This window comes from Paenibacillus tyrphae (assembly GCF_027925525.1).
Classification (GTDB): domain Bacteria; phylum Bacillota; class Bacilli; order Paenibacillales; family NBRC-103111; genus Paenibacillus_G; species Paenibacillus_G tyrfis_B.
Genome location: NZ_BSDJ01000002.1, coordinates 57,672 through 115,342, shown reverse-complemented (window position 1 = coordinate 115,342; position 57,671 = coordinate 57,672). Strand labels below are relative to the sequence as shown.

The following is a 57,671-nucleotide window of genomic DNA, read 5'->3' as shown; positions in this document are numbered from 1 at the left end:
GCAAACCCATCTGCATGAGCGTGCTCAAGCGTGGCTGGAGGAAGGCCCGGCGCTGCTTAGCGTGCTTTATCTGGATGATGAGCAGTCGTACGGCGGAGCTGCGGAGAACGGGCTTCATTATGGGAATGATGGGCCCGACGTTTGCGAGCCGCATAATCTGGCGTATGTGATTTACACGTCGGGAACGACGGGACGGCCAAAAGGCGTCATGATCGAGCACCGCAGTCTGGTCAATACGGCGGCGGCTTACCGCCGGGAGTATCGGTTGGATCAGTTCCCGGTGCGGCTGCTGCAATTGGCGAGCTTCTCCTTCGACGTATTCGTCGGGGATATCGCGCGGACGTTGTACAACGGAGGCACGATGGTCATCTGTCCGAAGGACGACCGGATCGATCCGGCCCGTTTGTACGGCTGGATTCGCGACTGCGAGATTACAATCTTCGAATCGACGCCTGCGCTGATCGTGCCATTTATGGACTATGTGGCGGAGCAAGGCCTCGACATGAGCTCGATGGAGCTGCTTATCACAAGCTCGGACAGCTGCAGCGCAACGGATTACCGGCTGCTGCAGGAGCGCTACGGCTCGCAGTTTAGAATCATCAACGCGTACGGCGTAACGGAGGCGGCAATCGATTCGAGCTTCTACGATGAGCCGCTTGCCAAGCTGCCGGAGGCGGGAAATGTACCGATCGGCAAGGCGTGGCTGAACGCCCGGTTCTACATCGTGGATGCTCACCTGAATCCGGTACCGGTGGGGGTATTGGGCGAGCTGTGCATCGGCGGCGTTGGCGTGGCCCGTGGGTATTTAAATCGCCCGGAGCTGACGGAAGAAAAGTTCGTGGACAGCCCGTTCGTCCCCGGGGAACGGCTGTACCGCACAGGCGATCTGGCGCGCTGGATGGCGGACGGCAACGTGGACTTTATCGGGCGGATCGACCATCAGGCGAAAATCCGGGGCTACCGGATCGAGATTGGCGAAGTGGAGTCGCAACTGCTGAAGGTTGAAGCTGTGCGGGAAGCGGCGGTCGTCGTCCGGGAGGACGGCAACGGACAGAAGGCGCTGTGCGCGTACTTTGCGGCCAAGGCTAGGCTGCAAGCAGGCGACCTGCGAAGTGCGCTGTCTCAAGAGCTGCCGGACTATATGATTCCGTCGTACTTTGTACAAATGGAACGGCTGCCGCTAACTCCAAACGGAAAGATTGACCGCAAGGCGCTGCCCGCTCCGGAAGGAAATGCAGACATCGGCTCGGAATACACCGCGCCACGCACGCCGCTGGAAGCGAAGCTGGTCGGCATCTGGCAAAAAGTGCTTGGGCTGGAGAAGGTCGGAGTTAAGGACGATTTCTTTGACATTGGCGGACATTCCTTGCGTGCTACGATGCTGGTCAACAAGGTGCGTATGGAGGTGAATGTTGATTTTCCGCTGCGGGACGTTTTCCGTTATTCTACGGTCGAAGGAATGGCTCGGGTGATTGCCCGGATGGAGGAACAGGAGCACGCTTCCATTCCCCGGATCGAAGAACGCGACTATTACCTATTGTCTTCCGTTCAAAAGCGTCTGTACATCCAGCAGCAGATGGAAGGAGCGGAGCTCAGCTACAACATGTCGGGAATGATGGTGTTGTCGGGAGCGTTGGACCGGGACCGGTTCGAAACGGCGCTGCGCGGATTGATTGCGCGCCACGAAACTTTGCGTACCGGCTTCGAAATCGTGAACGGCGAGCCGATGCAGCGGGTCCATCCGCAGGTGGAGTTTGCGGTAGAGTACATGCGGGCGAGCGAAGAGGAAGCCGAGGAGATCGCCGGGCGGTTCGTCCGCGTCTTCGATCTGGAGTGTCCTCCGCTGCTGCGTGTCGGCCTGATCGAGCTGACGCCGGAACGTCATATCCTGATGTTCGACATTCATCATATCATCTCTGACGGCGTGTCCACGGGCATTTTGCTCGAAGAGCTGCTCCGCTTGTACAGCGGGGAGGAGCTGGCGCCTCTGCGCATCCAGTATAAGGACTACGTCGCATGGCAGCAGTCTGATGCGCAGCGCGAACGAATCCGGCAGCAGGAAGCTTATTGGACGAACCTGCTGGGCGGCGAGCTGCCGCAGCTGGAATTGCCGTTCGAATTTGCCAGACCGGCTGTTCGCAGCTATGAGGGCGACGCGGTTGATTTTAGCATTGACGAGCTGAAAAGCGAGGGACTGCAGCGAATTGCTGAAGTCACCGGAGCGACGCTCTTTATGGTGTTGCTGGCAGTATACAAAATTCTGCTGCATAAATATTCAAGGCAGCAAGACATCATCGTAGGCACGCCGGTTTCGGGCAGAACCCATGCGGATACGGAACCGCTGATCGGGATGTTCGTCAATTCGCTGGCTATCCGCAGCTATCCTGCCGGAGAAAAGACGTTCCTGTCTTATCTGGAGGAACTTAAGGAAACGATGCTGGGGGCCTATGAAAATCAGGACTACCCGTTCGAAGAATTGGTAGATCAAGTAAGGGTGTCCAGGGACTTAAGCCGCCATCCGGTATTCGACACGATGTTTGTCATGGAAACCAAGGAAGAGCAGATTAACCGGTTTGGAGAGCTAACCATGGAACCCTTTATCCAGACGAAGGCGGTCGCCAAATTCGATTTGACCTTAGAAATTATGATCGAAAACGAGGGGATGAGAGGTCATTTTGAATATGGCACGAAGCTGTTTACCCGAAACCTGATCGACAATTTTGCCGAAGACTTCTTGACCGTTATCTCCCGGATTTGTGAACAGCCTGAGATTCAATTAAAGGACATTTCATCGAACGGTCTGACGGCGCGGCTGGAAAATCCGGAAGTAACCATCGATATCGTTTTCTGAGATGGATTTTACCGAATACAGAGGAGAGATCGAGAATGGATTTTGAAAAAGAGTCCCTTTTTTGGAACGCAAAGCTTAGCGGAGAAGAGGATACGTTTGCCAAGCTGCCGTATACCAAGACCCCAACCCTAAGCGCTTCTAAAGCTTGTTCGGCTGGCGGCATGTTGTCCGCCCATGTGGCGCGGCGGGTCATTCAGATGAGCAAAGGATCTCCCTTGGCTGCATTTACAATCTTATTGGCAGGCGTGCAATGCTTGCTTTATAAATATACGAACGAACCGAATCTATTGCTGGGTATGCCGATCGTTAAGAGCACGAACGAGTCGCGGCGGCCTGTCAACCACGTGGTTCTTCTCCGGAATACGCTTGGGGCGGAGTCTACCTTCAGATCGTTGATAACCGAATTAACATCATCCCTTTCGGAAGTCATCCGGCATCAGAATATTCCGTTTCGCCTGATGACAGAAAGGCTGCAGCTGCAGTATGCGGATGGCGTTCCTGTTATTAACACGCTTGTGACCTTGAACGGGTTGCATATGGAAGATATCAGTCAAAGCGTCGTAGCGGATTGCGTCTTTCAATTCGGGTTGGACAACGATTCGGTTCGCTGTGAGCTGAACTATAACGAAAACTTATATCACGAAGAATTTATGGCTCGTGCCATTACCCATCTGGATCAGCTGCTTTCCGTCGTGCTGTTCCAGCCGGAGCTCGCCATTCGTCATGCGGACATGCTGACCGAGCCGGAGAAAAGGCAACTGCTTCAGACGTTCAACGATACGGAGACGGATTATGAGCGGGGGAAGACGATTCATCGGCTGATCGAGGAGCAGGCGGAACGCACCCCGGATCATGTCGCCGTAGTATTCGAGAACGAACGGTTGACATACCGGGAGCTGAACGAGCGAGCGAACCGGTTGGCTCGGACGCTGAGAGCCGGGGGCGTGGGCCGGGACAAGCTGGTCGGGCTTATGGTCGGCCGTTCGCTCGAGATGATCGTCGGGATTCTGGGGATCTTGAAAGCCGGAGGCGCGTACGTGCCGATTGATCCGGAGTATCCGGAAGAACGCATCCGTTATATGCTGGAGGATTCGGAGGCGCAGCTGCTGCTGACGCGGCGTCGTCTGCTGGAGCGCGTACCGTTCGCCGGAAATGTGATCGCGCTGGACGACGAAGAGGCCTACAGCGAAGACGGCTCGAATCCGGAGCACGCCGTTGGGCCGAACGATCTGGCCTATGTGATCTACACGTCGGGAACGACGGGCAAGCCCAAAGGGGTCTTGGTGGAGCATCACGGGCTATGCAGCCTGAAAACGGTGTTCGCGGAAACGCTGAGAATGAACGATCAAGACCGGGTGATCCAATTCGCCAGCTTGTCGTTCGACGCGTCGTGCTGGGAAATGGTTAAAGCGTTGTTTTTCGGAGCAGCGTTATATATCCCGACGGCAGAGACGATTTTGGATCATCGATTATTTGAAAGCTTTATTAACGATCATGGGATTACAACGGCTATTTTACCGCCGACGTATGCGACATACCTGAATCCGAACCGTATACCGAGCCTGAAGAAATTGATCACGGGGGGCTCTGCCGCCTCGCTGGAGCTTGTTCAGCAGTGGAAAGACAAAGTGAATTATTTCAATGCGTACGGTCCAACCGAGGATTCGATTTGTACGACCATTTGGACGCCTGCAAACAACGATATCAACCAATTGGTTCCGATCGGCCGTCCGATCCGGAATCACCGGATTTATATTATAGATTCGCATCGTGCGCTGCTGCCGGTTGGCGTAGCCGGGGAACTGTGCATCGCGGGAGTGGGCCTGACGAGAGGCTACTTGAACCGACCGGAGCTGACCGCCGAGAAATTCGTGGACAATCCGTTTTCGCCGGGCGAGCGGATGTACCGGACGGGCGATTTGGCCCGCTGGCTGCCTGACGGCAACATCGAATACATGGGCCGGATCGACCACCAGGTCAAAATCCGTGGCTACCGTATTGAGACTGGCGAGATCGAGGAGCAGTTCCTGAAGATCGCGTCCGTTCAAGAAGCGATCGTCATCGCGCGCGAAGACGCAAGCGGACAAAATCAGCTGTGCGCTTACTTTGTGGCGGATCAATCGCTAACGGCGGGCGAGTTGAGGGAAGCACTGTCCAAGGAACTGCCGGGGTATATGCTCCCGTCACATTTTGTGCAGCTCTCGCAGATGCCGCTGACGCCAAACGGGAAAATCGACCGTAAAGCGCTACCTGCTCCGGAAGGCCATGGGCTTGCCGGCAGAGAATATGTAGCGCCCCGGAACGAGGCGGAGAAAGCTCTTGCCGACGTGTGGCAGGCAGTGCTAGGCGTCGAGCGTGTCGGGGTGACGGACCCGTTCTTCGAGCTAGGCGGCGATTCCATTAAGTCGATTCAGGTTTCCGCTCGGCTGCATCAGGCCGGCTACAAGCTGGAAATCCGGGACTTGTTCAAATATCCGACCATTGCGCAGCTTAGCCCGCATATCCGGCCGATTACGCGCACGGTTAACCAAGGCGAGGTAACCGGAGAGGTTGAGCTGACTCCGATCCAGCGCTGGTTTTTCGAGCAGCAGTGGGCGGACCCGCATCACTTCAATCAAGCCGTCATGCTGTACCGGAAGGAAGGATTCGACGAAGCGGCGGTTCACACGGTGCTGCGGAAAATCACGGAGCATCACGATGCGCTGCGGATGGTATTCCGCAAGACGGAGAACGGCTATGCGGCATGGAACCGGGGAATCGCAGAAGGGGAGCCGTACGGCCTGGAAGTGATCGATTTCAAGAATTTAGCGGCATGCGCCCAAGCGGTCGAGGCCAAAGCGAGCGAGATTCAAAGCAGTATAAATCTGGAGACGGGTCCGCTTGTGAGAGCGGGGTTATTCCAATGCCCGGATGGGGATCACTTGCTGATCGCGATCCATCACGGCGTCGTGGACGGCGTGTCCTGGCGGATCTTGATGGAAGATATCGCGCTCGGCTTCGAGCAGATTGCGAAGGGGGAAGAGCTTCGTTTTCCGGCGAAAACGGACGCTTACCGTACCTGGTCGGAGCAACTCATTGCGTATGCGCAAAGTCCGGCTATGGAGAAGGAGCGGGCCTACTGGCAACAGGTTGCGCAAACGCCGCTGCCGCTGCTGCCGAAAGACAGGCGGGCACTGGACGAATCGCTTCAGCGGGACAGCGAATCGATGGTCATCCAGATCAGTCAGGCGGAAACGGAGCAATTGTTGAAACGGGTTCACCGGGCGTATAACACCGAAATGAACGACATCCTGTTAACCGCGCTGGGGCTGGCCGTGCAAAAGTGGAGCGGCCACGACCGCGTGCCAGTGAGTCTGGAAGGCCATGGACGGGAGTCCATTTTGCCCGATATCGACATCACGCGCACGGTGGGCTGGTTTACGAGCAAGTTTCCGGTTGTGCTTGAACTGGAGCGGGGAAAAGCGTTATCGCATCAGATCAAAACGGTCAAAGAGCACCTTCGTCAAGTTCCGAATAAAGGGATCGGCTACGGCGTATGCCGGTACTTGTCCGGCCATGCGGACGATTCCGGTTGGGGAGCCGAACCGGAAATCGTATTTAACTATTTGGGACAGTTTGACCAGAACCTGGAACATCATGAAATGGGACTCTCCCCGTATTCGAGCGGCATGGCGGCAAGCGAGCGGCAGGCAAGAAGCTTCTCGCTGGAAATCAACGGGATGATCTTGAACGGCTCGTTATCGTTTGACTTGAGCTACAGCCGGAAGGAATACAACAAAGAGACAATGGAGCAATTGGCCATGGGACTGCAGGAGAGCCTGCAGAAGATCATCGCTCATTGTACGGGGAAAGAGCGGACGGAATTGACCCCGAGCGATGTTCGGTACAAGGGATTAAGCGTATCCGAGCTGGAGCAGCTTGCAGAGCATACGCGGCACATCGGGGAGATGGAGAACATCTACGCTCTAACGCCGATGCAGAAGGGGATGTGGTTCCACAGCGCGATGGACCGGAAGACGGGGGCGTATTTCGAACAAGCCCGGTTTAACTTGTCCGGCAAACTGGATGTGGAACTGTTTGCCCAAAGCTGGGCGGAGCTGGCTGCGCGTCATGTCGTGCTGCGGACGAACTTCCACAGCTGGAAGGGGGAGCTTCTGCAGATTGTGTACCACGACAAGCCGATCGAATTTGCTTATGAAGATCTGCGCCATCTGCCGGAAGCCGAGCGTACCGCATATATGGAGAAGATGGCCAAAGAGGATAAGCTCCGAGGATTCGACTTGGAGCGGGATGCGCTGGTACGGGTAATCGTGATGCGCACGGAAAAAGAGAAGTACCACGTGCTTTGGAGCTTCCAGCATATTCTGATGGACGGCTGGTGCCTGCCGCAGCTGACCCAGGAATTGTTCGATACCTACGCTGTTTATGTTCGGAACGAGCAGCCCGAGCAGACCGCGGTACCGGCGTACGGGCAGTATATCGAGTGGCTGGAAAACCAGGACGAGAAGGCGGCAGCCGCTTACTGGTCCCGGTATTTGGCCGGATATGAAGGGCAGATCGTGCTGCCGCAACGGAAAACGGATGCTCCGAGCGGGGAGTATGTCCCTGAGGAAATCGTGTGCGAGCTGGGCCGGGCCTTGAGCGAACGGATGGACCAGGTGGCGAAGCAGCATCAGGTTACGATGAATACGCTGCTGCAGGCAGCTTGGGGCATTATGCTGCAGAAGTATAACGGAACCGGCGATGCGGTGTTCGGCAGCGTCGTATCAGGAAGACCAGCGGAAATCCCAGGAATCGAACGGATGATCGGGCTGTTTATTAACACGATCCCGATCCGCGTCGCCTGCGAGGCGGACGCGAGCTTTGCCGACGTGATGGGAAGGCTGCAGGAACAAGCACTGGAATCCGGCCGCTACGACTACTATCCGCTGTATGAGATTCAAGCCCGGAGCGAGCAGAAGCAGAATCTGATCAACCACATTATCGTCTTTGAGAATTACCCGATGGACGAGCAGATCGAGCAAGCGGGGGGCGGCAGCAGCGACGGTCTGGCGATCACGGATGTGGACATGGCGGAACAAACGAACTATGACTTTAACGTGACGGTTATTCCCGGAGAAACGATGAAGATTCACTTAGGCTACAATGCCCATGTGTTTGATCGGGAGAGTATTGAGCGGTTGAGAGGGCATCTGGTTCATGTGCTTGAACAGATCGTGGCCAATCCCCGAATCGCCGTGAAAGATCTGGAGCTGACCACAGCCGACGAAAAAGCCGAGATTCTGAAGCGGTTCAACGATACCACAACCGAATTTCCGCGGGAGAAGACGCTTCATCAATTGGTCGAGGAACAGGCGGAGCGTATTCCGGAAGCGGTGGCGGTGGTCTTTGAGAACGAGCAGTGGACCTACCGCGAGCTGAACGAACGGGCAAACCGGCTGGCAAGAACGCTGCAGGCTCACGGAGCGGACAAGGACCGCGTGGTCGGGATGATGACGGAACGCTCCCTGGATATGATTGTAGGCATTCTGGCGATTCTGAAGTCGGGGGCGGCTTATGCGCCGATCGATCCGGAATATCCGGAAGAGCGCATCCGGTATATGCTCGAGGATTCGGGAGCGTGCGCACTGCTAACGCAGCGGCATCTGCATGAGCGGGTCCCGGTTCGGGAAGGCTTGGCCGTCTTGGATTTGGATGACGAGCAGGTTTACCATACAGACGGGTCGAATTTGGAGCGAAGTAGCGGAGCAGCCGACTTGGCGTGTGTGATTTACACGTCGGGAACGACCGGCAAACCGAAAGGAAATTTGGCGGCACACCGGAACATCGTCCGGATCGTCCGCAATACGAATTATATCGACATTACCGAGCAGGACCGGGTGCTGCAGCTGTCGAGTTACTCGTTCGACGGCTCGATCTTCGATATATTCGGCGCGTTAACCAACGGAGCGAGGCTCGTCCTGATCCCGCGGGAAACGATGCTGGAGATCGCGAAATTGGCCGAATTGATCGAAGGGCAGCAAATTTCGGTCATGCTCATTACCACGGCTTTCTTTAACGTTCTCGTGGATGTCAACGTGAACTGCATGCGCTATATGCGGGCCATTTTGTTCGGAGGAGAACGTGTTTCGGTCAGTCATGTTCGCAGAGCCCTGCAGCACATCGGACCGGGAAAGCTTATCCATGCCTACGGCCCGTCGGAGAGCACGGTTTATGCCACTTATTATGTGATAGACGAACTGAAGCCGGATGCCGTCAACGTTCCGATCGGACGCCCGATCAGCAACACCGCGATCTATATCGTGGATGGAAACGATAAGCTGCAGCCGGTCGGAGTCGCCGGGGAGCTGTGCATTGGCGGCGAGGGCCTGGTTCGCGGGTATTTAAACCGTTCGGAGCTGACGGCGGAGAAGTTCGTAGATAATCCGTTTGCAGCCGGAGAGCGGATGTACCGGACAGGAGATCTGGCAAGATGGCTGCCGGACGGCACGATCGAATACGTGGGGCGGATCGACGATCAGGTGAAAATCCGTGGCTTCCGGATCGAGCTCGGCGAGATCGAGTCGCATCTGTCGAAAATCGAGTCCATCCAAACGGCGACGGTCGTGGTACGGGAAACCGCCTACGGCGAAAAGCAGCTGTGCGCGTACTATGTGGCCGACAGCGAGCTTCAGCCGGGCGACCTGAAAAGCGTGCTGGCCCGGGAGCTGCCGGCCTACATGATTCCGTCATACTTTATGCAAATGGAACGGCTGCCGTTGACGCCCAACGGGAAGGTTGACCGCAGGGCACTGCCCGCACCTGAAGAAAGCTTGCACACGGAAATGGAGTATACGGCGCCGCGTACGCCGCTGGAAGCGAAATTGGCCGCCATCTGGCAGGAAGTGCTCGGATTGGAGAAAGTCGGTGTCAAAGATAACTTTTTCGAGCTCGGAGGACATTCGCTTCGGGCGACGACGCTGGTGAGCAAGCTGCACAAGGAGCTGAATGTCCAATTCCCGCTGCGGGACGTATTCCGCTACACGACGATTGAAGAAATGGCCCAAGCCGTGGCTATGATGGAAGAGCGGTCGTTTACCGCGATCCCGGCGGCGGAGGAAAGAGCGTACTACCCTCTGTCTTCGGCGCAGAAGCGGCTGTATATCCTGCATCAGCTGGAAGGGGCGGAGCAAAGCTATAACATGCCGGGAGCGGTGCTGCTCGAAGGAGCGCTGGACCGGAAGCGGCTTGAAGAGGCGTTTCGCGGGCTGATCGCGCGCCACGAAACGCTGCGCACCGCCTTTGAGATGGTAAGCGGCGAAGCGGTCCAGCGGATTTATCCGGAAGTAGACTTTGCTGTGGAATATGTTCGGGCGAGCGAGGAAGAAGCGGCGGAAATCGTGCGGCATTTCGCGCGCACGTTTGATCTGGCGAAGCCGCCGCTGCTGCGGGTGGGCATGGTCGAGCTGGCGGAAGAACGCCATATTCTGATGTTCGACATGCATCATATTATTTCCGACGGAGTCTCGATGGACGTTCTCGTGGAAGAGTTTGTCCGCTTGTACGACGGAGAAGAGTTGAAGCCGCTGCGCATTCAGTACAAGGACTATGCGGTATGGCAGCAGTCCGAAACGCAGAAGGAGCGGATGAAACGGCAGGAAGCCTACTGGCTGGATGTGTACCAAGGGGAGCAGCCGGTGCTGGAAATGCCGACGGACTATGCGCGTCCGGCCATGCAGCGCTACGAAGGGCATACGCTTCAATTTTTTATGAACGCGCAGAAGAGCGAAGGCTTAAAGCGGCTCGCGGCCGAAAGCGGCTCGACGCTGTACATGGTGCTGCTGGCGGCGTATACGGTGCTCCTGCATAAATATACGGGACAACAAGATGTGATTGTAGGTACGCCGATTGCAGGAAGAACTCACGGTGATCTGCAGCCGATCATCGGGATGTTCGTCAACACGCTGGCGATCCGCAATTCCCCAACCGGCGAGAAGACGTTCCTGACGTATCTGGAAGAAGTCAAGGAAGCGACCTTGAACGCTTATGAACATCAGGACTATCCGTTTGAAGAATTGGTCGAGAAAGTACAGGTTGTGCGGGATTTAAGCCGCAATCCGCTCTTTGACACGATGTTTACGCTGCAAAACACGGAAGGCAAGGAATTCCAGCTGGAAGGACTTCAGCTGACATCTTATCCAAGCGACTACGGGATGTCGAAATTCGACCTGAGCTTGGATGTGACCGAAAACAATGGCAGTCTGGAATACACTTTAGAATATGCGACGGCCTTGTATAAGCAAGAGACGATAGAACGTCTGGCGAAGCACTTCGAGCAATTGGTCGAGGCGATTGTCAGCCATCCGGAAGCGAAAATTGCGGAGCTGGACATGCTGACGGCGGAAGAGAAAGAACAGCTTCAGCGCGTGTTCAACCCGGCGATCCCGGAGCAGCCGCCGGAGAAGACGTTCCACCGGCTGTTCGAGGAACAGGCGTTGCGGACCCCGGAAGCGGCGGCGGTAAGGTACGAGGACAAGCAGTTGACGTACCGGGAGCTGAACGATCGCGCGAATCGGCTGGCGAGCACGCTGCGTTCGGCCGGTATCGGAAGGGAATCGATCGTCGGCATCCTTGCCGACCGTTCGGTGGACCTGTTGGTTGGAGTGATAGGGGTCTGGAAGGCGGGAGGCGCATATGTGCCGCTTGATCCGGATTATCCGTCCGACCGGATCGGTTTTATGCTGGAGGACAGCGGGGCGTCGGTGCTGCTGACGCAAACCCATCTGAGAGCGCGCGTGCAAGCGTGGCTGGAGGAGGGCCAGGCGCTGCATACCGTGTTGTGCTTGGACGATGAGCGGTCGTATGTCGAAAATGCGGCGAACGTGCATGATACGAGCGAGCCGCACGATCTGGCGTACGTGATCTACACATCGGGTACGACGGGTCGGCCGAAGGGTGTCATGATCGAGCACCGCAGTTTAGTCAATACGGCGGCGGCTTACCGCCGGGAATACCGGTTGGACCAGTCCCCGGTGCGGCTGCTGCAATTGGCGAGCTTCTCCTTCGACGTGTTCGTCGGGGATATTGCCCGGACGCTGTATAACGGTGGCACGATGGTCATCTGTCCGAAGGACGATCGGATCGATCCGGCTCGTTTGTACAGCTGGATTCGCGACGGACAGATCACGATTTTCGAATCGACGCCGGCCCTGATCGTTCCGTTCATGGACTATGTCGCGGAGCAGGGGCTGGACATGAGCTCGATGCGGCTGCTGATCACAAGCTCGGACAGCTGCAGCGTGGCCGACTACCGGCTGTTGCAAGAGCGGTACGGCTCACAGTTTAGAATCATCAACGCGTACGGCGTAACGGAGGCGGCAATCGATTCGAGCTTCTACGACGAGCCGCTGGAGAAGCTGCCGATGACAGGGAATGTGCCGATCGGCAAAGCGTGGCTGAACGCTCGGTTCTACATCGTGGACGCGCAGTTGAAGCCGGTGCCCATCGGCATCTTGGGCGAGCTGTGCATCGGCGGCGTTGGCGTGGCCCGTGGGTATTTAAATCGCACGGAGCTGACGGAAGAAAAGTTCGTGGACAGCCCGTTCGTCCCCGGGGAGCGGCTGTACCGTACAGGCGACCTTGCGCGCTGGATGGCGGACGGCAACGTGGACTTTATCGGGCGGATCGACCATCAGGCGAAAATCCGCGGGTACCGGATCGAGATCGGCGAAGTGGAGTCGCAGCTGCTGAAAGTCAAAGGCGTGCGGGAAGCGGTGGTCGTCGTCCGGGAGGACGGAAACGGCCAGAAGGCGCTGTGCGCGTACTTCACGGCGGACGGCGAGCATCAGGCCAACGGGCTGCGCAGCGCGCTGTCGCAAGAGCTTCCGGGCTACATGATTCCGTCGTACTTCGTACAAATGGAACGGCTCCCGTTGACGCCGAACGGGAAGATCGATCGCAAGGCGCTGCCCGCACCGGAAGGAAACGGAAACGGCGGCTCGGAATTCACGGCGCCGCGGACCCCGCTGGAAGCAAAGCTGGTTCGCATCTGGCAGGAAGTACTCGGATTGGAGAAGGTTGGGGTGAAGGATAACTTCTTCGATCTCGGCGGACATTCGTTGCGGGCGACGACGCTGGCCGGCAAGGTGCATAAGGAGATGAATGTCGAGCTCCCGCTGCGGGACGTGTTCCGTTACACGACGGTTGAAGAGATGGCCCAAGCGATTTCCCGGATGGGGGAACATCGATTCGTCTCCATCCCGAAAATCGAGGAAAAAGAGTATTACCCGCTATCTTCCGCGCAGAAGCGTCTGTACATCCTGCACCAGCTCGAAGGGGCGGAGCAAAGCTACAACATGCCGGGAGCCATGCTGCTGGAAGGAGCGCTGGACCGGGAGCGGATCGAAGAAGCATTCCGCAGGCTGGTCGAGCGCCACGAAACGCTGCGCACCGGCTTCGAGATGGTAAACGGCGAGCCTATGCAGCGGGTCTCCCGGGAAGCGGACTTTACCGTGGAATATGTGCAAGCAAGCGATCGGGAAGCGGCAGAAGTCGTCCGTGAATTCGTGCATGCGTTTGATCTGGCGAAGCCTCCGCTGCTGCGCGTAGGTTTGGCTGAGCTGGCGGAACAGCGCCATATTCTGATGTTCGACATGCATCATATTATTTCGGACGGCATCTCGATGGACATCTTGGTCGAAGAATTCGTTCGTTTGTACGGCGGGGAGGAGCTGGAGCCGCTGCGCATTCAATACAAGGACTACGCCGCATGGCAGCAGTCGGAAGCGCAGCAGGAACTGATCAAGCGCCAAGAAGCGTACTGGCTTGACAGGTTCCGCGGCGAACTGCCGGTGCTGGAAATGCCGACGGATTTTCCTCGACCAGCCGTGCGGAAGTTCGACGGAAACCTGCTCCAGCACCAGCTGGATCCGAAGCTCGGCGAAGGATTGCAGCGGATTGCAGCTGAAAGCGGGGCGACGCTGTTCATGGTGCTGCTGGCAGCGTATACGGTGCTGCTGCAAAAATATACGGGTCAGCAGGACATTGTTGTCGGTACGCCGATTGCCGGAAGAACCCACGGCGATCTGCAGCCGCTAATCGGGATGTTTGTCAATACGCTGGCGATCCGCAGCTGCCCGGACGGGAAGAAGACGTTCCGCTCCTTCCTGGCCGAAGTGAAGGAAACGATGCTCGAAGCCTACGAACATCAGAATTATCCGTTTGAAGAGCTGGTGGAGAAGTCGCAGGCTGCCCGCGACTTAAGCCGCAACCCGCTGTTTGATACGCTGTTTGCATTGCCGGATCAAGAGATGGAGGAGCTTCAGTTCGAAGGGCTCCGGATGTCCCCGTATCCGGACGAGCATACCATCGCAAAATTCGATCTGAGCATGAACGTCACCGAAGGCAGCGGGGGGTTGGAAGTAAGCCTGGAGTATGCGACCTCCTTGTACAAGCTAGAAACGGTCGAACGCATGGCGAAACATTTCGGGCAATTGCTTGCGGCGATTGTGCAGGCTCCGGAAGCGCCGCTAGCTTCGCTTGACATCATGACGGCGGAGGAGAAGGAGCGGATACAGCATGTATTCAACGCTACGGCAGCCGCGTATCCTTCGGAGAAAACGATTCATCGGCTGTTCGAGGAGCAGGCGGAGCGCACCCCCGACCATCCGGCTGTCGTATTCGAAGGCAGGCAGCTGACGTATCGCGAGTTGAACGAACGGGCGAACCGTTTGGCTCGCACCTTGAGAGAAGCGGAAGTGAAGCCGGACCAAACGATCGGACTGATGGCCGAACGTTCGCTCGACATGATCGTTGGAATGATAGCGGTCTTGAAAGCCGGAGGCGCCTATGTCCCGATCGATCCGGATTATCCGGAGGAACGCATTCGCTTTATGCTGGAGGATTCGGGCGCAGAGCTGCTGCTCGTCCAAACACATTTGCGAGACCGGGCTCCGTTCGCCGGCAAACTTGTCGAGTTGGACGACGAACGTTCCTACAGCGAAGACGGGTCGGCCTTGGAGGAGGTCGCCGGGCCGAATGATCTGGCGTATGTCATTTACACGTCGGGAACGACGGGCAAGCCCAAGGGGGTTATGGTCGAACACCGCAATGTCGTACGGCTGGTCAAAAATACGAATTATGTGGAGCTGAACGAACAAACCCGTATTTTGCAAACGGGAGCGGTCGTGTTCGACGCATCGACCTTCGAGATCTGGGGCGTCCTGCTGAACGGCGGAAGATTGTGCGTCGTGCCGAGCGAAACGATTCTGGACGCCTCTAGCTTGAAGCATGCGATTGAGCGGTATGACATTAACACGATGTGGCTGACGTCGCCTTTGTTCAACCAGCTTTCCCAGCAAGACAGCGGAATGTTCGCCGGATTGAAAACCTTAATCGTCGGAGGCGACGTGCTGTCGGTCCCCCACATTAACCGGGTTCAGCGCGAGCATCCGGAACTGCGCATCATCAACGGGTACGGACCGACGGAAAATACGACGTTTTCCACTACGTATGCTATTGTCGGCGAGCAGCAGGAGGCGGTGCCGATCGGCAAGCCGATCAGCAACTCTACGGCGCACATCGTCGACAGCGCACTGAACCTGCTGCCTGTCGGAGTATGGGGCGAACTGCTCGTAGGCGGAGACGGCATCGCGCGGGGCTATTTGAACCAGCCGGAACTGACGGCGGAGAAATTTGTGGAACGCCCCTTCTGCCCAGGCCGGCGCTGTTACCGGACGGGAGATCTGGCCAGGTGGCTGCCAGACGGAACGCTGGAATATAAAGGCCGGATGGACGAGCAGGTGAAAATCCGCGGCTACCGGATCGAGCTGGGCGAGATCGAAGAGCAGCTTTTAAAACTCTCGTCCGTTCAAGAAGCCACAGTCATCGCGCGTGAAGACGAAAGCGGACATAAACAGCTGTGTGCCTACTTCGTGCCGAACCTGGAGCTGTCGGCGAGCGAATTGAGAGCCGCGTTATCGCAAAAGCTGCCGAACTATATGATCCCGTCGCATTTCGTGCCCTTGCAGCGAATGCCGCTGACACCGAACGGGAAGATCGACCGCAAGGCGCTGCCCGCTCCGGAAGGCGGTATGCTTACGAAGGCGGAGTATATCGCTCCGCGGACCGAACAAGAGCAGGCGTTGGCCGCCGTATGGCAAGCGGTGCTGGGGGTAGAGCGCGTGGGAGCGTCGGACCACTTCTTCGAGCTGGGCGGAGACTCCATCAAGTCGATTCAGGTTTCGTCCCGTTTGCATCAAGCCGGCTACAAGCTGGAGATTCGGGATTTGTTTAAATATCCGACCATTGCCCAGTTAAGTCCGCATATCCGGGAGGCCGGCCGAAGAGCCGATCAGGGCGAGGTCACCGGGGAAGCGGGGCTGACTCCGATCCAACGCTGGTTTTTCGGGCAGCAGTGGGACGATCTGCATCACTTTAACCAATCCGTCATGCTGTACCGGAAGGAAGGGTTCGACGAGGCAGCCATTCGCCAAGTGCTGCAGAAGATCACGGAGCATCACGATGCGCTGCGTATCGTATTCCGCAGGTCCGATAACGGATATACGGCATGGAACCGGGCTATCGGGGAAGGTGAGACGTACAGTCTGGAGGTAGCCGATTTCAGAGGAATCCAGGCGCCCGATCAAGCAGTTGAAGCAAAATCCAACGAAATTCAGAGCGGCATTGATCTTGAAGCCGGACCTTTGGTAAAAGCGGGGTTGTTCCATTGCTCGGACGGCGATCATCTGCTGATCGTCATACATCATGCCGTTGTGGACGGCGTATCGTGGCGGATCATCCTTGAAGATATCGCGCTCGGCTACGAGCAAGCCGCGAAGGGAGAAGCGATTCGCCTTCCGGCGAAGACCGATGCTTTCCGGTCTTGGTCCGAGCGGCTTGCCGCCTACGCGCAAAGCCCGGCTATCGAGAACGAGCGGGCGTATTGGCAGCGCATAGCGCAAACGGCGGTATCGCGGCTGCCCAAGGACAAGCAGGCGGCAAGCTCCTTGGAGCGGGATAGCGAAACGATAGTGGTCCAGTGGAACCGTGGGGAAACGGAGCTGCTGCTGAAGGGAGCCCATCGGGCATATAACACCGAGATCAACGACATTTTGCTAACGGCATTGGGCATGGCTTTGCAGAAATGGTGCGGCCACGACCGCCTTCTGGTGAATATGGAAGGGCATGGACGAGAGCCCATTATGGAGGATATCGATATCACGCGCACCGTAGGCTGGTTTACAAGCAAATATCCGGTCGTGCTTGAGCTGGAGCCTGGCAAAAACTTGTCGTATCACATCAAGAAAGTGAAAGAAAGCTTGCGTCAAATTCCCAAAAAGGGAATCGGATACGGTATATGCCGGTATATGTGCGAAAATCCGGACGATACCTTATGGAGCCCGGAACCGGAAATCAGCTTCAACTATTTGGGGCAATTCGATCAGGATTTGCAAAATAGCGATGTAGGGATATCGGCGTATTCGGGCGGAAAGTCATCAAGCGATAAGCAAACGCGCAGTTTCGCTCTGGACATCAATGGTATGATATCGGACGGCGTATTGTCGCTTGAACTGAGTTACAGCCGGAAGGAATACCGCAGGGAGACGATCGGGAAGTTGGCTGCATGGCTGCAGGACAGTCTGCGGGAAATCGTTGCCCATTGCACGTCGAAGGTACGGACGGAGTTGACGCCGAGCGATGTTCAATTCAAGGGATTAAGCATAGCCGAACTGGAGCAGATTGAGGAACGCACCCGCCACATCGGGGAGATCGAGAACATTTACACGCTTACGCCGATGCAGAAAGGGATGTGGTTCCACAACACCCTGAACCGACATGGCGGCGCGTATGTTGAGCAAGCGATGTTGGCCTTGCAAGGGGATCTGAATATGGAGTTGTTCGCCCGAAGCTGGAACGACTTGACCTCGCGTCATGTTGTACTGCGCACCAACTTTTATAACGGTTGGAAAGGGGATCTGCTGCAAATCGTATATCGTGACAAGCCGATTGAGTTTACTTACGAGGATCTGAGCCGGTTAGAGGACCAGGAGCGGAAGGCGTGCATCGACAAGCTGAAGAACGATGACAAAGTACGGGGCTTTGATCTGGAGCAGGACGCCCTGATGCGAGTCAAAGTGATTCGGACGCAGGAACAGAGCCACCTCGTCCTCTGGACCTTTCACCATATTCTGCTTGACGGCTGGTGCTTGGCTTTAATCGCCAATGAGATTTTTGATACGCATGCAGCTTATGTGCGGAATGAGCGGCCTGCATGGCCGGATGCCCCGGCGTACGGCCAATTTATCGAGTGGCTGGAGAGGCAGGATAAAGAAGCGGCATCCCGCTATTGGTCCGGCTATTTGGCAGAGTACGAAGGTCAAACCATGCTGCCTCAAGGAAAGCAGCACCAGCGCAGTGAGGTGTACGAAGGGGATCACATTGTTCGCCATTTGGGCAATAGCTTGAGCGGACGGATGAGTCAGGTTGCCAACCAGCTCCAGGTCACCGTCAACACGTTGATCCAAGCGGCTTGGGGCGTTATTTTGCAAAAATATAACGGAACCGGCGACGTGGTGTTCGGCAGCGTCGTCTCGGGAAGGCCCGCTGAAATTCCGGGAATCGAAGACATGATCGGCCTCTTCATTAACACGATACCTGTTCGCGTTACTTGCGAGGTGGACACGAGCTTTGCCGACGTCATGAAACGGCTGCAGGAATCGGCTTTGGAATCTGGACGCTATGATTACTACCCGTTGTACGATATTCAGGCACAAACCGCCCAAAAGCAAGATTTGATCAACCATATTATGGCCTTCGAGAACTACCCTTTAGGCGAACAAATCGAACAAGCGGGCGAAGGCGACGACGGAAAGCTTAAGGTTACGGATGTGGATATCGAGGAGCAGACAAGCTACGATTTTACTTTGACCGTTATGCCGGTAGACGAACTTGTGATTCGTTTCGATTTCAATACGCTTGTGTATGAAAGGTCCGTGATGGAGCGATTGATGGGACATTTCATCCATGTGCTTGAGCAGGTTAGTGCCGACCCGCAGGCTCCCGTAGGCGCTCTGGAACTCATCACCGCGGCGGAAAAAACGGAAATTTTGGACACCTTCAACAATACGGCGACGGAGTATCCGCGGGATCAGACGATTCACGGAATGTTCGAAGAGCAGGCATGGCGGAATCCTGACGCGGTAGCGGTCGTATTTGAAACAGCACGGCTTACGTACGGGGAACTGAACGAAAATGCGAACCGGCTGGCGCGTACCTTGCGAGATGCGGGAGTTCAGACGGACCAGTTGGTAGGTCTGATGGCCGAGCGTTCGCTAGAGATGATCGTCGGTGTGCTTGCCATTATGAAGGCGGGCGGGGCCTACATCCCGATCGATCCGCAATATCCGGAAGAGCGAATCCGGTATATGCTGGAGGATTCGGGAGCACAAGTGCTGGTAGGTCAGCGTCATTTGCGTCAGCGCGTATCGTTTGAAGGGAAATTTTTGGCGGTGGATGAAGAGCAGTCGTACAGCAAGGACGGCTCGAATCTGGAGCCGGTCTCCGGACCGAACGACCTAGCCTACGTGATCTATACGTCAGGGACAACGGGCAAACCCAAAGGGGTCATGGTCGAGCATCGCGGGCTGTGCAGCTTGAAGCTCATGTTTGCGGATACCCTGCACATGACGAAAGAGGACCGAATCGTACAATTTGCCAGCCTATCGTTCGACGCATCCTGCTGGGAAATTCTTAAGGCTTTATGTTTTGGGAGCGCCTTGTATATCCCGACCAAAGAGACAATTCAGGATTATCGCGTATTTGAGAAATTCATGAACGACAATGAAATTACGGCAGCCATCTTACCGCCGACGTATGCGGCATCCTTGAATCTTGATCGCATGACGAGCCTCAAAAAGCTGATTACCGGCGGCTCCGCCGTAACTGTTGAATCCGTTAAACAATGGAAAGGCAAAGTGTCGTATTTCAACGCTTACGGGCCAACGGAAGCTTCGATTGTTACCTCGATTTGGGCGGCGTCAACGAACGATCTTGACCGAAAATTGGTTCCGATCGGCAAGCCTATTCAGAACCATCGGATCTATATTGTAGATTCGTACCATCGATTACAGCCGATAGGAGTGGCCGGGGAATTGTGCATTGCAGGCGTAGGATTAGCCAGAGGCTATTTGAACCGTCCCGAGCTGACCGCAGAGAAGTTCGTGAACTATCCCTTCACGCCTGGGGAGAGGCTGTACCGGACAGGCGATTTGGCCAGATGGCTGCCGGACGGTAACATCGAATATGTGGGCCGCATCGATCATCAAGTGAAAATTCGCGGTTACCGGATCGAGCTTGGTGAAGTGGAAGCTCAGCTTGCAAAAGTCGCTTCCGTACAAGAAGCCATTGTCATCGCGTTCGCGGATGCAAGCGGCCTGGAGCAGCTTTGCGCCTATTATGTAGCGCAAACCGATATTTCCGCGGCCGAACTGAAGAAGACGCTGTCGCTCGAGCTGCCGGACTATATGATACCGGCGTATTTCGTACAGCTCCCGCAGATGCCGCTGACGCCGAATGGTAAAATCAACCGTAAAGCGCTGCCCGCCCCGGAAGCAGGCGTCCATAGCGAAGCGGAATATGTCGCGCCGCGTACACTGCTGGAAACGAAGCTGGTCCAAATTTGGCAGGATGTGCTTGGACTTAAGAGGATCGGCGTGAAGGACAATTTCTTCGAACTCGGCGGAAACTCCATCAGCTTAATTCGTTTAATTCAACGAATCCATGATGAAACGGGAGTAGAAATCCCTCTTCATAAAGGGTACGAATATACCTCTGTCGAAGCGATGGCGAATGCCAATTGGGAATCCGGGTTTGAGAATAACTCCAATCATTTCGTTAAGCTGAATCAGCAGGGAGAGTTGAACGTATTTTGCTTCCCTCCGGGACCCGGCTTCGGAATAGTCTACCAGGGATTAGCGGAAAGGCTGGACAACCGATTCGTGGTATATAGTATCGATTTCATCGACGATAGCCCAAGCTACGAGGACATGATCGATTGTTATGTGGACGAGGTCCTTCGCGTACAAAAACAGGAGCCTTATGTATTTATGGGGTATTGCATCGGCGGAAATATGATGTTTGAAGTAGCCAAAGCGATGGAAAAGCGAGGGTACCCGGTATCGGATTTAATCATGGTGGATTCTTTGAAGAAGCATGCCCCGAAACCTGCGGATACCGCAGAAAGCAATATTGAAGAGACGATAAAATATTTGATGGCTACGGAAAAAGAACTGATGGACAACCCCGCGATTCGAGAACGGATCGCACTCAAAGTGCGGTCGACCTTGACGTATGAAGCTCAATTGGTCAATACGGGCACTGTTCTTGCCACCGTTCACGATTTGGTAGCGGAGGACACCGAAGCTATCCGCTTAGAGCAAGGGGTGTCATGGAACAGCGCAGCCCGGCAAGACTACGCGCAGTATAAGCTCGCTGGCGATCATGATCAGCTGCTTGAGCCCGAATATATTGACTCTACGACAAAACTCATTTTGCGTATCCTTGATCAAATTGCGGAACGGATCAAGCAATCTCAAGAGGTACTGCATGGAAACTGATCTGCATCAAACTTGGGCTTCAACCGAAGCCATCCCGGACTGTCGAGATTTTCTCGGCAGTCTTCTTTATTTTCGAAAAAGGAACGCAGGTAGAGGGAAATTTGGATTCTAATAATTTTATACCAAAATACCGATACAGTTAATAGAAGTGCAATTATTTTACAAAAAAAGGAGGGGGATCTTTATGAAGATTTCAAAACATGTTAAAGCAACAAAAGTGCTCGTAAGTTTGTTCATTAGTTTAAATATGTTTACTTATTCAAGTATTTCCTTCGCTGCAACAAACGAACTGAATGATACTGATACCGGGATCGCAAGCCTAAATTATGATCGTAATGAAGTGTTAGCTGTAAAAGGCGATCAAATCAGTAGTTTTGTGCCCAAAGAAGGTCTCCTATCCAATGGTAAATTTATCGTGGTCGAACGTGAGAAAAAATCGCTCGCAACCTCGCCGGTAGATATATCCATTATTGATTCGATGACGAGTCGCACTTATCCGGGCGCAATACAGCTTGCCAATCGGGCTTTTTCGGATAATCAGCCTGACCTGATTATGAGCCCAAGAAAACCTTTGAATATCAGCATTGATTTGCCTGGGTTAAAGAGTGAAAATACAATTACGGTTTCAAATCCAACGTACAGCAGTGTTTCCGGTGCCGTTGATCAGTTAGTGTCGACTTGGGTTGAGAAGTATTCGGGCACTCATACATTGCCTGCAAGGTTACAGTATGCAGAATCTATGGTATACAGCAAAAATCAAATTTCCAGCGCGCTTAATGTGAATGCTCAAGTGCTGAACAATACGCTCGGAATCGACTTTAATGCGGTCGCAAGCGGCGAGAAAAAAGTGATGGTAGCTGCTTATAAGCAAATCTTTTATACCGTGAGTGCAGCTCTTCCTAACAATCCATCGAGACCTTTTTGATAATAGTGTGACGTTTGCCGAATTGCTCCGTAAAGGGGTAAGCAAAGAGGCTCCGCCGCTTATGGTATCCAACGTAGCTTATGGCAGAACGATTTACGTGAAATTGGAGACAACCTCGAAGAGCAGTGACGTGCAAGCTGCATTTAAAGCATTGCTCCAGAATGCCGGTATCCAAGCTAGCGGACAGTACAAAGATATTTATGAAAACAGTTCGTTTACTGCTGTGGTATTAGGCGGCGATGCACAGACGCATAATCAGATCGTCACGAAAGACTTCAATGTCATCCAAAATATAATTAAAGACAATGCGCAATTTAGCACCAAGAATCCGGCTTACCCCATTTCGTATACAAGCGTCTTTTTGAAAGATAATTCAGTTGCCGCTGTTCGCAACAACACGGAATATATCGAGACGAAAACGACAGAATTCACTAAAGGTAAAATAACGCTTGATCATCGAGGCGCCTATGTAGCTCAGTTTGAAGTGTCTTGGGACGAATTTACATTTGATGCCAATGGCGAAGAGCTCGTTACACATAAAACTTGGGAAGGAAGCGGTCGAGATAAGACAGCGCATTTCTCGACAGAGATTCCGCTTCCGCCTAACTCCAAGAACATCAAAATCTTCGCAAAAGAATGTACAGGTCTTGCCTGGGACTGGTGGAGAACCATTATAGATGAAACGAACGTTCCGTTATCCAGCAATATAAAAGCTTCGATCGGAGGAACAACCTTATATCCGACAGCGTCCATTAGTCACTAGTCATTTCTGAAAATCTTCCCATTCCTTATGGGGAGATTTTTTTTGTATAACAATGCTTCGTGTTGATGATAAAATTCAAAAATCATTTCCGCTTTTTGTTGGATACGATAATCGTTCCACCACTGCTTAAAGTGTGTGCTTTTGGCATGCAAATCAAGGAGGTCAATTTCATGAAATCTATCATTCTTCAACAAGCTGGAGGTTTAGAAGCTTTACACGTACAGGAGTACCCGGATTTAATTATTTTGGTTTTTTACTCCCCACTCACATAACTGTTCCAAAACGGGTAATAGAGTTTCCGCTTTATGTGTGAGACTGTACTCGACTTTAGGGGGGACTTGCGGATACTCTTTCCGTCTCACCAGACCATCCGCTTCGAGTTCTTTTAGTTGTGAACTCAATGTTTTAAAAGTAATGGTTCCTATTTGTCGTTTCAGATCATTAAAACGAACCGGTTGGTTTTCTGCCAGGAGGTAAATAATAACCATTTTCCATTTACTGCCAATCACTGAAATTGTATAACCAAAAGGCGTATCTTGAATATGTTTAACTTTACCTTTATATTCAGCCATACTCATGTTTACCACTATCCTTTCGGGTAGTACCTATCAATAAAGTGCGTACTACTTTTTTATTTGTGCTCAGTTTATACTAGCCTTACTTTGAAGTAAAGGAGAGAAAAAATGACTAAAAACGATACGCCTTTTAATGCCTCAATGGCAAGGGGGAAACAACCCAAACTATTCTTTTGGAGCCGAACTGCTTGCTTGGCTGGCTCCGGACAACGATCAACCCCTTATTGAAGTTCCAGTTCAAGCTTATGATGGCACTCCGCTTGAAAACGAGAACGGTCTGAATGGGAGAAAACAGCTGCTTGAACAATTAGAGGCTGCTCAGCATATCATTAACGCTCATAAGCCGGATCGCATTGTAATGTTTGGTGGAGACTGCTTGGTCGAGCAAGCCCCATTTGCCTATTTAAATGAACGATACGGCGGGGAATTAGGTTTAATTTGGATTGATGCTCACGCTGATTTAGTTCGAAATGTTGGGTATGATAACGCACATTCATTACCTCTCGGGAATCTTTTGGGAGAAGGAGATGAGGAGTTCGCTAAACATGTAAAAATTCCTCTAAAACCGGAAAATGTCTTTATCGCGGGATTAGCAGCTCCTACAGAATCAGAAACAGAAGTGATTCAAAGACTAGATATTCGAACTGCCGGGACCAAGGAGCTAACGAATAGTACTGAATCTATAAAAAAATGGATTAAAGAAAGTGGCATTAAACACCTGGCTATTCACCTTGATTTAGACGTACTTGACCCAAAGGCATTTCGTTCTTTATTATTCGCCAACCCCGAAGTACCCTATAATTTATTTCCTGAGGGAACCATGCAAATGCCTCAATTACTTCATCTGATTAAAGAATTATCTGAAGAAACAGATGTGGTTGGATTAGGAATAACGGAGCATTTGCCGTGGGATTCGATTCACTTGAAGAATCTCCTTGGGGAAATACCTATTTTAAATAATTAAGGTAAACAGAATTATAGATAGAACAATGAATTTAAAATACACTCACGTATTGTGGGTGTATTTTTGCGCTATCAACGCATCGCTCGGACATGATATTCCATAATCTAACTCCCATATTTGCGATGGGGCAGTCTACCATTCAACGTGAAAATGGTTATGGTTTCTTAGATGAACCACTGCCCCCGTCTACCAATTCGACAAGCTTCAGGATACCTTCTCTCAATAGCTGCTCATTCAGATAGGAATAGCTGAGGCGTATCCATGATTTGTACTCCTTGAGCGGATCGCAAATCGCTCCGGGCACAAAGGTGATCGATTGCTTGATGCATGTACTGAGCAGACGTTGAATCTCCACCGTTTCCGGCAGCTTCACCCATAAGTTGAATCCGCCTGCAGGGGAGTTCCATTGCCAGTCGGTAGCGGACAATTCCTGTTCTACGATATCCTTGCGGACCGCAAGTGCAATGCGAAGCTTCTCCATATGCTGCTGCAGCCGCTCAGAGAAAAAATAATGCAGAAATATTTTTTGATTCACCAAGGGTGTCCCGCTGTCCGACAACATTTTGGCTTTTATCAGGTAGTTCATGATGGAAAGGCGGCAAGCAACGATGGCGATGCCGAGGCCGGGAGCGATATATTTGCTGAAGCTGCGAAGATAAATGACCCAACCAGCCGTATCGTAAGCAAAAAGAGGCAGTGGGGGCTCTTCGCCAAAATAAATGTCGCGGTAAGGATCGTCCTCTAGCAGCAGACATTGATACCGCTCGGCAAGCTCAACGAGCCTTTTCCTTTGTTCGGCGGGTACGATATAGCCTGTTGGACTTTGAAAGGTGGGATTTAGATAAAACAGCCGCGGCTTGTAGACTTGCATCAGTTTCTCCACCTGCTCCAGATCGTAGCCGTACGGGTGGATCTCGACCGGAACGATAGTTGCGCCTTGTCTTCTGAAAATGTCAATCGCCGTACTGTAGGTAGGACGCTCCAACATAACGGCATCTCTCGGCTTGACCAGCGCTCTGGCCACCAAATCCATGGCCTCCTGTGATCCGCAAGTGATCAACAATTCATCTGCCGACAAATGAAACCGGTGGCAATCGGTAAAATAACGACACAACGCTTCCCGCAGCTCCTGGTCTCCTTGCGCGGTAAAGTAGGTGCCGAGCATTTTGGGATACAAATCGAACACTTGCTTCACATATTCCGAGAAATAAAGATTAGGGAGCAGGTTCGGGTCGAGAAGCGATTTTGAGAGTACATATTCGGCTTTCACCTGATGGATTTCGGAAAGATGGCTTTCATGCACGTAAGCGGAAATGATCGGATCATGCAGCGAATCCACAGGAAGACTGCTGTCCGGTCTCACATAATAGCCGGATTTGTCCTTCGCTTCAACGATCCGATTTTCTTTAAGTAGTTGATAGGCTTTAAAGACCGTCAGTCGATGCACATTGAATTCCGTCGCCAGCGAGCGGATGGAGGGAAGCTTCTCATGTGCCTTCCATTCACCGCGACGGATCCGATCCAGAATATAATCATAGATTTGTTCAAACCGTTTGCCTGCATGTCCGCTTGAAACAACTGTTTTTTTCATAGGTTTTGCCCCCAGGCCCATTATCCCGCAAATAAGCACTTACGCACGTGCCTCTATTATACAGGAAACTCCTGCCTTCTGTTCTAGTCCATTCGATCTGTTCTATTCACCTTCGGTTATGATGGGAAAAAAGGAGGATCTGATCAAGTCCGCCGGAAAATCCGCGTAGCACAAGAAAGAAGGTTTTGAGTATGAACAGAAACACTTTACTAACGGGTATCACCTATTGTTTGATTCCTGTGCTGGCGTGGGGAGGCATGTTTCCCGTCATGCAAGTTGCTTTGAAGGTTCTCGATCCGTTCTATTTTACAACGATTCGCTACATATGGGCTGGCCTCATTCTTCTCGGATTGCTGATCGTTTTCGAAGGGAAGGACGCTCTCCGATTGGAGGGGAAATCGTGGAAGCTACTATTTTTTGGCACTGCAGGGTTTTCGGGATTCGGCTTCCTTACCTTTGTCGGACAACAGCTCAGCGGACCGTCAGGCGCAATCATTGCCTCCGTTATCATGGCGTTAATGCCACTAATGACGACGTGCGTAAATTGGGCTGTGCATAAAAGTAAACCCAAGCTGTCTACTTTTATTTCAATTTTCATTGCGCTTTTAGGCGCACTGTTGGTCATAACGAATGGAGATCCCTCCTTAATCGTTCAAACCAAAGATCACATTGGCGCCAGTCTGCTGATTATGCTCGGTGCTCTATGCTGGGTCGTTTATACGATGGGTGCTAGTCAATTTGCAGGCTGGTCGCCACTTCGCTACACCGCTTTGACAACATGCTTCGGATCCTTGATGAATATTTTAATCGTGCTGTCGGCAACGGTTTTCGGAGCCTTGACGATGCCAAGCGCGGAGAGGATTGGAAGCGCAGGGTCGGAACTGCTGTATATGATTTTGATCGCAGGCGTACTTGCCGTGTTCACATGGAACGTCGGCAATAAAATTTTGAAGCCGGAGAACGGCATGCTATTTATGAACATCGTCCCTGTTACGACAGTCACGATCAGTGCCCTCCAGGGCGTTGAAGTCGGTAGGTTGCAGTTGGCAGGGACCCTCATCGTGATCGTCGCGCTGGTGATGAATAATTTGATTCAGAGACAGAGGAAAGAAGCAGGTGAATATGCGAAATGACCATTCTTGAGTATTATCGGAAAGTGCTGAACGGAGAATTGGAGCAGTCTCCCGTTGAGCGCCTTATGGGACTGAAATTAATTAGCATAGAAGAGGGCGAGGCCACGTATGAAATGCAGGCTTCGGAACAACACGCGAATCCGCAAGGCACATGCAACGGCGGCATCATCGGCATTCTTGCCGACATGGCCATGGGCCTTGCCTACGGTTCCTCCTTGCAAGAGGGCGAAACCTTCACTACGATCGAGATGAAAGTAAACTTTTTTAGACCTGTGTGGAACGCCAAAATAATAGCCTATGCTACGCTGTACAAGTGTGGACAGACTATCGGTTTTGTCCAGTGCAATATTACTGACGAGAACGGTAAACTCGTCGCACATGCCTCAAGCACTTGTATGACATTAAGAGGCGATAAGGCGAAAGGCAGGTAGGAGACGAAAGCGGCCCCGCAAGCGAAGCGGTTCTTAAATGGCCGGCCCCCTCATATACATGGTTTGAGGTGGTACCATCGCATTCGCAGGACATTCTGGAACTATACCTGGTTCGTGGATCAAAAGGGAGAATAAACGATTATGTCGAGAGCGGCGGATTCGTTCAGATTCGTTCCGTCTTACATATCAAGGTAGAGTAGGTGCTTCACCATATCATCAACAATCTCAACTTCACTTTCCCCGAACGAAATGATCGAAATTATCAGGCACGGTCTCCGAAAATCAAGCGTTCCGAAAAACATCATTATTGTAGGTGCAGGGATGGCAGGGCTTGTCGCAGCTTCCCTGCTGAAGGATGCGGGGCATAACGTAAAAATCATGGAGGCGGGCAGCCGGGTCGGAGGACGTGTCTACACTTTACGGGCCCCGTTTACGAACGGATTGTATTTGGACGCAGGAGCCATGCGCATACCCGAGTCTCACTATTTAGTCATGGAGTATATTCGGAAATTCAATCTGCCGCTTCAACCGTTTATTAACGAAACGCCAAGTGACATCATCTATGTGAACGGGATTAAAACAAAACTGTCCAGTTATCTTCATCGGCCGGATGTTCTCCATTACCCGGTCGCCCCTCATGAAAAGGGAAAAACTGCTCAACAATTGCTCGATATGGCGGTACGGCCCTTCTTTGATATTATCAATTAAGATCCGGTTCGAGATTGGCCTTTGATCGTTAAGAAGCTCGATCGCTATTCGCTATACACTTTTTTGAAGTATTTTCCTCATTCTTTCGGAGTCGGACTATCCGAAGGGGCCATCCAGATGATCGGAGTACTTCTTGGTATAGAAGGATTGATGGAGCAGTCTTTCTTGGGCACTATGCGATTTGTTATGCCATTACTACGGCAACGCCTTTATGAGATTGTAGGAGGCAGCGATCTGCTGCCGCGCGCCTTTCTTCCCAAATTACAAGAAGACATTATGTTTCAGCGGAGAATGACCAGGATTGTTCAACATTCGGACGGCGTGACGATTCAAGGGATTGATGAAAAATCATCGGATCGATATTCCATATCAGGCGACATTGCGATAGTATCCATTCCTTTTACAGTTCTGAAACTCGTCGAAGTAGAGCCCCGGCATTCATTCTCGCACCAGAAGTGGAAAGCAATTCGGGAGCTGCACTATTCGAGCGCTACCAAAATCGGGTTGGAATTCAAAAGCAGGTTCTGGGAAAGAGCCGGCCAATATGGGGGCAGAACGATAACGGACCTGCCGATCCGGTTCGCGTATTATCCGAGCCATGGAATCGGCAAACCGGGCCCGGCTGTTCTGTTGGCAAGTTATACGCTAGGGGACGATGTTAGGCCGTGGGACGGTCTGTCGAACGAAGAGCGCATTCGGTATGCCTTAATGAACCTTAAAGCGATCCATGGGGACGTCGTTTATCGAGAATTTGTGAGAGGCATTTCCTATAGTTGGGCCCAAAACCCGTTTACTTGCGGAGATTGGGCAATGTTCAACCCGGGCCAACAAACGGAGCTGCACCCATTTATCGCAACGCCTGAAGGACGTGTTCACTTCGCCGGGGAACATACAAGCCTTACCCACGGCTGGATGCAAGGGGCAATTGAATCCGGTATTCGGGTTGCCGTTAAAGTAAGTGATTTGCCAAGATCCCAGTAGAGCTATGTGAACCCGATTCCATTCGCTAGGATGAGACTTGAAATGGAGATCCCCTATGCTTGGCTGCTGGGGGATCTTTTTGTTTTGCGAAAGTTCATGGGCCTACTTGATTTGCACTGTACAAAACGACGGGGGGAAACATCTTTATAAGTATGAAATTGACAAAAGAAATAATGACGGTTTATAGTTTTAATAAAACTAATAAGTGAAAGGTTAGGAGGCTTGAGATTGTCCACTTATGAATTATTGATTTTATCCGTATTAATGCATTTTCCATTACATGCTTACATGATAGCAAAGATTGGAAGCCCTTGGGAAAAGATCAGCAGGGGCACTCTTTCGACAATTCTCACTAAGATGGTGAGATCCGGATTTATTCAAGAAGCGGATCCGGCGGACGTTCCTTTCTCGTCGGACAGATCTTCAAAAACATATGCGATTACGGCAGAAGGACGGCAACGTTTTTTTCAACTGATGATGGATACACATTCAAACTCCAATCAATACTTGAGAATATTTCATATCAAAAGCGCCCACTTGGAATTTTTAGACTTAGAGGAGCAGATCCGTTTGGTCAAACATTTCATCGATTATTGCCAGACTGTCATTCGGGAGCTTAAACAACAAATTTACCAATTTGAAACGAACCCGGAACCGAAAGGTAAACAGCCGAGTCCATTTTTTTTATCAACTGTCAGGGGGCAAATGGAAGTTCAATTGGAACAAATGAATCTTGAATTGGCATGGGCGGAAAAACTTTGCACAAGTATTCAAGAGATGGGGAGGAACCGGAATGGAAAGCCTGCAGAGCAGGTTGCTAAAAATAATTCTAAAGTCAATCGGGTTAAAGCGAAAATGGAAACGAACGGGGGATGATTTGCGACATTATTTAGAGCAGAAACAAAGAAAGGCCTCACACAAGCCCACGAAGGAACTCTACACAACTTATTCGATTACCGAGAGCGAATATCACGGTTTTCCTTATTATGAATTGAAGCCTCGAAGTGATTCCAGACGGAAACATATTATCTTTTTACACGGCGGAGGCTACGTAGAAGAGATTACAAGTCTCCATTGGGAGTTTGTCGGCAAGCTGCTGCAGCACACGCATTATTCGGTTACTGTCCCTATTTACCCATTGGCGCCGAAGTATAATTATAAGCATTCGTTCGGCATGCTCGATGCTATTTATTCGGAGATCCGCTCCAAATATAAACCCCAAGATATCATCCTTATAGGCGACTCGGCAGGAGGAGGGATGATTCTTGCTTTTGCCGAGTTGCTTAAGGAAAGGAATCTTCCTCAGCCCGGGAAACTCATTCTGCTTTCTCCGGGTCTGGATATGTCTTTTAGCAATCCCGATATTCCCCAAATCGAGAAGATCGACCCCTTACTTGCGACTCCGGCTATCAAAGAGGCTGCGAGATGGTATTCGGATGGATTGGATCCAAAGCATTATTTGATAAGTCCTTTATATGGGGATTTCGAAGGGTTAGGGAAAATAAGTGTTTTTACCGGAACGCACGATATTTGTAACCCTGATGCCAGGAAGTTCAAAAAAATGGCTGAAGAAAAGGGAATTGCGCTTGGATTTTACGAGTACCCCGGCATGCCTCATGTTTGGACATTGTTTGGACTTCCCGAATCAAAAAAGGCAATGAACCAAATTATTCGTGTAATGGATGAGTAGAAATAAACCTTACTTTGCTGGCGGCTAGCCATGCCCCACTTTTGCATATCTAAAACGATGGTTTTAGCAGGCCCAGCTCAGATTGACGAAATAGAAAAATACCGCTGCGTTTGGTAAAGTGAGAGATGGTACGACGGATCGAAAACTTGACGGAATAAAATGTTTTGACATGACACCAAATGGTGACCTATAATGAAAATGTCACTAAATGGTGTCCAATGAAATTGACGGCTATCGTTTGGCAATAATATTTAGGAGAGGGTGTTGTGAGCGAGAACAACCAATTGCGGGATGTGTTTGACGCGATTGCAGATCCAACCAGGCGCCGACTGATTCGTCTGTTAGCAGAGGCAGAGGAGTTACCGCTTCATGAATTAACGGCACAGTTTCAAATGGGCCGTACAGCGGTATCCAAGCACTTGACAATCCTTAAAGAGGCCGGACTGGTTCTTGACCGAAAAGTCGGCAGAGAAACGCGATTTAGGCTTAATGCCTCTCCACTCCGAGAAATTCAAGATTGGGTGGCTTTCTACAGCAAGTTCTGGAGTATGAACATGTTGCGCTTAAACCAACTATTAGAGGAGGAAGAAGAATGAGTTTAACATTAACCTTGGATTTTCAGTACACGACATCGATCGAGAAGCTTTGGTCCGCCTTAACCGATTCAAGCAAGCTTGCCAAGTGGGTGGTCAACATCCACACTGGTCAGGCGATGGAAAATGATTTTAAGCCCGTCGTAGGACACCATTTTCAGTTTCGCACTCAACCGACCGAGTGGTGGGATGGGATTGTTGACGGGGAAGTGCTTATCGTGGACGAACCAAACCGTTTGTCCTACACTTGGGCCAGCGGAGGGGAGAAGCACACGGTCACCTGGACGCTGCAGGATTTAGGGGACGGAAAGGTTAACCTTCATCTCGAACAAACCGGAATCTCCAATGAACCAGCACTCAATGGAGCGAAGTATGGCTGGAGTAAATGGTGCGGCGAGCTTGAAAAGGTGTTGGAACAATAACGACATTCGGTACAAAACATCCCCTTGCACAAAACTAAACTATTGGTACGATACCTGAATCAACATAAACCGACTGCAAACTGCATGCAGCCGGTTTATGTTGATTCGGATAATTTTACAAGCTCTTGGATCGCAGGTCCAAGTTCGGGCTGTCCGACTTTTCTATGCACGATAAATGGTACGGTGCGAATATAAGTACAAAATTAACACTAACGGAAGGGTGTTAAGTATGAGCGAATCTAACCAGGAATATATCGTAATCTCGGGTGCTAGGGAAAACAACCTCAAGAATGTATCCTTGCGCATTCCCAAGCGGAAGATCACGATCTTCACCGGGGTATCCGGTTCCGGTAAGTCATCGATCGTTTTCGATACCATCGCCTCCGAATCCCAACGTCTGCTGAACGAAAACTTCAGCATGTTCGTCCGCAACTTTCTGCCGCGTTTTCCGCAACCGGATGCAGACGCGATTGAGAACCTGAGCATGGCTGTTATTGTGGATCAGAAGCGGCTGGGCGGCGGTTCCCATTCCACGATGGGCACGATTACCGATATTTCTCCCATACTCCGTCTTCTCTTCTCCAGAGTGGGTCAGCCCTATGTTGGACAATCGCACATGTTCTCGTTTAACGATCCGCAAGGCATGTGTCCCAAGTGCAACGGGATCGGTCGCAGCCTGTGCGTCGACATGAGCAAGGCGCTAGACAAGTCAAAGTCGTTGAATGAAGGGGCAATCATGCTGCCAGGCTATACCGTGGACAGTTTTGATTGGACGATGATCGTGCAGTCGGGGCCCTTCGATCCCGACAAGAAGCTGATCGATTATTCGGAGGAAGAGCTGGAACAACTGCTGTACGGCAAGGCGAGGAAAGTGGCGACGCAGTTCGGCGGGAAAACAGTGAACATTACGGTGGAAGGCGTCATCGAGAAATTCACCAACAAGTATATCAAGCGGGATGTGAAAACGATGTCTGAGCGCACGCAACAAGCTGTTGCGCCGTACATCACCGAGGGTAGCTGCACCAGCTGCCGCGGCGCGAGACTCAGTCAGGCCGCGCTCAATTGCAGAATCAATGGACACAACATTGCGGAGCTCTCCTCCATGGAGGTCGGACATCTCATCCGCGTCATTCGGGAGATTGACGATCCTGTCGCCGCGCCTGTCGTTAAGTCGCTGACGGAGCGGCTGCAGCATCTGGTGGAGATCGGACTTGATTACTTGACGCTGGACCGTGAGACGGATACACTGTCCGGCGGCGAGTCGCAGCGCGTCAAGATGGTAAAGCACCTGAGCGGCAGTCTGGTGGATGCCACTTACATCTTCGATGAGCCCAGCGTTGGCTTGCACCCCCGTGACGTACACCGGTTAAACGGTTTGCTTCAGAAGCTGCGCGACAAGGGCAATACCGTGATTGTCGTCGAGCATGATCCCGATGTGATCAAGGTGGCGGATCATGTCGTCGACGTCGGGCCTCACGCCGGCAGCCGCGGCGGTACCATCGTGTATGAAGGAAGCTTCCAGGGCCTGTTGGAGGCAGGTACACTGACAGGTAACTATATGAAGCGGCCGCTCCAACTGAAGCACGATTGCAGGCAGCCATCCGGCAAGCTGTCCATTAAGGATGCCACACTACACAACCTGCGGAACGTGAGTGTAGATATTCCAACCGGAGTGCTGACCGTAGTTACGGGTGTCGCCGGGTCGGGCAAAAGTACGCTGATTAACGAAGTATTCCTCAGCCAGCATCAGGATGCGATCGTCATCGACCAATCGGCGGTAGGCGTGTCAACACGTTCGAATCCCGCGACCTACACGGGAATTATGGATGATGTACGCAAGGCGTTTGCTTCCGCGAACAAGGTGAGCCAAGGCTTATTCAGCTTTAACTCCAAGGGGGCTTGCGAGAACTGCCAAGGGCTGGGTGTTGTGTATACAGACCTGGCATTCCTCGACAGCGTGAAGCTGCCGTGCGAAGTATGCGGAGGCAGACGGTTCAAGGAAGAGGTGCTCGCGTACAAGCTGAACGGCAAGTCAATTGCAGAAGTGCTGGAGATGACGGTGGAGCAGGCATTGGATTTTTTCCAGCTAAAGGAGGCTGTGCGCAAGCTCCAGGCGATGAGTGATGTGGGACTGAACTATATTACACTCGGCCAGCCGCTCAGCACGCTCTCGGGCGGGGAATGCCAGCGCATCAAGCTGGCAAGCGAGCTGCATAAGAAGGGGAGCATCTACGTGATGGACGAACCGACGACCGGCCTGCACATGTCAGATATCGGTCACCTTCTGGGGATCATGAATCGCCTCGTGGATGCCGGCAATACGGTGATCGTCATCGAGCACAACCTCGATGTGATCAGCCAAGCGGATTGGATCATCGATATGGGACCGGACGGAGGCAGCAAGGGCGGCCAGGTGGTGTTCGAGGGCACACCTCCGCAGATCATTCAGGCGGAGCAATCAATCACGGGAAGATACTTGGTGTAATACATCAAGTCCACTTTAATCTGGGCTGCCAGCAGAATCGGCAGCCTTTCGCTTAAGTAACGGAGAAAACATAAACCGCATTCGCTCCGCAACATAATGCCTCTTGTACTGAGACTGCCATGAATAGGACACGGACGTCTAATGTATAAAGTTGCATACTTTTAGTTTTCTATGGTAGCATTCATATTAATTCCAATGAATGTAGGCGATTTTAATGACAGTCTGCTCTTTCCAACTAACCACTATATCAGAGACTTGGAAGGTATAATATCGGTTATCCCTTTATTACAAATCTATTCCGTGTCTTATCAAACGGAGGAAAAACAAATGTTCAGCTACTATAGTAATTTGTGTACGGTAAGCAACCGATAAACGGGAATCAGATATAGGCTGGGCCTCTTTCGAATGAAAGAGCAAATTATCTTGTACAATAGATGTAGCGTCCCCCATCCCGGCTGACAAACGTCGTCGACTCATTTATGTAAAGGAAGCGAGAGTGAAAATGTGAGGATTAGAGTAGCAAATGAATCAGATTACGCTGAATTAAGAATCATATACTTGGAATCACGTCGCAAAAATTTTCATTGGGCGGATATAGAAAAAATGACTTTGGAAGATTTTGACAATCATACTGTGGACGAGTATATCATTTTAGCGGAGGAGGATAATCATATTCTCGGATTCGCTTCATTGTACTTGCCAGATAACTTTATTCATAATTTATTTGTTCATCCCGATTTCTTTGGCAAGGGTGTTGGCGGTCTGCTGCTTGATGCCTCCATAGAAAAAATGAATAAACCATTAAGATTGAAGTGTGTATCTGAAAATCAAAAAGCGATGAAATTTTATGAGAATAAAGGTTGGAAAAAAGTCGTTGAAGAAGGTCATTCTGAAGAAAAATATTGGGTAATGATATATGAATAAAATCTGAGCTATGGGCGGGTTCCGAGCCTCGCTTTGATGAAATTATTTCGACTGATCCCCATTCTAAATGGCTCGACGAGAAATGTATTGTTGACCGACAATTTAATGAATAGCTTATCACATCGCCGGCTAAGGTGATGTTTTTTTTATTTTTTCTCGGCTACAAGTAAACAGACCAATCAAATATTTCGAAAAAAATTGCTGACAACGGGTCCTTATGCCGCAGCATCCTCTGAAGGATCGCTTGGTCAAGAAGTTGCTGCCATGGGACGGTCGTCATCTCGGTTTACTTATAACATTCATTCACCTTCAGTGTTGTTCTACCGGGATTATGGATTGCTCCATAGAATTAGACAAACGAATTTTGTATCATAACTGCGACTTCGGAAGCCGTATCTCCATTCTTACAAAAATGTAAGCGAGAAGATCAAAATGGTTAGACAAGAGTCATTCATTTTGCATGAAAGTCTCGTTTATAATACAGAAATAAATAATTTATTAAGGAGCAGTCAGATGAAAAAAATTATTGTTTTCGCGTTGGTTATCGTTATCTTTATAGGTATAGGATTTGGAGTAAAACGTTTTGTAGAAGGTCCATCGCAACCAGCTAATGGAATTTTAGTTACCGGCACAGAAAAAGATGTGAATAAAGTCAAGCAGTTGTATAAAGATAACAGCAAACAAACGATCGACTACAAAATGAAGTTGGTTACAACAAAAATAACCACTAAATTGTCAGAGCAAGATCAAAAAGAAACTGGTCAACAATTTGATACCCGAGAGATCAAGTATTCGGTTGTTAATCGATCCACAGCCGAGCAATTCGTCAAGAAGGGGATTATCAGAGCCAGAAAAGATCCTAACAGCTTGTCCACGATTTCAGAGCCTGTTACCAGCATAAAAGAATTATCTACTGGTCATAATCTGTTGTACTCTTTACATGATTCCGAAATGAAGAATGGTCAAATCGATTTGAACGGTCAGATGGTACCCGTACAATATGTTAAACATCAGGCATGGATCGGGTATATACCCACTTCGAACCTTGTTATTGTTGACGACCAAACTTACAACAAATTAACCGAAGCCGAGTCAACGATCACATTGATTCATTTTCAAAAGGGCGGTTTCGATTATAAGAATAAAAATGAGACGAACAAGATTCTAAAGGAAATCGAGAACGTCTATGCAGGCAGCGAAGACAAAGTGAATTTTGTAGATGTGCAACAATGAGCCGAATGTTGAAAGGACGGACGGAATGGAAATCGTACGGATGGAAAATGTAGATAAAAGTTATGGTGAAGGTAATAATAAGGTGTATGCCTTAAAAGGGATTAGTCTTTCTATTCAGCAAGGAGAGTTTGTCTCCATCGTAGGTGTTTCCGGCTCTGGAAAAAGTACACTGCTGCATATTTTAGGAGGGTTGGATCGGCCAAGTTCAGGACAAGTATTCATTGGGGATCATAATATTTATAATTATACAGATGATGAGCTTTCGATATTCAGAAGAAGAAAAGTCGGGTTTATTTTTCAATTCTTTAATTTGATCCCCGTATTGAATGTTCAGGAAAATATCGCTTTGCCTACGTTATTGGATGATGAACCGGTAGATATGGCGTATTTGAATGAAATTATTGAAATCCTGGGGCTTCTTGAACGTAAGGATCACTTGCCTTCTGAATTATCTGGCGGCCAGCAGCAACGGGTTTCCATTGGCAGGGCGCTTATAAACCGGCCGCATTTGATTCTGGCCGATGAGCCCACAGGTAATCTGGATACGCGAAATACGAAGGAAGTCATGGATTTATTAAGATTAACGGCCAAAAAATACAATCAAACTATTGTATTGATTACGCACGATCTAACGATTGCATCGGCTTCTGACCGAATCATCACGATAGAAGACGGTAAAATCATTTCCGATCAACGGCAGCTGAGAAAAAGACATAGGCTGGAGGAGAATGATTTTGATCAGCAGCTATAAACAATTAAGCAGCAAATATTTAAAGGGGAATATCAAACGAACCATTTTGACCTTGGTCGGAATCGTACTCTCCGTAGCGTTAATTTCTACGATCGGCCTGTTTATGAAAGGATCACAGCTCTCCCAAATCGAGAGCATCAAGAAATTAAATGGAGTTTCTTTTCATGCCATCATTTCAAATTACGATGAAGCGATATTAAATAAAATCAGATATAATCCCCAAATTGCATCGTTTGGTTTGATGTCTCAGGGTGGCATCGTTCCGGTTGGAGACATTTCTGTGCAAATGAATTTCGCTGATCATCGCGCCTTGGGGTTTTTAACCTACAGTCTCAAGGATGGCAAATTACCGGCCAATGACCATGAAGCTGTTGTCGATTCGTGGGCGCTTCCTTATATCAAAAACGATCTTCAGATCGGCGGCTCCTTTGAATTGGATGGAAAAACATATCAACTCGTTGGTTTACTGGATAACCGCGAGTTTACGCAGAAAAGTAAATTGGGCCGATTATTAACATATAAACGTGATTTTGCTCTTGGAGAAGGGAGGATATTAATTGAAATAAACCAGAAAGCGAACTTTAACGAGGTTTTAGATGAAATAAAATCAATTACTGAAGACAAAAATATTGATATCAATGATCAATTGATCAGAGTTTTGAAACCGGAATCGAATCAATCGATTCTGGCCATGCTAGTCATCGTCGTCAGTATTGTGGTGATCGCGACGGTTGTCGTCATCTACAACGCTTTTCAAATCAGCGTCGTAGAGCGGATGAAGCAGTTCGGCTTGCTCCGAAGCATCGGCGCTACGCGAAAGCAAATTAGGCAAATCGTTATGAGAGAGGCTGCCGTGATGGCTGTCATCGCCATACCGCTCGGGATTGTATGCAGCTTATTGGCGCTGGCTGCTCTCCAATCCATTTTCTTGATTTTATTAGAGGATGGTGCACGTGTTTCGTTCTTTCATATTGATTGGCAAATTTTATTGATCAGTTCGATCATTACCCTGACGACCGTATTAGCGTCAAGTTATTACCCGGCTTTTTTTGCGGGCAGAATATCCCCATTGCTGGCAATCAGCAGCAGGTTATCAATTAAGAAAGAAACAATCAAAAAACAAAAGAATACCGTGCTGAGAAAGCCTTTATCTTTTCCCCTAAGCCTTGCCTTGAAAAACGTAAAAAGAAATAAAAATCGTTATACGATTACTATCCTATCCATTATTATAAGCAGTGTATTGTTTATTACTTTCTCGTCTATAATGGATATCGCCTTTGCATCCAAATATGTGAACGATTCATCCACGAAATCGGATCTAACCATCGTTCTGAAACATGTTGGTCCTGATTCTTCAGTAGAAAGACAGCAAACCGGGGAACTATTGAAGTCGGTTGACAATGTATCCGAAGTTTACGAACAGGACTCCAGAATTAGAATCAATTTGAAGGATACGACTCAATCTCTCGCGACCGTTGCGAACATCCAGCAGACCGTTGGAACAAACCACGACATTACAATCATTAATCACCTGGATGAGAATAGAGCTAAGGATGAAGCGAAGCTTGTTATTAAAGTGCTTGTATATGGTTTTATTGCGGTCATTTCTTTGATTGGCAGTCTCAATATCCTCAATACGATTACGATCAGCATCATTATTAGACGAAAAGAACTGGCTGCGTTAAAATCCATAGGCATGTCACAAAGAGATTTGAAAAAAATGATCATCTATGAAGCGCTCATTTACGGATTTTCCGGAAGTTTGCAAGGGATCTTTTTCGGTTGTATACTTTCTTATATTATGTATTTGGCTACTTCCGGTATCATGAAAATCGAATGGTCAATCCCTTATGAGGCTTGTTTCATAACGTTTGTTTCCGCTTTGTTCATCAGTTACTTATCTGTTCTAGTTCCGCTGAGAAAAATCCAAAAAGATAATCTCATTGATGTTATCAGGGAACAATAATACCGAGGCCTGGCTATATTATATAGTCGGGCTGTTCTGATTTGTCCGTCGATGGCTGAATAGGGAAGAGCAAAAGGAGAGAACCTACTTGAATAAAATATTGCTTGTTGAAGATGATGAGGCTCTTGGTCTAGCCATTGAATTTTCATTGATTAATGAAGGTTATGAGGTGGTCAGAGCCTCTAGTGTAAAAGAAGCGAAACAGCAATTTGATCGTCATACTTTTGATTTATCTATCCTGGATATCGGCCTTCCAGATGGAAATGGCTATGATTTATGTTTGCATTTCAAAAAACAAAACGATTCGTCCGTTATTTTCCTAACCGCCCTTGATGAAGAAGCAAATGTGGTGATGGGACTCGATATCGGTGGGGACGATTATATAACGAAACCTTTTCGAGTCAAGGAACTCATGTCCAGAGTGAAAGTGCAATTGCGGAAACAAGCGCGGCTGGATACTTCTTCAGCGATCTTAACATCTGAGAACATAAAAATCGATACGAGCCAAGTCAAAGTTTATAAAAATCATGAAAGCATTCCATTAACGAATTTAGAATATAAGCTTCTGTTAACATTTATGATGAACGCCCACAAAGCATTAAAAAGAGATGAAATCCTGCTAAAAATAACGGTAGGAGATGATGTTTTTTTTGACGAAAACACGTTATCGGTATACATTAAGCGTTTAAGAGACAAAGTTGAAGATGACCCCAAAAATCCGCAGTTTATCGTCACCCAGAGAGGATTGGGTTATCGGTGGGATAAGGATGTGAGCAGGGAGTAAGATGATGAGAATTACCGAGTTGAAAGGCTATATGACGATACTGGCTGTTCTGTTCTCTCTATTTACACTTTACCAGTTTATTGAACATCAACTGTTTTATAATCAATTAAAGACCGATTCTATTGCAGCCTGGGGCGAAATTACTGCCAGATTGGTTGAACAACATCCCGAGAATGAAGCGGAAATTATGAAAGTCTTAACAAGCCATTCTTCCGATACAAGCAAGTATCAGGAACAAGGAAGAGAGATCTTTAGACAGTATGGATTGTATGAAGATTTGGAGACGGAGCTTTTTCCCCTTTTAAATAACCATATTTTCGGCCATAATCAATCTATTTTGTGGGGATTGATTTGTTTCGGATTGATGTTGTTTGGGGCAACCTTCATGCAATACAAGATGATCTTCAATAAAATTAACCAACTCGCTTCGGCGGCAAAAAAAATAATCGATGGGGATTACTCAGTTGTCATAAATGAAAATAAAGAAGGGGATCTCGCCAAACTGGCGGCTTCATTTCGGTCCATGAAAGATATTATTAGAAAAAGCATGCAGGATCTGCTTGAAGAGAAAGAGTTTCTAGGACAAATGCTGCAAGATATATCCCACCAATTAAAAACACCGCTTTCAACTATATCCATCTACAATGAAATGATGTTAAATGAAAATTTGCCCCGCCAGCAGCAAGTTCGACTATTGCAAAATAATGATGTTCAAATCTCCAGAATGAATGTCTTGATTCAAAATTTGTTGAAGATCGCGAAAATCGACGCCCGAGCTATATCGTTCGATAAAGAACCAGTAAATTTGGTGGAGACATTAGAGGAAGTTTTGGAGCGTCTGGCAAGCATGATCAGTGATAATCATATGTCGGTTGACTGGGATGCGCCGGAGGAAGTAGTCGTTGTTCACGATAAAATGTGGATGCAAGAAGCTTTGTTGAACCTGCTGAAGAATGCGATCGAGCATTCCAAACCCGGCGGCAAAATCAAGATTCAAGTCAAAGATACACCGATCTATACGGAATTGGTGATTCAAGACTTTGGAGAAGGAATTGAAGCCGAGGAGCTGCCGTATATCTTTGATCGATTCTACAAAGCAAGCGGTTCTAAAAAACATGATTCGGTAGGAATTGGCTTGGCGCTTGCCAAAGCCATTATCGAAGCACATCAAGCCTTGATTAAAGTTGAGAGTGAGAAATATGCCTATACAAAATTTACGGTTACCTTCATAAAATTTTAATTTTCAAACACCAAAAGGATAATAAAACAGTGCGAAGCCTTGTGAACATTAATTGCCGCGTAAATCGCGGCTTTGTTATTTTATGGGATTAAGTGTGTTCTTGTCATATGGCCGGCCCTCACTGGTACTAATAGAGCAGTCCTAATCATATTCTTATAAAAGGTAAAAATAGGAAGGAGGGCAAAGTTAAGTTGATAAAAGTCAAAGTTAGTTTAAGGCCCATTGTAAGTAAGATCAATTTACCTACGGTTTTGAAAACAACGATACTTCCGGGTGATTCAATTGAAAGCTTATTTATTGTAACCCAGGTAGGGGAGATCTTTTACATACGAAACGGAGTTATAAGAACTTTTTTTGATATTCGACCGCGAATCCTAAAATTAGGTCTTTCTAGTGGCGGATATGATGAACGGGGATTGCTAGGGCTGGCATTTCATCCCAAATTCTATTCTAATGGTTTATTTTATCTGCATTATTCAGTAGCTGGAACCCAATGTCCAGGAGCTTTTCCAGGTGCTCCTCAAGAATCTTTTAAACCTAACCCTTGCGATGCTAGAACCTTAAACCTAAAGTGGACAAATAAAGAAGTTCAATACGATCATATGGATACAGTTGAAGAATATATTCTACATCCGAATGGTCAACCTCAAAAAAGGCGGACATTACTTCATATAAGAAGACCATTTTTTAACCATAATGGGGTCAATAGCTTAAACTTTTCACCTGAAACAGGAAATCTTATTTTGACAACCGGAGATGGTGGATCTGGCTATGACCCATTTAATTTAAGCCAAGATGACATGGAAATCGCAGGTAAAATAATCGAAATTGATGTAGGTAAGCATACATTTATCGATAATCCGCCCGTAGTTACACGGTTTAATGAGCTACCCGTACCTATTCAGGAAACGCTTACGGTCATTGCCAAAGGAGTTCGCAATATACCGGGAATTTCATTCCAAAGGTTTTATAATCGGTATATCAAATATGTAGGCAATGTCGGACAGGATCTCGTAGAGTCGATTTTTTCGTTCATTCATTATAAACCAATACCGGTTACTCAGCTTATTCAAGCTTCTTTAATGAAATCCGAACCAGACTACGAAGGATTTATTAACTTTGGCTGGCGAGGGTGGGAAGGTGCTTTTCCTACTTCGACAATAACAGGCTGCTCTGCAAATCCGACTTTGAATGAGAAAACCATTGCTTATTACGATGAGGCAGTAAAAACTTCAGCGAGGCGTCTTCCGCCTCTAATTAGTTATTTTCATGAAGATCGCCGAACCGATAAGTTTAGAGCTACTGCACTTACAGGAGTCCAGCCCTATATGGGAAATGAAATCCCGGCTTTAACGGGAAACATTGTGTTTACCGATCTGGCTCGGGGGAAAGAATCTCAACTTCCGGTTCGAGGGGCTTTAGCTTATACCAGGGTAAGAACAGATTGTAAACTAAATGATTTTAGTGTTATTGAAACCGATTATAATTTTGGTTCTCAATCAGCTTATTATGTTAGTTTGGGAACGAATCTGAATCAAACCAAACTATATTTAGGGGTTCATGGCTCTATGAAAGTGACTGATTTTAACCAAGGTACCGTTTTCGAAATTGTTCCATGATGAATAACGATTAAATTCGGGCTTTTCCCACCCCATTGACATAAAGGACAACGCCCTGTTCATATTACTTATGAATGTGTGAACAAACTGGGATGAGGGGTGAAGGAGTCCTTTGCAGACTTTTCCTAATAAACTGGTCGTTTGAGAAGTCATTTGGGAAGAGATTTGTGCACATTTGTTCTGGAGGTTTCATCAGGTCATCGGGAATAGCCCGGAAGCTACGACTCTTTGGCAGCTCCAACAACAGAAAGCCCAAATCCTTGAAAAGCTGTTGAATTCATTTCAAATCCGCCGACCTCAAGCACCGATTAATTTAATGCTGTTTCATCGAAACCAAGACCTGCTGTTAGATGAGTTGATAGCAAGGGAAAATGAACTTTTGCTCCTTTATCAATCCTATCCATACTTTTTCACCGCATATCCGCATCTGGCGTCCACGTTTCAAGACCTCATAACTTTGCAAACCAATTTTATCCATACGTTAATCGCGTTAGCCACTCCATTTCAAACCGATTTGCCGCCTTTGGCGCCGCTTTTGGAAGGTCCGGTCGGAGGCCCGGATTATTGGCTGGATCCCAGCTACAGACTGGAGCCGGTTATTTCCGGACTCACCTATCCAACAAGTCTGGTGTTTGACGAGAATGGCGAAATGTATGTCGCCGAATCGGGCTATTCTTACGGCCCGGCTTATGCGAAGGGTAGAGTGCTGCATATTGATAAAGCCGGAAGAGTCCATGAATTTGCTGCGGGGTTTGAAGGACCATTAACAGGCATGTCCTGGTTCAGAGGGGATTTATATATTATTGAAGGCAGCTATGACGGTAAAGTGTACAAAGTCGGCCGCAACGGCCAAAAACAAGTGCTTATTCGCGGGGCAATAACGATCGGACGACACAAACATTGTCCGATTACTGATGTACGACAAGAACTTTGTCCTATTTTCGGTGGAACTACGACGAAGTCGGTTCGAACCATAGTTTTTGATGTGACGAATGATAACGGAAATCAAAAAAGAACCTGAAAAAATTCACCAGGTTCTTTTTTATATTGCACATAAACAGACGCGATGATATAATGAGATCACGGCTGTGTGTATTAAATGGACATAATAATCTTATCTTACAATCTTATTTTACCACGCCGGTAAGCTCTTGTCAAATGTTTTTTCTCATTTTAATGGTTAGGAGAGATGTGGAATGAGTTCTTTGGTTCTCGATTTTCAGGAAATGGAAAAGACGCAGCTTTTGCTTGTTGGCGGAAAAGGGTTAAATTTAGGGGAATTATCAAAAATTCAAGGAATACAAGTACCGGAAGGATTTTGTGTTACAACCGTGGGATTCCAAAAAGCCACCGAACAAAACGAAACGTATCATGCTTTGTTGGATCGACTCACCATGCTAAAAGTAGAGGATCGAGATCAAATCGGTGAAATCAGCGGAAAGATTCGACAAATCATTATGGAAGCAGAAATTCCTTCCGATGTGGTGAAAGCAGTTGCTCACTATCTCTCCCGGTTTGGCGAGGAACATGCTTATGCCGTGCGTTCTAGTGCGACTGCTGAAGATTTACCGCATGCCTCTTTTGCTGGTCAACAAGACACCTATTTAAATATCATCGGCAAAGAAGCGATCTTGCAGCATATCAGCAAATGTTGGGCTTCCCTATTTACGGATCGCGCGGTAATCTACCGTATGCAAAACGGATTCGAGCACAGTCAAGTTTATTTATCCGTTATCGTTCAAAGGATGGTTTTCCCGCAGGCTTCGGGGATTTTATTTACCGCTGATCCAGTTACCTCCAACCGAAAGCTGCTATCCATCGATGCCGGCTTTGGACTTGGAGAGGCACTGGTCTCTGGCTTGGTATCTGCCGATTGTTATCAAGTACAGGAAGGGAAAATCGTCGATAAGAGGATAGCGACCAAAAAATTGGCTATCTATGGACGGAAAGAAGGCGGAACAGAGACACGGCCGATCGATCCTGATCAGCAAAAGACACAAACCCTTACTGAGGAACAAATTTTACAATTAGCACGTATCGGAAGACAGATCGAAGCTTATTTTGGCTGCCCGCAAGATATCGAATGGTGTTTGGACCACGATACATTTTATATTGTCCAGAGTCGGCCAATCACGACTTTATACCCGATCCCTGAAGCGAATGATCAAGAAAATCACGTTTACGTATCTGTCGGTCACCAACAAATGATGACCGATCCCATGAAACCATTGGGATTGTCTTTTTACCTGTTACTAACTCCTGCGCCCATGCGTAAAGCCGGCGGAAGGTTGTTTGTTGATGTTTCACTTATGCTGGCTTCACCTTCCGGCAGGGATACTTTAATAAATGTGCTGGGAAAAAACGATCCGCTCATAAAAGATGCATTGACGACCGTTATAGAGCGGGGAGATTTTATAAAATCGATACCGGATGACAAGAAAGAACAGAGTAACGGTAAAAGCAATGAAGGTCCGGCGCCTGCGAATTATCAAACACTAAACGATTACGAGCCGACAATCGTTTCTGATTTGATTAAGCGAAGTGAATCATCGATCGAGGAGTTAAAACATAAGATCCAAACGAAATCAGGAGCGGATCTATTTGATTTTATCCTGGAAGATATCGAGGAATTAAGGAAGAGGAAGCTATCTGATCCACAAAGCTTTGGTGTGATTATGACTGCTATGAATGCTTCATCATGGATCAATGAAAAAATGATGGAGTGGTTGGGTGAAAAAAACGCAGCAGATACGCTGTCTCAATCTGTACCAAACAATATCACTTCGGAAATGGGTCTGGCTCTAATGGATGTCGCAGATGTGATACGTCCTTATCCGGAAGTCATTCATTATTTACAACATGTAAAAGATGATCACTTTTTGGATGAACTGGTTAAATTTAATGGCGGACAGGAAACCCGAGACGCGATCTGTGCTTATCTCAACAAATACGGAATGCGATGCGCCGGAGAAATCGATATTACCCGAACCCGTTGGAGCGAAAAACCAATTACACTTGTCCCCATGATTCTGGGTAACATCAAAAATTTTGAGCCTAACGCCGGAAAGCGGAAATTTGAGCAAGGGCGACAGGAAGCTTTGAAAAAAGAACGAGAGTTATTAGATCGATTGAAGCAGTTACCGGATGGCGAACAAAAAGCCAAAGAGACAAAACGAATGATCGACCTAGTCCGGAATCTCATTGGGTACCGGGAATATCCAAAATATGCATATATTAATCGCTACTTCGTTTATAAGAAGGCTTTACTGAAAGAAGCCGAACAACTCGTACAAGCGGGCGTTGTTCGTGAACAAGAAGATATTTATTACCTCACTTTTGAAGAGCTTCACGAAGCCGTACGCACCAATAAATTGGATTACAAGATCATCGGCAAACGAAAAGACGAGTACAAGTTATATGAAAAACTAACGCCGCCACGTGTTATCACGTCTGATGGCGAAATCATTGCAGGCAAGTACAAACGAGAAAATCTCCCAGCTGAAGCTATTGTAGGTCTGCCTGTTTCTTCCGGAGTGATCGAGGGGCGAGCACGTGTCATCTTAAATATGGAAGATGCCGATCTGGAAGATGGAGATATATTAGTCACCGCGTTTACTGACCCTAGCTGGACACCGTTGTTTGTATCCATCAAAGGCCTAGTCACCGAAGTTGGCGGACTGATGACCCATGGAGCCGTTATCGCACGTGAATATGGCTTGCCAGCAGTTGTCGGAGTGGAGAATGCTACCAAACTGATAAAAGACGGGCAACGAATTCGCGTGCATGGAACAGAAGGGTATATCGAAATATTGTAATGGCTGAATACGTCAAGTAAGTTAAAAAAATACTATTTATCATCGGAAGCCCATATGTTTCTGTCGCGAGGCAACGACAAAAACATGTGGGCTTATTCGCTTTGCGACACAAACGTTATCGCAACCTTGATCTAAAAACTTCTATGCAATAAACTCCAACACCTTCCAGGCACATCGGATTCAAACATTTCAATGCTTCCTGTATCGGCCATTGTCACGTAGCAAGTTCTTCCATCTGGACCCCCAAACGTAAGGTTGGTACAGTTTTTACCAATAAGGAAAATTTCGCTTAGCAAAAGACCATTAGGGGATATCTTCGCCACCACACCTTTGCCTGGGCGAGTAACAAACAAATTGCCTGCCACATCACAGCGCATTCCATCAAGTTCAAAATCTCGAAACTCTACCAATAAGCGTTTATTACTCAATTCAAAAGTACTTGACAGATCATATACCCATATTCTTCTTTGCAATGATTCATTTACGTATAATTTTTTACCGTCAGGACTAACTTCAATTCCATTCGTCGTTCCCATATTCCTTTCTAATAAATACGTATCTCCATTTGTATCAATACGCCACAATTGTCCCTTATTTTGTTGGAGCCAGTTGGGGTCACTAGCGAATAAAACACCTTGTTCGGTTATCGCTAAATCATTAGGCTGGTTCATTGCAGGGTCATGAGCATGTACACTGATCTCTTTCGTTTCAAGGTTAACGGCGAATATATTATGTTTTTTATAATCTGCAATGTACATAGTTCCGTTAGGGTCAATACGTGTCCCGCATCCGATACTGCCCGTAGGCAATTCAATAAAGACACTGCTTTTTCCATTTGGGGTTACTTTGCCAACCGTGCCATCTCTTTGAAAATTAACGGCATAAATATTCCCGTTTTTATCGCATGAAGGACCTTCTATTTTACGTGTAAATCCATCCGTTAAAATATTGCTCTTAAATAACTCAAATCGCATGGTTAAAATCTCCTTTCCTTAATAAAGGATTCACTTAGTATCTTTATTTTCCGCTAGTCAAAAAAAGTACGTTTAATGAAAAAATTCTCTTATCGAAAAAACGGATTTGTCGGGTGACAAGAACTTGACTCATTCCCGATGAGTCTATGTGAACTAGAATCCTCTCAGCTCCGGGAGCGGGGGACAAAGACCGAGCAGTTAACCAATGGAAAGCTGAGCCGTAAGGCTATATTGCCAGCCCTGATTGGTACTAATAGAGCAGTTCTAATCATATTCTTATAAAAAAAAATAGGAAGGGGGGGGGTAAATTTAAGTTGATAAAAGTTAAGGTTAATTGAAAGCTTATTTATTGCAACTCAGGTAGGAGAGATCTTTTACATACAAAACGGAGTTATAAGAACTTTTTTTAATATTAGCCCACGAATCTTAAAACTAGGTCTTTCTAGTGGCGGATATGATGAACGGGGATTGTTAGGGCTGGAATTTCATCCAGGATTATATTATAATGGTTTGTTTTATCTTATTATTCAGTAGCTGGAACCCAAGGTCCAGGAGCTTTTCCAGGTGCTCCTCCTGAATCTTTTAAGCCTAACCCTTGTGATTCTAGAATCTTAAACCTAAAGTGGATAAATAGGGCATTAAGTACCGCAATGGCTAAAGATCCGAATCCGGGTCCTAATGGAACGGTTTTGCCGAATGTGGAACACGGAACGGCTTACAGAGTGTTTTCTCCCATGGCTCGGGCGGGTATGACAGTATGGAGAAGATTAAGCTGAATAAATTGCTCTGGGACGCGATCGGGAGCGAATTTGGCGGCCGGCATGGGCTATACGAACGAAATTATACCGGCAATTGTGAGATCTCCGCATTCACGCACTGATGGAAGCTGTAAACAGCGGATCTGCCGAGGCGTTCAAAAACATGGTGGAGCAGTGCATGAGCGATTATGACCTTGATGGTTGGACGGACCCACACGATGTCAATCTGGTGCAAAGATAAGAATGATCCCAAACCAAAAGAACACTAACCGTCATCGGATCAGCGTTTTTTTTCTTGTGCAGCCTGCCCAGAGGCACGCTGCATATAAGAAGGCACCCGTTCGGGTGCCTTGCCTTTGGCTTTCGCTCTATAGATGATACGCTGAACAATACCGCAAGTAACGGCAAGTTTTTTTTGTGGCGTGGATTATGATACAGTAGTTGTAAGGCTCGTAAGGGCGTTCATTTCATGGTTTTTGGCGAAATGCGGATTTCATAAAAGGAGAAAAGAGGGATAGAAATGTCGTATATTGTAAACTTTAAAAATGTGTCCACGGTTGGTTTAGAGTCTTCTCCTGTAGCAGAAGCGCTTGCTGGTTTACGTGCCAATGAAGCCCGTTACTTTATGAACAAATACAAGCACGAATTTACGGTTGTACCAGCTAGTGAAAGTCAGGAGACCCTTGATTATGTGAACCGAATTTTGAAAGAGCGAGATATTGAGTTTGCGGCCAAACCTTTAGAAACATCGCGTTTTCAAGTTGAAAATATAAAATTTGCTTATGTCTTTTATGAGGATGGTCTTGGGATCAATGTCATGTATACGATGGATGACCCTAAGAAGCGGGCCGTTGGTTTTAAGCTTTCTGAGGGGATGGAGGTACCACAGGAATTAGAAGGGAAGTTTAAGTTTGCCAGACAGAAGTCAGCATTAGCTGGAACAATTCGGGGCTCGTTTTTTGTAATCAAAGGGGAATATTAAGGTAAGGAAAATCGCATTTGGAACCCAAGCTAAATAATCACAATGTCAGGAATCCGGATTGACACCGGATTCCTTTTTTGTGGTGCCGAGCCCACATTAATCTAACTCGCCAAGTACGCTTGCCTCTTCCAGCGAAGGGATAAGAAACTTAGTCTCGATTGGCGATGACATGACGATAAGGATGGTGTAGGTCCCGTATTTATCACATTGATTTCCGAACTCTTCGAGAGATCGTGTGGACTCAGTCATTACTTTCAATAAATAGTTGTGTTCTCCGCTTATGCGGTGGCATTCGATGACATCGGGAGATGAGCGGCAAAAATCAAGGAACGCATGACACTCCCTTGTACGAAACAGAATGTAGGCTGCTGCGCCTTTTCCGATTTTTTCAGGGGAAATCGTGGTGCGGTACTCTTCAATGATTCCTTTTTCCTCCATACGCTTTACTCTCTCCGTTACTGCGGGTTGTGATAACCCGACACACTTGCCTAATTCCGTCATTGAAATTCTTGCCTGGCCTTGAAGATAATATAGGATTTGCTTATCAATATGGTCCATCGAAACCGCTCCTTTAATTTTAAGGATTTCCTCATCAACTAACTCGTTTTTCTTTGTTTTAGGGTAGATATAACTTGAATGCTTTATGTAAATTACTCAACTTAATAATTATAATAAACTCACAATAGTAAAGTAATCAAGGCTTTAACTATTGAGGAAGGATGATGAAAGTTGAGTAAGAATTTAGATACAAGCCTGGATGAAGTTATCGAGCGTACTCTTACCGATAATCGGCTGGTTGGCGCTGTGGTTAAGGTGGCGGTAGACGGAGTGCTGGTTTATAACGGTGCTGCCGGTTTTGCCGACCGTGAGAGGAACAATCCGATGCAAGAAAATGCCTTGTTCAGGCTTGCCTCCGTATCGAAACCGATCGTTTCAACGGCTGCCTTGGTACTCATATCGCAAGGCCGGCTCCAACTAGACGATCGCGTTGATCGATGGCTTCCATACTTTCAGCCGCGTTTGCAAAATGGCGATATCGCGGAGCTCACGATTCGACATTTAATAACGCACACGGCCGGGCTGACTTACCGTTTCTTTCAGGAAGAGAATGGTCCCTATCATCGTGCAGGGGTGTCAGATGGGATGGACCAGGCCGGTATCACATTGGAAGAGAACCTGCGCCGTATTGCCTCTGTTCCGCTCCTTTACACGCCAGGTACTCAGTGGAAATATTCGATCGCGACAGACGTGCTGGGCGCCGTTATCGCCAAGGTTACTGAAATGCCGCTTCAAGAAGCCGTTTATTCCTTGGTGCTGAAACCGCTTGGCATGTATGACACCGGATTTACTGCCGTTGACCCGGAGCGGCTGACCACTGCTTATGCCAATGATGTTCCAGTGCCGCGGCCTATGCATGATCCCGACAGCCTGGCATTCGTGGAAGGCACGGCGGGCTTCCGGCTTGCCCCTAGCCGGGCGCTTGACGAATCGGCTTTTCCTTCCGGCGGGGCCGGCATGGTCGGAAGCGCCCATGACTTTTTACAGCTGCTGGAAACCTTGCGCAAGGGAGGAACGCCGCTGCTGCCTGAGCGGCTGGTTCGCGAAATGACGACTAACCAGATCGGTGATCTGCCGATGGCTTATTGGCCGGGCAGAGGCTTCGGTCTTGGATTTACGTTGCTTAAGGATCCTGCCGCCGCAGGCACGCCGGAATCACCGGGCACCTGGCGGATGGGCGGAACCTACGGCCATTCGTGGTTCGTTGATCCTGAACGGAAGCTCAGCGTTGTGGCATTTACCAATACCGCGCTGGAAGGCATGTCGGGTCAGTTTACCGTCGATCTCTGCAAAGCCGTTTACGACGGAATCAAGCAATAAAGAATGCGTTTAAGAGCCTGGTACGGCATGATCAGGACCAGGCTCTTTTATACAAGGGAGTGGAGAGGTTGGTTCAATTCAGTTCGGCTAAAAAGACCATGAACCCTATATTTTTCATTGCACTGGGTTTATTTGGCGTATACACCATTGAATTTGGCGTTGTCGGGATACTGCCGGCAATCATTGAACGCTACAGCATCAGCACATCGCAGGCCGGGATGCTCGTTGGCGCGTTTGCGATTGTCATCGCGTTGTTTGGTCCCTTTATGGTACTGCTGCTTTCCAAACTTAACCGAAAAAATGTGTTGATGACATGTCTGTTCATTTTTGCCGGGAGCAGTTTATTGTCAGCTTTCGCTCCGAATTTTTATGTTTTGCTGGCGCTTCGGATGATTCCGGCTTTGTTCCATCCCGTCTATTTTTCTCTGGCTTTTGTCACGGCTATTTCACTGTATCCTAAGGAAAAAGCGACGCAAGCTTCCGCCAAAGCATTTGTCGGAACCAGTATGGGCATGGTACTTGGAATTCCGATAACAACCTATATCGAGCATCAATTCTCATTCGAGGCCGCTTTTCTATTCTGTACCCTTGTCAACATCGCTGCTGGGATCGGGATCGCCATTATGCTTCCGAAAACGCCGAAAGCGGAGAAAATAACTTATGGGAAGCAGCTCGGTATATTGCGTAAAATCCCCCTTTGGATCAATATTGGCGCTGCAACTTTTATATTTGCGGCAATGTTTTCAGTCTATAGTTATTCTGCCGAATATTTGGAACAAGTGATGGGGATGAACGGAGAGACCGTCAGTGTCATGCTTGTCATATTCGGTATCGGGGGAGTGGCCGGCAACTTGCTCGCGGGGAAACTGATTGGAATCCATATGGCGAGAACGACTGTGCTCCAACCGATCGTATTAGCGCTCTCTTACTTCTTGCTTTCCTTAGGAGAAACGGCGTCTATCGTACCTATTATTTTGATCATGGTCTTGTGGGGAGCGGTTCATACCAGCGGACTCATTATAACGCAGATATGGTTAACATCCGAGGCTCCCGAAGCGCCTGAATTTGCTACTGGGCTGTATATTTCTTTCATCAATCTTGGCGTGTTCATCGGTTCGGCAGCAGGCGGAATGTTTATCGATTTTTTAGGCGTGAAAGGGACCATATGGAGCGGCTTGCTGTTTATTGTGTTAGCCCTTGCTTGTATTGTCATAAAAATTGTTTTCTTTAACTCAAAAGGTATGAAGGAAAAGGGGATTAGCCAGTAAAATTACCCATAAAACTCGTAGAATTGCACATCCTCAACGTCCGACGGCATTCTTACAATAGTAACAGTGGCGCTAGGGAAGGAATGAGGGAAATGTGCGCCTCGGACGAAGGCCACTGCAAGGCAATGCTTGAATTTTCTGATAACATTTGACCACAATCTACATATTATGATAATATCCTATATAATTACAAATATTAAATAATTTAACTTTGTATTAAACTAATTCTCAACAAAGCACGGAAGGGGAGAGTTGATGGATTGGTATGCATTATTTGTCGAAACGGGAAAAGAAGACTTTGTTCGCACGAGAATTCGCCATGTTTTTGACGAATCGGAGCTCAATGCGATTGTGCCAAAGCGGAAGTTGCAGGAACGCAAACAAGGAAGGGCATACGAAGTTTGCAAAACGATGTTTCCCGGTTACGTGCTGATTAAAACCCGGATGAACGTGAATTCTTACTATGAGCTAAAACAAATTCCGAAGTGCTATCGGCTTTTAAATAAGTATAACAGGAGGGACACAAGAGAGAGCTTGCAGGAAAGCGGTATGGATGCCGAGCAGGAATCGAACTTATTTTTCAAAATTGAAGAGCAGGAAATGGCTTTAATTACGCAGCTTATGGATAGTAACGCAACGATCGGATTTTCGACTGTATACGTAGAGAACTCAAAAGTGATCGTTTGCGAAGGCCCGCTTAAAGGTAAGGAAGCAATCATCGAGAAAATCGATAGACGCAAAAATAGGGCGCGAATTTCACTGGAGTTTATGCGGAAAAGAGTAGGCTTTGATGTGGGGATTCATGTGTTGGATATGCTGGGGGTTCATTGAACTCGATTTGGTGCAGTTTCCAAAATTCAGAAGTGAATCCAAACGATGCTTCGGTACGTTGGAGCAGCTCTGAAGACATATAACGTTTTCGTAGTGTGTATGTTACATACAGATGATCGGGCGAAGCTATGCCGATATGGAGGGATCTGCGCTGGGGAAATCTGTTGTTTTTATGTTTGCGGGCCAAGGGTCTCATTACTACCAAATGGGCAGGCAGCTGTTCGTCGGCAATGTTCGCTTTCAAAACACGATGTCCGAGCTGGACAAGCTGGCGATTGAGCTGAGCGGAGAATCCATCGTGCAGCATCTTTACCAGAATGGTTCTCCGGGTACATCCTTCACGAGGACGCTGCTCTCTCATCCTGCTATTTTTATGGTAGAGTTCGCATTGGCTGAAGCATTAATAGCTGAGGGGGTGCGGCCCGATTACGTGCTTGGCAGCAGTCTCGGCGAATTCGCCGCCGCTGCGGTATCGGGCATTTTATCCGCGGAAGATGCGCTTAGGTGCGTTATGGAGCAGGCGAAATGCTTTGAGCGGCATTGCAGCTCGGGTTCTATGCTTGCTGTGCTTGCTCATCATTCATTACTCGAACAAATCCCCGGAATCGAACATTGTACGCTGGTGTCCGTCAATTATGACGGGCATTTTGTTATTTCCGGGCCGCATGAAGCGCTCTCGCACATCGGGAGCTGGCTGGCAAACAATTCGGTGGTCAGTCAGATGCTTCCGGTATCGTTCGCTTTCCACTCCGGCCTCATTGATCAGGCGGAGCGCTCATACGTCGATTATTTGAGCCGGTTTACCTTTCAAAAGCCGCGAATTCCCTACATGTCTTGTATGCTCGGCGGCTTTGCCAGCGAAATCGAGCCGGATCATTTTTGGCAGATCGCCAGAAAGCCTATACGTTTCCGCGAAGCGGCGGAGACACTTGAAGCGTTAGGTCCGCACACCTATGCGGATGTGGGGCCGGGCGGCACGCTTGCCGGATTCGTCAGACGGAATTTCAAACCCGATTCATTATCGGAAACCGTTATCTTATTGGCCCCTTTTATAAAAGAAGAAGAAGGTATGCGGAACCTGTGCGCAAAATTTCGAACAACTGAACCCGTTATCCAAGGAGGAAGTCGCGTCATGAAAGCGTACGTATTTCCAGGTCAAGGATCGCAATTTAAAGGGATGGGTCAGCATCTTTTCGGGCAATTTCCGGAGCTCGTTGCAGTCGCAGACGAAGTGCTGGGCTACTCTATAGCGAATTTATGTTTGCAGGACGGCGAAGGACGGCTGAACCGTACGGAATATACACAACCCGCTTTATATGTCGTGAATGCCTTGACCTATTACCAGACTTTGCAGGAAACCGGCATATCTCCGGATTATACAGCCGGTCATAGTCTTGGCGAGTTCAACGCGCTGCTCGCTGCGGGGGTGTTCGACTTCGCAACAGGGCTGCAGCTGGTCAAATTCAGGGGGGAATTAATGAGCAAGGCTGCCGGTGGCGGCATGGCGGCTGTGTTGGGACTTGCCTATGACAAGGTGCGTCAAGTTCTGCGGGACCATCGGCTGGAAACGATCGATATCGCTAATATCAACAGCCCTTCGCAAATCGTACTATCCGGACCCAAAGATGATATCGTCGCAGCGCAATCCGTTTTCGAATTAGCCGGAGCCGGCAATTATGTAGTCTTGAATGTAAGCGGCGCATTTCATTCCCGCTACATGGAATCGGCTAAGCGGCAGTTTGCGGACTATGTACGGCGCTTTGCATTTGCCGCACCGCATATTCCTGTTATTTCCAATGTGTGGGCCAGACCTTATACCGCTGCAACAATTGTTGAAAATATGGTGGAGCAGATCACATCTCCCGTGCAGTGGACGGACAGCATCCGCTATATGATGGGCAGAGGGGTCGAGGATATTGTTCAAATCGGCCCCGGCTCTGCTGTCGCCAAATTGGTGCATGCCATTCAAAGAGATGCGGCCCCTCTTGTCGTGGAGGAACACGAAGAGGAAGGAGTTCAGGCTCAGCCGAACGGCGAGGAGCAAGCTGCCGGACATCCGCAGCTTTTTACCGCGGATCATTTGGGCTGCGCCGAATTCAAAAAAGACTACGGGCTGAGGCTGGCTTATATCGCAGGCGGGATGTACGGCGGCATCTCCTCGAAGGAGATGGTCGTACGCCTTGCGAAAGCCGGAATGATGGGGTTTCTCGGCACCGGGGGAATGCGAATCGCCGACATCGAAGCCGAGCTGTTATCCATACAGCGGGAGCTTGCGGACAACCAGCCCTACGGTCTGAACGTTGTGCATAATCAGAGCCAGCCGGAAATGGAAGACGCTATGGTGGATCTGCTCTTGAGACGACAGGTTACCCGGGTGGAGGCCAAAGGTTTCTTGACCATGACGCCGGCGCTCGTAAGATACCGGATCATGGGCTTGTCCCGCAATCGTGACGGCAGCATCGCGTCGTCGCATAAAATCATCGCCAAATGCTCCCGGCCGGAAATCGCGGCATTGTTTATGAGTCCCGCTCCCGATCCTATTGTGGACAAGCTGCTCCGCGAGCGGAGCATTACGGAGGAGCAGGCGGAATGGGCAAGAAGCGTGCCGATGGCGGACGATATTTGCGCGGAAGCGGATTCCGCGGGATATACGGACGGTGCGGCGGCGATGGCACTGCTGCCGGCCATACTTGCGCTTCGCGAGACGATGATGGCCAGGCACCGGTATGCCCGAAAAATCAGAGTCGGAGCGGCGGGAGGGATCGGAACCCCCGAGGCCGCTGCGGCTGTTTTTGTCATGGGGGCCGATTTCATCCTGACGGGCTCCATCAATCAGTGTACCGTGGAGGCCGGTACGAGCGCGGCGGTCAAAGATTTGCTTCAGCAGATCAATGTGCAGGATACGGCATATGCGCCTGCCGGAGAGATGTTTGAGCTCGGGGCGAAAGTGCAGGTGCTCAAGAAAGGCGTTTATTTTCCGGCCAGAGCCAATAAATTGTACGAGTTATACCGCCAGCACGACAGTATTGACGAGATCGACGAGAAGACGAAATCGCGACTTCAGGAACAATATTTCAAAAAGAGCTTTGAAGACATCTATTCGGAAGTCAAGCAGACGCATTGCGCGGGAGAAATTGAGCAAGCCGAGCGAAGCCCGAAAGCGAAAATGGCATTGTTGTTCAAATGGTATTTTTCCCATGCAACGAAGCTGGCGCTGCAAGGAGATGTGGAAGCGAAGGTCGATTACCAGGTTTACTGCGGGCCGGCTTTGGGAGCATTTAATCAATGGGTGCTTGGAACTCCGATGGAACGTTGGCAACAAAGGCATGTCGATGTCATTGGCGACACCTTGATGAAGGAGACGGCGCAGCTTCTGAATAGACGTTTGTTCCGCACCGGATAAGTATGAATACGAGAGGAGTGAGAGTATGCAGATCGACACGGACGTATTGATTGTCGGCGCAGGAATTGCAGGTGCGACATTGGCGCTTGCCATGGGCAGAAAAGGCTATAACGTTACGCTGATTGATCGATTAAAGCAATTCCAAAACATACCGAAAGGAGACTTTCTTCAACCGGTTACCATCGATATTTTGAACGGGCTGGGAGTGCTTCCCGACATTAGCCCGCACTGCGCTACGGTGACAAAGGTCAACTACGGTACGATAGGCGGCATCAAGTGCTTTACCGGAAACTACGCCGACCTGGATATGCCGGTCAAATATGCACTGAACGGAGAGCACCGAAAAATACACGAGGGCATTATCAATGCGGCAACCGCTCTTCCGAACGTCCGTCTTTATCCCGGCGTTAACGCCGAGAAGCTTATATATGCGAACGGCAAGGTGGCGGGAGTTGTAGCTAGTTCGGACGAAGGGACCGTGACGATCGCCTGCAAAGTGCTGGTGGGCTCGGACGGAATTAAATCGAAGATCAGGGAGCA

Annotated in this window: 30 protein-coding genes and 3 pseudogenes (2 of these 33 cut by a window edge); 29 read left to right on the top strand and 4 right to left on the bottom strand. The window is 49.0% G+C overall.

Going from position 1 to position 57,671, the window contains the following annotated elements:
* The 3 genes and pseudogenes from QMG93_RS02575 to QMG93_RS02565 all read left to right on the top strand — a co-directional run.
* Nucleotides 1-2,851, top strand: the 3' end of a protein-coding gene (locus QMG93_RS02575) for a non-ribosomal peptide synthetase (protein ID WP_281933330.1). It extends 6,302 nt beyond the left edge of the window; only the last 2,851 of its 9,153 coding nucleotides appear in the window; the start codon falls outside the window, past its left edge; it ends in the stop codon at nucleotides 2,849-2,851.
* Between the two features lie 35 nt (nucleotides 2,852-2,886).
* Complete coding sequence (locus QMG93_RS02570) at nucleotides 2,887-21,444, top strand: non-ribosomal peptide synthase/polyketide synthase (RefSeq protein WP_281933329.1); 18,558 nt, start codon at nucleotides 2,887-2,889, stop codon at nucleotides 21,442-21,444.
* 184 nt (nucleotides 21,445-21,628) lie between these two features.
* Nucleotides 21,629-23,132, top strand: a pseudogene (locus QMG93_RS02565) (thiol-activated cytolysin family protein).
* Between the two features lie 236 nt (nucleotides 23,133-23,368).
* Here QMG93_RS02565 and QMG93_RS02560 read toward each other — a convergent pair.
* Complete coding sequence (locus QMG93_RS02560) at nucleotides 23,369-23,710, bottom strand: winged helix-turn-helix transcriptional regulator (protein WP_281933328.1); 342 nt, start codon at nucleotides 23,708-23,710, stop codon at nucleotides 23,369-23,371.
* 130 nt (nucleotides 23,711-23,840) lie between these two features.
* On the opposite strand from QMG93_RS02560, the gene QMG93_RS02555 reads away from it, so the two are divergent.
* Nucleotides 23,841-24,671, top strand: a complete 831-nt coding sequence (locus tag QMG93_RS02555) for an arginase family protein (protein ID WP_281933327.1) — start codon at nucleotides 23,841-23,843, stop codon at nucleotides 24,669-24,671.
* A gap of 154 nt (nucleotides 24,672-24,825) precedes the next feature.
* Here QMG93_RS02555 and QMG93_RS02550 read toward each other — a convergent pair whose 3' ends face one another.
* The gene (locus QMG93_RS02550) at nucleotides 24,826-26,262 is read right to left on the bottom strand and encodes a PLP-dependent aminotransferase family protein (protein WP_281933326.1); all 1,437 of its coding nucleotides are present in this window, start codon (nucleotides 26,260-26,262) and stop codon (nucleotides 24,826-24,828) included.
* A 191-nt stretch (nucleotides 26,263-26,453) separates the two neighbouring features.
* On the opposite strand from QMG93_RS02550, the gene QMG93_RS02545 reads away from it, so the two are divergent.
* From QMG93_RS02545 to ppsA, 17 genes and pseudogenes are all read left to right on the top strand, one after another.
* The gene (locus QMG93_RS02545) at nucleotides 26,454-27,395 is read left to right on the top strand and encodes a DMT family transporter (RefSeq protein ID WP_281933325.1); all 942 of its coding nucleotides are present in this window, start codon (nucleotides 26,454-26,456) and stop codon (nucleotides 27,393-27,395) included.
* Nucleotides 27,392-27,826: a PaaI family thioesterase gene (locus QMG93_RS02540; RefSeq protein ID WP_281933324.1), complete on the top strand. Its 435-nt coding sequence runs from the start codon at nucleotides 27,392-27,394 to the stop codon at nucleotides 27,824-27,826. The genes QMG93_RS02545 and QMG93_RS02540 overlap by 4 nt, the downstream gene beginning before the upstream one ends.
* A gap of 249 nt (nucleotides 27,827-28,075) precedes the next feature.
* Nucleotides 28,076-29,515, top strand: a pseudogene (locus QMG93_RS02535) (flavin monoamine oxidase family protein).
* Between the two features lie 228 nt (nucleotides 29,516-29,743).
* On the top strand, nucleotides 29,744-30,391 hold the full coding sequence (locus QMG93_RS02530) for a PadR family transcriptional regulator (protein WP_281933323.1): 648 nt from the start codon (nucleotides 29,744-29,746) through the stop codon (nucleotides 30,389-30,391).
* Nucleotides 30,309-31,205 (top strand): alpha/beta hydrolase fold domain-containing protein, encoded by an 897-nt coding sequence (locus QMG93_RS02525; protein ID WP_281933322.1) that lies wholly within the window; start codon nucleotides 30,309-30,311, stop codon nucleotides 31,203-31,205. Before QMG93_RS02530 ends, QMG93_RS02525 begins: the two co-directional genes overlap by 83 nt.
* A 266-nt stretch (nucleotides 31,206-31,471) precedes the next feature.
* Nucleotides 31,472-31,801, top strand: a complete 330-nt coding sequence (locus tag QMG93_RS02520; protein WP_281933321.1) for an ArsR/SmtB family transcription factor — start codon at nucleotides 31,472-31,474, stop codon at nucleotides 31,799-31,801.
* The gene (locus tag QMG93_RS02515; protein WP_281933320.1) at nucleotides 31,798-32,220 is read left to right on the top strand and encodes an SRPBCC family protein; all 423 of its coding nucleotides are present in this window, start codon (nucleotides 31,798-31,800) and stop codon (nucleotides 32,218-32,220) included. Before QMG93_RS02520 ends, QMG93_RS02515 begins: the two co-directional genes overlap by 4 nt.
* A 229-nt stretch (nucleotides 32,221-32,449) precedes the next feature.
* Entirely contained in the window at nucleotides 32,450-34,705 is a 2,256-nt protein-coding gene (locus QMG93_RS02510; RefSeq protein ID WP_281933319.1) for an excinuclease ABC subunit UvrA, read from the top strand.
* A gap of 504 nt (nucleotides 34,706-35,209) precedes the next feature.
* Nucleotides 35,210-35,629 carry a GNAT family N-acetyltransferase gene (locus QMG93_RS02505; RefSeq protein ID WP_281933318.1) on the top strand — a complete coding sequence of 140 codons (420 nt, stop codon included), beginning with the start codon at nucleotides 35,210-35,212 and terminating at the stop codon, nucleotides 35,627-35,629.
* 513 nt (nucleotides 35,630-36,142) lie between these two features.
* A complete protein-coding gene (locus tag QMG93_RS02500) occupies nucleotides 36,143-36,862 on the top strand; it encodes a lipoprotein BA_5634 family protein (protein ID WP_281933317.1) in 720 nt (239 codons plus the stop codon).
* A 25-nt stretch (nucleotides 36,863-36,887) separates the two neighbouring features.
* Complete coding sequence (locus tag QMG93_RS02495; protein ID WP_281933316.1) at nucleotides 36,888-37,613, top strand: ABC transporter ATP-binding protein; 726 nt, start codon at nucleotides 36,888-36,890, stop codon at nucleotides 37,611-37,613.
* On the top strand, nucleotides 37,597-39,579 hold the full coding sequence (locus QMG93_RS02490; RefSeq protein ID WP_281933315.1) for an ABC transporter permease: 1,983 nt from the start codon (nucleotides 37,597-37,599) through the stop codon (nucleotides 39,577-39,579). Before QMG93_RS02495 ends, QMG93_RS02490 begins: the two co-directional genes overlap by 17 nt.
* Before the next feature lie 88 nt (nucleotides 39,580-39,667).
* A complete protein-coding gene (locus QMG93_RS02485; RefSeq protein ID WP_281933314.1) occupies nucleotides 39,668-40,363 on the top strand; it encodes a response regulator transcription factor in 696 nt (231 codons plus the stop codon).
* Nucleotides 40,364-40,367: 4 nt separating this feature from the next.
* Nucleotides 40,368-41,603 (top strand): sensor histidine kinase, encoded by a 1,236-nt coding sequence (locus tag QMG93_RS02480; RefSeq protein ID WP_281933572.1) that lies wholly within the window; start codon nucleotides 40,368-40,370, stop codon nucleotides 41,601-41,603.
* Between the two features lie 191 nt (nucleotides 41,604-41,794).
* On the top strand, nucleotides 41,795-43,222 hold the full coding sequence (locus tag QMG93_RS02475; protein ID WP_281933313.1) for a PQQ-dependent sugar dehydrogenase: 1,428 nt from the start codon (nucleotides 41,795-41,797) through the stop codon (nucleotides 43,220-43,222).
* A gap of 175 nt (nucleotides 43,223-43,397) precedes the next feature.
* On the top strand, nucleotides 43,398-44,243 hold the full coding sequence (locus QMG93_RS02470; protein ID WP_281933312.1) for a hypothetical protein: 846 nt from the start codon (nucleotides 43,398-43,400) through the stop codon (nucleotides 44,241-44,243).
* A 175-nt stretch (nucleotides 44,244-44,418) separates the two neighbouring features.
* Nucleotides 44,419-47,037 (top strand): phosphoenolpyruvate synthase, encoded by a 2,619-nt coding sequence (ppsA, locus tag QMG93_RS02465; protein ID WP_281933311.1) that lies wholly within the window; start codon nucleotides 44,419-44,421, stop codon nucleotides 47,035-47,037.
* Between the two features lie 131 nt (nucleotides 47,038-47,168).
* Here ppsA and QMG93_RS02460 read toward each other — a convergent pair whose 3' ends face one another.
* Complete coding sequence (locus QMG93_RS02460) at nucleotides 47,169-48,011, bottom strand: SMP-30/gluconolactonase/LRE family protein (RefSeq protein WP_281933310.1); 843 nt, start codon at nucleotides 48,009-48,011, stop codon at nucleotides 47,169-47,171.
* Nucleotides 48,012-48,344: 333 nt separating this feature from the next.
* Between QMG93_RS02460 and QMG93_RS02455 the strand changes: the two are divergent.
* From QMG93_RS02455 to QMG93_RS02445, 3 genes and pseudogenes are all read left to right on the top strand, one after another.
* Nucleotides 48,345-48,646 (top strand): annotated as a pseudogene (locus tag QMG93_RS02455) (glucose dehydrogenase); the annotation flags it as partial.
* Nucleotides 48,647-48,768: 122 nt separating this feature from the next.
* Nucleotides 48,769-48,891, top strand: a complete 123-nt coding sequence (locus QMG93_RS02450) for a 4-hydroxyphenylacetate 3-hydroxylase C-terminal domain-containing protein (RefSeq protein ID WP_281933309.1) — start codon at nucleotides 48,769-48,771, stop codon at nucleotides 48,889-48,891.
* A 398-nt stretch (nucleotides 48,892-49,289) separates the two neighbouring features.
* Nucleotides 49,290-49,751: a phage tail protein gene (locus QMG93_RS02445; protein ID WP_281933308.1), complete on the top strand. Its 462-nt coding sequence runs from the start codon at nucleotides 49,290-49,292 to the stop codon at nucleotides 49,749-49,751.
* A gap of 96 nt (nucleotides 49,752-49,847) precedes the next feature.
* On the opposite strand, the gene QMG93_RS02440 is transcribed toward QMG93_RS02445, so the two are convergent.
* Nucleotides 49,848-50,309, bottom strand: a complete 462-nt coding sequence (locus QMG93_RS02440) for an Lrp/AsnC family transcriptional regulator (RefSeq protein WP_281933307.1) — start codon at nucleotides 50,307-50,309, stop codon at nucleotides 49,848-49,850.
* A 171-nt stretch (nucleotides 50,310-50,480) separates the two neighbouring features.
* Between QMG93_RS02440 and QMG93_RS02435 the strand changes: the two genes are divergently transcribed.
* The 5 genes from QMG93_RS02435 to QMG93_RS02415 form a co-directional block, all read left to right on the top strand.
* Complete coding sequence (locus QMG93_RS02435) at nucleotides 50,481-51,629, top strand: serine hydrolase domain-containing protein (RefSeq protein ID WP_281933306.1); 1,149 nt, start codon at nucleotides 50,481-50,483, stop codon at nucleotides 51,627-51,629.
* 68 nt (nucleotides 51,630-51,697) lie between these two features.
* Entirely contained in the window at nucleotides 51,698-52,897 is a 1,200-nt protein-coding gene (locus tag QMG93_RS02430; protein ID WP_309299646.1) for an MFS transporter, read from the top strand.
* 255 nt (nucleotides 52,898-53,152) lie between these two features.
* Nucleotides 53,153-53,728, top strand: coding sequence for an antiterminator LoaP (gene loaP, locus QMG93_RS02425; RefSeq protein ID WP_281933305.1), 576 nt, complete (start codon nucleotides 53,153-53,155; stop codon nucleotides 53,726-53,728).
* 172 nt (nucleotides 53,729-53,900) lie between these two features.
* Nucleotides 53,901-57,131 carry an ACP S-malonyltransferase gene (gene fabD / locus QMG93_RS02420; RefSeq protein ID WP_281933304.1) on the top strand — a complete coding sequence of 1,077 codons (3,231 nt, stop codon included), beginning with the start codon at nucleotides 53,901-53,903 and terminating at the stop codon, nucleotides 57,129-57,131.
* A gap of 25 nt (nucleotides 57,132-57,156) precedes the next feature.
* Nucleotides 57,157-57,671, top strand: the 5' portion of a protein-coding gene (locus QMG93_RS02415) for an FAD-dependent oxidoreductase (protein ID WP_281933303.1). Its footprint extends 727 nt past the window's final position; only the first 515 of its 1,242 coding nucleotides appear in the window; the start codon lies at nucleotides 57,157-57,159; its stop codon lies beyond the right edge, outside the window.

Excerpts from the sequence above, each read along its gene's own strand:
- QMG93_RS02570 (WP_281933329.1), top strand. The coding sequence starts at position 2,887 with ATGGATTTTGAAAAAGAGTCCCTTTTTTGGAACGCAAAGCTTAGCGGA.
- QMG93_RS02560 (WP_281933328.1), bottom strand. The coding sequence starts at position 23,710 with ATGAGTATGGCTGAATATAAAGGTAAAGTTAAACATATTCAAGATACG.
- QMG93_RS02555 (WP_281933327.1), top strand. The coding sequence starts at position 23,841 with ATGCCTCAATGGCAAGGGGGAAACAACCCAAACTATTCTTTTGGAGCC.
- QMG93_RS02550 (WP_281933326.1), bottom strand. The coding sequence starts at position 26,262 with ATGAAAAAAACAGTTGTTTCAAGCGGACATGCAGGCAAACGGTTTGAA.
- QMG93_RS02545 (WP_281933325.1), top strand. The coding sequence starts at position 26,454 with ATGAACAGAAACACTTTACTAACGGGTATCACCTATTGTTTGATTCCT.
- QMG93_RS02540 (WP_281933324.1), top strand. The coding sequence starts at position 27,392 with ATGACCATTCTTGAGTATTATCGGAAAGTGCTGAACGGAGAATTGGAG.
- QMG93_RS02525 (WP_281933322.1), top strand. The coding sequence starts at position 30,309 with ATGGAAAGCCTGCAGAGCAGGTTGCTAAAAATAATTCTAAAGTCAATC.
- QMG93_RS02515 (WP_281933320.1), top strand. The coding sequence starts at position 31,798 with ATGAGTTTAACATTAACCTTGGATTTTCAGTACACGACATCGATCGAG.
- QMG93_RS02510 (WP_281933319.1), top strand. The coding sequence starts at position 32,450 with ATGAGCGAATCTAACCAGGAATATATCGTAATCTCGGGTGCTAGGGAA.
- QMG93_RS02500 (WP_281933317.1), top strand. The coding sequence starts at position 36,143 with ATGAAAAAAATTATTGTTTTCGCGTTGGTTATCGTTATCTTTATAGGT.
- QMG93_RS02495 (WP_281933316.1), top strand. The coding sequence starts at position 36,888 with ATGGAAATCGTACGGATGGAAAATGTAGATAAAAGTTATGGTGAAGGT.
- QMG93_RS02480 (WP_281933572.1), top strand. The coding sequence starts at position 40,368 with ATGAGAATTACCGAGTTGAAAGGCTATATGACGATACTGGCTGTTCTG.
- ppsA (WP_281933311.1), top strand. The coding sequence starts at position 44,419 with ATGAGTTCTTTGGTTCTCGATTTTCAGGAAATGGAAAAGACGCAGCTT.
- QMG93_RS02460 (WP_281933310.1), bottom strand. The coding sequence starts at position 48,011 with ATGCGATTTGAGTTATTTAAGAGCAATATTTTAACGGATGGATTTACA.
- QMG93_RS02450 (WP_281933309.1), top strand. The coding sequence starts at position 48,769 with ATGGAGAAGATTAAGCTGAATAAATTGCTCTGGGACGCGATCGGGAGC.
- QMG93_RS02445 (WP_281933308.1), top strand. The coding sequence starts at position 49,290 with ATGTCGTATATTGTAAACTTTAAAAATGTGTCCACGGTTGGTTTAGAG.
- QMG93_RS02440 (WP_281933307.1), bottom strand. The coding sequence starts at position 50,309 with ATGGACCATATTGATAAGCAAATCCTATATTATCTTCAAGGCCAGGCA.
- loaP (WP_281933305.1), top strand. The coding sequence starts at position 53,153 with ATGGATTGGTATGCATTATTTGTCGAAACGGGAAAAGAAGACTTTGTT.
- fabD (WP_281933304.1), top strand. The coding sequence starts at position 53,901 with ATGTTTGCGGGCCAAGGGTCTCATTACTACCAAATGGGCAGGCAGCTG.